Origin of the sequence: Parasphingomonas caseinilytica, from assembly GCF_036663755.1 — a bacterium.
Classification (GTDB): Bacteria; Pseudomonadota; Alphaproteobacteria; order Sphingomonadales; family Sphingomonadaceae; genus Sphingomonas.
This window is the reverse complement of record NZ_JAXOJL010000008.1, coordinates 115,343-173,013: the sequence shown is the minus strand read 5'-3', so window position 1 is coordinate 173,013 and position 57,671 is coordinate 115,343. Positions and strand designations below refer to the sequence as shown.

Genomic DNA, 57,671 nt, shown 5'->3' with positions numbered 1-57,671 from the left:
CGGTCTCCAGCAGCTTGTAGGTGGCGCGATATCGGTCGTTCGCCGGATCCTTGCGCAGCCAGCCGCGCCGGTCGAGCACCACCATGATCCGGAACAATTCGCTGATCGATCGCGACAGCCGCGTCGCGACCTCGGTAATCGTCAATCCGCCCGGCTCGGTGCTGAGCAGTTCGATGATATCGATCGCCTTTTCCAGCGCGGGTGCGGAATAGACGCGGGCAGTCCGCTTTTCCTCGGTCGGCGGTGGTGCTGGTGATTTGGGCATCGTGATATCGGTACCGCCGCACGTCGCATTTGTCATCATGCCCCTGTGGCAGGAGCATTTGGGCTCAAAGCATCTTCAGGATCACGTCATTGGTCCAGCCGAAACCGGTCGCTACCAGATATTCGCCGCCGCCGCCGGCTACGCCGGCCTCGACATCACCAGACGGGCCACAAGAGGCGTCGAAATCATGGCCGCTCATGGACTCTGCCAAACAGCCGCCTACGCCGTCTTATCGCGCCGCGATCATCTCTGTCATCTGGGCTTCGCTCACCACCTCGGCATATTTCGCCTGCAGGTCGAACAGGTTCGCCTCGTGCGGTGCGGGATCGCGATCGCCACAAGCTTCGCGAACGACAAACGGGACGAAACCGTGCTGGAGCGCGTCGAGCGTGCTGGCACGGACGCAGCCCGAGGTGGAGAAGCCGGTCAGGATCACCGTGTCGATCCGCGCCGCGTTCAGCGTCGCGGCGAGCGACGTGCCGAAGAACGCCGAGGCATATTGCTTGGACACGATCGTCTCGCCCGCCAGCGGCTGGAGCGACGGCGGGAAATCGCCCGCCGGGCTGCCACGGTCGAACGCCTTCAATGCCGGTATCTTGCGATAGAACAGGCCGCCATCGGCACCGCCCGGCTGATACACCACATTGGTGAAGATCACCGGTACGCCCGTCGCCCGTGCCGCCGCGACCAGCCGCTCGTTCGCCGCCAATGCGGTTTCGAACGCCGCATCGTAGAGCGGCGATCCCGGCGTCAGATAGGCCATCACCACGTCGATCACGATCAGCGCGGGCCGTTCTCCGAACGGCAGCCGCCCGTCGAACACCCCGGCATAATTGCTGGCGGCCATCAGATCGCGCCCTCCGCCTTCAGCCCGGCAAGGTCGTCCGCCGACAGGCCGAGCGCGCCGTACACCTCCTCGTTATGCTCGCCGACGCTCTGTGGCGCGATGCTGCGGATCGATCCCGGCGTGCCCGACATCTTGGGGAAGCTGTTCTGCATCTTCAGTTCGCCCCAGCGCGGATGATCGAGCGTCACGATCGCGTCGCGCGCGGCGAAATGCGGGTCCTCCAGCATTTCCGGCGCGCGGTAGATCGTGCCGGAGGGTACGCTGTGTTCGATCATCAGCCGTTCGACCTCAGCGGTCGGCAGCGTCTTGGTCCACGCCTCGACGATGCCGTCCAGTTCCTCCTGATGCGCGCCGCGCGCGACGTGATCGACGTAACGCGGGTCGGTCGCCAGTTCGGGCCGCCCCATCGCGGTGCACAGCCGCGCGAACACCGCATCCTGGTTCGCGCCGATCAGGAATTCCCCGTCCAACGTCTTGTAAACATTGGACGGCGCGATCCCCGGCAGCGCCGACCCCGACCGCTCGCGGATATAACCCGAGGCGACATACTCCGGAATCAAACTTTCCGTCACCTGCAACACCGCCTCATACAACGCACTATCCACCACCTGCCCCTTGCCGGTGCGCTCGCGCGCATGGAGCGCGGCGAGCGCCCCCATGCAGCCATAGGTCGCCGCCAGCGTATCGCCGATCGACAGGCCCATCCGGCTCGGTGCGCGATCGGCATCGCCGACGATGTAGCGCCATCCGCCCATCGCCTCGCCGATTCCACCGAACCCGGCGCGCGACGCGTAAGGCCCGGTCTGTCCGTACCCGGAGACACGCACGATGATGAGGCGCGGGTTGATGTCGTGCAGCGCATCGGGGCCCAGATTCCATTTCTCCAGCGTGCCGGGCTTGAAATTCTCGATCAGGATATCGGCCTCGGCGACCAGCTTGCGGACCAGGTCTTGGCCCGCGGGGATGCGCAGATTGGCGGACACCGAGCGCTTGTTGCGCGCGACCACTTCCCACCACAATTTATGCTCGCCCCGGCCCCAGGCGCGCATCGGATCGCCCGCGCCCGGCGCCTCGACCTTGATGACGTCGGCGCCCATGTCGCCGAGCAATTGTCCGCAGAACGGCCCGGCGATCAGCTGCCCCAGCTCGATCACCCTGATGCCCTGCAACGCCCCTGTATTCTCGGTCATCATCTTCACTCCGCCGCCAGCGCGGCATGCGCCCAGACGGGTTGACGGGGCGCGGGCAGCCCGGTTTCCTCCAGGCACGACGCGCGGAGTGCCTCGATCTCGCCGCCACGGTCGAACAATGGTAGCGGCCCGGTGCGGCGTGCCCGCATTTCGGTGCGCAACGCATCGGTCGCGGCATCGTCTCCGACGACCACGCCATAACGCTTCGCCCCCTCGACCGTGACGAGGCCCTGTTCGACTTCCTTCGCCACCAGCGCCGGATCGCGCTCCAGCGGATCGCCCCAGCCGCCGCCGCCCCAGGTGATGAAGTGCAGCTGGTCGCCGCCCTCCACGATCAGCTGCTCGAGCTTGTTCGCGACGATCGTCTGCGTCCCGTCGGCTTTCTCGAGTATCTTGCGCGCGCGCTCCCCCGGTTCGCCGCCGTTCACGCCCCACGGCTTGATGAACCAGCGATCGTCATGGATCGCGACGATTCCGGGTTCGAGGAAGCGATAGGTCATGTGGATGCCGTTCCCGCCGCGGTGCAGGCCCGCCCCGCCCGAATCCGGCGCGGTCTCGTAGCGTTCGATGACCAACGGGAAATAGCGTTCGAGAAACTCGTTCGGCACGTTGGTGAAGCCCGGCCACAACGAATGCCCATCCGGCCCGTCGCCCATCGGCCGGCCCGGAATGCCGCCGAAGCCGATCTGGAATAGCTGGAAATACTGACCGTTCCGATCGGTGCCCGAATAGAACAAATGGGGACTGGACGAGAAGCCCGCCGCACAGAGGAATTCCGGGGTCCGCTGCCCGAGCAGGCCGCCGAGGATATCGAAGATGCGGCCCAGCGCGTGCGTGCGGCCCGAGAGTGCCGCCGGGAATTCGGGCTTGAGCAACGAACCCTTGGGAATGCGCACGTCGATCAGATCGTAGAACCCGTCGTTGAACAGGATCTGCGGATCGAAGACCATGATCATGTAGATGCCGAAGAACATCTTGAACATGTTTTCGTTGAGGAAGAAGTTGATCGACGCCGGACTCTGCGGATCGGTGCCGTTGAAATCGAGGATCACGCGACCGTCCTCGCGCCACATCGTGCATTTGATCTTGTAGGGGCCGAAGCCCATGCCGTCGTCGCAGAGATAATCCTCGAAATCGACCTTCTCTTCGCCGATCGAGGTTTCGATCAATTGCTTCATCGCGCGGTAATTGCGCGCCAGCAATTCCTCGGTCGCCGAGATATAGACGTCGTCGCCGAAGCGTTCGCACATCTCGATCACACGGCGCGAGGCGACCCGGCACGACGCGATCAGCGCGTTCAAATCCGCCGCGCACCAGTCGGGCTTGCGCGTCTGGTGCATCACCAGCTTAATCAGGTCCTCGTTATACTCGCCCTTGCGCCAGATCTTGACCGGCGGGATGCGCACGCCTTCCTCGAAGATCGAATGCGCGTCGATCGGCATCGATCCGGCGACCTTGCCGCCGATGTCGCTCTGATGGCCGAACATCGCGGTATAGGCGACGATGCGTCCGTCCTTGAACACCGGCAGCAGGACCAGCCAGTCGTTCGAATGACTGATCGCGCCGCCGACCGAATAGGGATCGGACAGGAAGATCATGTCGCCATCTTCCAGCGTGCCGTCATAGCCATCCAGGAAGCCGCCGATGAACGAGCCGAACTGGCCGACGATCATCCGGCCCTTGTGGTCGGCGATCAGCGGAAAGGCATCGCCCTGTTCGCGGATGCCAGGCGACATGGCGGTGCGGACCAAAGTCGCGTCCATCTCGACGCGGGCGTTGCGTAGCGCATTCTCGATCACTTCCAGCGTGACGGGATCGATGGCGACGCGGGCGAAGGGGGTGGCGTTGGTTTCGATGATCGTTGCGGGCATTGTAGGTCCCTTCAGGCGAGCGTGATGAGGATGTTGCCGACGGCATCGACGGTGCCGACGCAGCCGAGTTCGATCAGCGTAGTCGAATCCATCTCGATCACGATCGCCGGGCCAGGGATGACGTCGCCCTGTTCGAGCAAGGCGCGGTCGTAGATCACCGCGGCGTGGGCGCCGCCGTCCATCCACAATTCGTGATCGCGCAGTTTCGCCTGGGCCGGATCACCGTCCCCTTGCGGTAAGGTGGCCGCCGGCAGATCGAGCGCGACGCCCAGTGCCACGGCGCGCAGGTTCACCAGTTCGTGCGGGCTGGTCATGTTGAAGGTGAACAGCCGCTTATGCTCGGTATCGAACCGGTCCATGATCCCGGCCAGACCATCGCGGCGCAACGTCTCGGCATCGATCGCCAGCGGCACTTCGAACGCTTGGCCTTCGTACCGCACGTCTATCTCGAACAGGCTGGTGATGTCGGCATCGGCGATCCCGTCGGCCTTCAACTCGTCGCGGGTTTGCGCCGCCATCTCGTCGAGGATCGCCATCACCTCGGCTTCATCGGTATCGCCGAAGCGGCGCGAGAAGCTGCGTGCGGTTTCGGTGCGCATCCGCGTCGTCGCATCGCCCAGCGCGCACAGCACGCCGGGGGAGACCGGCGATACGGCGGGCCAGCTGCCCATCAGCCGCGCGACGGCGTTGACGTGCAGCGGCCCCGCGCCGCCGAACCCCATCAGCGCGAAGTCACGCGGGTCGTAGCCTTGCTGGACCGAGATCATGCGCAATGCGCCGAACATGTTCTCGTTGACGATGTCGATGATGCCGCGCGCCGCCTCCATCAGGCCGATGCCCAGCGCATCGGCAATCGTCTGCACAGCCACCTTGGCGCCCTCGCGGTCGAGCTTGAACGTGCCGCCGAGCAGAGATTCCGGCAGATACCCAAGCACCACGTTCGCGTCTGTCACGGTCGGCTGTACGCCCCCCTTGCCATAGGCGACCGGCCCGGGCACCGCGCCTGCCGATTGCGGGCCGACGCGCAATGCCTTGGTCAGTTCCGGCACATAGGCGATCGAACCGCCGCCAGCACCAACCGTCTTCACATCGAGCGACGAGGCACGGACCGACAGGTGGCCCACTTCGGTCGTCCGAGCGCGGCGGGGTTCGAGATTCTCGATCAGCGCGACGTCGGTGGAGGTGCCACCGACGTCGAGCGTCAGGATGTTCTTCAGGCCGCTATTCTTGCCGACCCACAAGGCGCCGGTCACGCCCCCCGCCGGTCCGGACATCAGCAGCGACACTGGATGCCCCTCGGCCTTTTCGGAGGACATCAGCCCGCCATCGGAGCGCAGCAAGGCGAGCTTCCCCGCCATCCCCGCGCCGCGCAATTTGGTGCGCAGGTTGCGCACGTAATTGCCGACGATCGGCCGTACCGCCGCGTTGGCGACGGTGGTCAGCGTGCGTTCGTATTCCTGCATCTCGGGCAGCACTTCGTGACTAAGCGAGATCGGCAGGTCAGGGCAGATTTCCGCCGCGAGTTCGCCGACCCGCGCCTCGTGCGCGCCGTTGAGATAGGCGTTGACCAGGCTGACAGTGATCGCCTCGACGCCCTGGTCGCGCAGCTTGGTCAGCGCGGCGCGGATGCCGTCGTCGTCGATGGGGCGCAGTTCATGGCCGTGCGCATCCATCCGCCCGGCGACTTCCAGCGTGTCGATCAACGCGGCGAGCGGTTCCGGCTTGGGCCAGATGATCCACCCCGCCAGACCGCCCGGCACATAGCTGCGCGCGATCTGCATGATCTGGCGGTACCCCTCGGTCACGATCAGCCCGACCCGCGCGCCCTTGCCCTCCAGCACGGCATTGGTCGCCACCGTCGTGCCGTGCAGGAACACCTCAACCTCGGCCGGCGTAACCCCCGCCTTGGCGCACACCGCCTCGACACCGTCGAGGATCCCGACCGAACTGTCGGCCGGCGTGGACGGCGTCTTGTGCCGCCAGAATTGCCCCGTCCCCTCTTCCAGCAACAACAAATCGGTAAAGGTGCCGCCGACATCGACGCCGAGACGATAGCTCATGCTTTTCCTGCCTTTTCGAGAAGATGTGTAGGTACGGGCGGGAAGCGCCCGGCCTTGGAAACCATGCCGGGCAACGGACGCCCCATGATCTGCGTGAACCAACCGGCCGCGTCGATCAGCGCATCGAGGTCGAGACCCGTGGTCACGCCCGATCGTTCGAGCAGATAGACGACGTCCTCGGTCGGCACGTTGCCCGCAGCGCCCGGCGCGAAGGGGCAGCCGCCCAAGCCGCCAAGGGCTGCATCGATCGTCGCCGCCCCCGCCTCGACCGCCGCCCAGACGTTGGCGAGCCCGGTGTTGCGCGTATTGTGCAGATGGACCCGCACCGGCAACGGCGCGATCTCGGCGCGGACGCGGGCGACCAGCGCAGCGACATCGGCCGGCACCGCGACACCGATCGTATCGGCCAGCGCGACTTCGATCGCGCCGCTCGCCGCCGCCCGGCGCGCCATGTCCACGACGCGATCCTGCGACACCTCGCCCTCAAACGGGCAGCCGAACGCCGCGCCGATCGTGATCTGCGCACGTCGCCCGGCGGCCAGGGCGACGTCCACGATCTCGCACGCGATATCGAGCGATTCCGCGCTGGTCTGGCCTTGGTTGCGCATCGCGAAGGTATCGGTCGCGACGCACACCGCGCCCAGTTCGTGTACTTTGGTGGCAAGCGCACGGACCGCGCCACGACGATTCAGCACCAAACCAATGTATACAGCATCGCCATCCGGTAACGCGGCAAGGACGTCTTCCGCATCCGCCATCTGCGGCACACGGGCGGGATTGACGAAGCTTGCCACCTCGATGCGTCGGGCGCCTGCTTTCACCAGATTGGCGATCAACGCGACCTTGTTCGAGGTGGTGACGATCTCCGATTCGTTCTGGAGACCGTCGCGAGGCCCGACCTCGACCATCTCGATGCTGCGCATAGCTCGTGCTTCCCCGCCCGGCCGGCAAAAGCCAACCTCAGAACTCGGATTACAATATTGTATACATTTTTCAAGCGATGTTCTATATCGCGATGGAAATATCCCGATGCGCCTGCGCCGCCGGCCCTTGCCTGCAGGTCGGCGGCGGCTCATCAGGGCCAACCGACGATCGGAAGCACATCTATGTCGAGAGCCAGCGACCGCGCCTACGATGAAATCAAGGCGCAGATCCTCAACGGAACCCTCGCGCCCGGCGCGCAATTGAAGGAAGAGGAACTGGCCGAGGTGTGCGGCGTATCCCGCACCCCCGTGCGCGATGCGATGCACCGGCTCGAGGCCGAAATGTTCATCCAGCGCAGCGACAGCCAGCGGTCGTTCGTCAGCAACTGGTCGATCGACGACATCGAGGAACTCTTCACGCTGCGCACCATGCTTGAGGGGCATGCGGCCGCGCAGGCCGCCGAACGCGTCACGGCGGAGATGCTTGAGAAACTGCATCGCAACGTCGCCGCGATCGATGCGGCGATCGATCGCCCCCTGCCCGATGTAGACGCCTTTCTTGCGATGAATGCGGAATTTCACGCGCTGATCATCCAGGCCGCGGCTTCGGATCGACTGGCGCACATGATCAACCGGCTGGTGCTGCAGCCGATCGTGCATCGCACCGCCCTTAGGTATGACGCGGACCAGTTGCGCCGCAGTCTGGCCGAACATGTCGAGATCGTCGCCGCGCTGGAAGCGCACGATTCCGACTGGGCACGCGCGGTCATGACCTCGCACATCCGGCGCGCCTTTCACGTCTATCGCAGCGAGAACCCTGCCTGACAGCGCTACCCCGCCGGGTAATCCGGCGGCGGACCGCAGGTTCAACGACGCACTGAAACGACACGTCGGGGCGGCCCTCGCCCCGCGAAGCGTCGTGCGCAGCAGATCGCGTCCCTCAACCAACCAATTTACGCCTTTATGTATACACCTTACCGCACCCACAGCAGGGTCGATATGGGATTTACGTTTTATCTGGCGCACTTAGCCAACGAAACCGTCCTTCCCATATGATCATATCGTATAGACAATGACCTTGACGTCAATATCTGTATACAATATCCGTTGTGCCAGCGGAGGTGACAATGGCGGCTCGAATCAAGGTTATCGTACCGATCCCGATGGATGAGGCCGGCGTTGCCAACCGGCGGTCGCAGCTATCCGACGCCCTGATCGCACCGGGCTTCGTGCCTGAATTTGCGGCGGTGCCCTGGGGCGCGGCGCTGGGCGACAGCTATCACGATATGTTGCTGATGGATTGGACGGTGTTCCAGACCGGCATCTCGGCCGAGGACGAAGGCTATGCCGCCGTGGTCGTCGATACGGTCAGCGACAGCGGCGTGCGGGCGCTGCGTTCGCGCCTGTCGATCCCGGTGATCGGTCCGGGCGAGGCCGCGTTCCACATGGCGATGACGCTCGGCAAGAAATTCACAATCCTGACGATGTGGCCGGAATGGTTCCCACTCTATGAGAAGACGATCGGCGAATATGGCCTGTCCGACCGGCTCGCGTCGCTGCGGTCGATCAACACGCGTCCCGACGTTACCGAATTGCTGGCGGGTAAGGAGGAAGTCATCTTCGACAAGCTGGCCGCCGAGGCGCGCCGCGCGATCGAAGACGATGGCGCCGACGTGATCGTGCTGGGATCCACCACGATGCATCAATCGGCGGAATATCTGGCCAGGGTGCTGCCCGTGCCGGTGATCAATCCTGGCGTGGTGGCGTGGAAGCTGGCCGAGACGTTGGTGACGCTGGGCCTTTCGCACAGCAAGCGCGCTTTCCCTTCGCCCGAGGTGGGCAAAGACGCTGATATCCGGAAAGGATAGGCATGAGCAGTACGATAGAACGCTATCCCTTTTTGATCGATATCGTGACGAAGCGATATTTCGATGCCGTCGACAACAAGCAACTCGATCGGGTGCTTGATTGCTTCCACCCCGATGCAGTGCTGACGGAGGTGACGTCGAACACCGTACATACCGGCCGCGACGACGGCATCGCCGCGATGTTCCGTCGGCTGTTCACCGATTTCGAACAATTGTGGCACGGCAATTTCGTCCATGTCGCGGATCCGACGACGAATGCGATCTGCTCGCAATTCACCGTGCTGATCACGCCCAATGGCGGCGATCTGCTGCGCTACGAAAACTGCAACCGCTTCTATCTGGATGGCGACAAGTTCTCGCGCGTGTTCGTCTACATGAGCGGCGACAATCTGCTGCGTGAGGGGATCGACTGATGCAATATATTCCGACCCTCAGCCGCGATGCGCTCGTCGATCTCGCGATCAAACGCTATTTCGCCAATGTCGATGCCAAGAACATGGCCGCCGTGCTCGATTGCTTCAACGACGAAGCTTCGCTGACGGTGCAGACGTCGTTCACCACGCATGCCGGGAAGCCCGCGATCGAACGCATGTTCGTGGATCTGTTCGGGGCGTGGGAAACGCTGGTCCACAAAGATTTCACGATCACCGTCGATGAGTTGAACGGCCGGATCGCGGCGTCGTTCGAAGCGGTGCTGACCGACGCCGACGGCCGCGTGACCAGCCTGTCCAACACCAATTTCTGGCGCATCCGCGACGGCCGTTTCCAGGACGTCCATGTCTACATGAGCGGAGCCAACGTGCTCGTCTGATCAAACAAAAAGGGGGACTATACGATGCTTGCCAAGGGAATGACTCTATTGCTCACCGGCGCATCGGCATGGGCGCTTTCGAGCGCCCCGGCTGTCGCGCAGACCGCCGATCCCGTGCAGACCACCGCGCCGGACGCGGCGCCCCCCGAAGCCGATGCTGCGCCGGGCGAGATCGTCGTTACCGCCCGCCGCGTCAACGAAACGCTGAGCCAGGTGCCGGCCTCGATCACCGCATTCGGCGCAGAGGCGATCGCGCAGTCGAACATTCAGCGCGCGCAGGATTTCGCCAAATTCACCCCCGGCGTGGCGATCGTCGCCAGCACGACCGAAGCCGGCGACAATCAGATCAACATCCGCGGCATCAACAGCGCGCGCGACGCCGAAAGCTCGGTCGCCTTGGTCGTGGACGGAATCCTGAAGACCAACACGGCGGTGCTCAACCAGCCGCAGGCGGCACTCCGCCAGATCGAAGTGCTGAAGGGGCCGCAAGGCGCGCTCTACGGCCGCAACGCCGCCGCCGGCGCGATCGTCATGCAGACGCTGAAGCCGGGCGACCATTTCGAAGGCGGGGCGACGGTCAGCTATGGCAACGTCAACACCGCAATGGCCAATGGCTATCTCGCCGGGCCGCTAGCGCCTGGCATCGGTTTCGTCCTGTCGGGCGATTATAATCATACCGACGGTTTCTACACCAACACCCTGCTCAAGGCGAAGGTGGTCGACAATCGGACGGAATGGAACGTCAACGGCCGCGTCGTGGCCGAATTCGGCGACGCGACCGAGATCGACGCCAAGGTCCGCTACGGCGAATTCCATGGTGCCTCGATCAACTTCAACGCCGCATTCCATCTGCCCGGCTTCGGCGGCGCGTTCAACGAGGACGTGAACAACCATCCGTTCAACTATTACAGCAACATCAAGCCGACCAACAACCAGACAACGCTGGAAGGATCGGTCAAACTCGATCACGATTTCGGCGGCGTGAAGCTGACGGCATGGGGCCTGTACAGCAACGTTAAGAACGATCTGACGGCCGATGGCACGTCGGCGGATTTCGCGCGCTATCTCTCGGCGGTCAACCCTGCCGCGCAGTCGGCGGTCAACGCATGCTTCGCCTCCACCGCGGCACTGACCGGTTTCAAGATGAACCCGCCCACCTTCATCGGTTCGACCCCGGTGCCGTTCATCTTCGCGCCGGCCACCGGATCGACGTTCGGCCCATATTCGCCGACCACCTGCGATGGCACGCAATATCAGGTGCGCAATCAGAAGGACTTCAGCGGCGAGGTCCGCCTTGCGTCGAGCGGGGACGGACCGATCAGCTGGCAACTCGGCGGATACCTGCTGCATATCGATCGCCTGACCGGCGTGAGCCTGGGCGCGGACACCGGCAACGGTGTGATCCCGCAATTGTACAACGCGCCGAATTCGACCAACCCGACGTCGCAGCTGTACATCGATAAATTCAAGACGAACGTCTATGCAGGCTTCGGATCGGTCGACTGGAAACCCAACGACAGTTTCGATCTGACCGTTGCCTTGCGCTACGACATCGAACGCCGTCACGTCGAAAATCAAGTGCCGCTGGCGATCGATCCATTCACCGGCGGGCCGATCAACCCGGGGCAGACGGGCGGGGCCATTCCGTCCAAGAGCAAGACGTTTAAGCAGCTCGAACCCAAGATCAGCGCACGGTACGAAATCGCGCCGCACACCAATGTATTTGCCAATTGGGGCGTCGGGTTCAAATCCGGCGGCTTCAACAATCAGGGGTCCGCGGCGATCGTGGCGCAGAATTTCAACGTCGCGCCGATCAATGCCGGCGTCATCATCAACGACGATTTCCGCAAGGAACGCTCCAGCGCTTATGAGGCGGGTATCAAGGGCCGGGCCGGGCCGATCAGCTATAGCCTGGCAGGCTATTACACTCAGGTCCGCGACATGCAGTTCTTCGAATTCTTCGTCGGGGGCTTCGGCCTGCTGCGTGTCGTCTCGAATATCGACCGGGTTGACCTGAAGGGCGGCGAGATCAACGTCGATGCCCGGATCGTGAAAGGCTGGACCCTCTCCGGCGCGTTCAATTACACCGATTCGGAGATCAAGCAGAACCGGTCGCGACCCGACACCGTCGGCAACAAATCACCATACACGCCGGATTACACGATCAACCTGAGCAGCTTGCAGGAAGTGCCGGTGAGCGACGGGTTGAAGCTGATGCTACGCGCCGATTATCGCATCACCGGCCCGACCTGGTTCCATACCGTGCAGAACCAGACCAAGGCGACCATCTTCAGCGCGTTGTTGCCGATCTCGGCATTGGCGCTGCCGGCGGCGGTGGGCAACGCGAACTACGGCATCGCCCGGCGCAATGCGTTCGGCGTACTCGATCTGCGCTTCGGCCTCGAAGGAGAGAAGTGGAAGGCGACATTGTTCGCGAACAACGCCTTCGACAAGAAATACGTCAACGAGGTGATCCCCGCGATCGAGTTCGGCGGCTCCTTCATCTCGCCGGGTGCGCGCCGGCTTTATGGTCTGGAACTGGGGTATAAATTCTAGGCGCCCGGTCGTCATCGTCGCCCGCGACACGCCATACGGCTGCCGGGCAAGGACTATTTTGCCAATATTGCTGACACCGTTCAGGACCCCAAGCGCCCCGGCTTAACGGCCGGGCGCTTTTCTAATATGCCGTCGATGATAGGGCTGAGCGGAAATGACGTGGTGAAGGTACGCCTCGACACCATGTCGGTTCTACAGGTCGGTAGCCGACAGATCGCGACCCCGTCGACACACGGCAATGCCGCAGGCACAACCGATGGCGCTCGTTTCCCGGTTAATCCTGTTACACCTCAATGCTCGCGAAACGATGCCCAGAACGAGCCGACCAGCGGTTCGAACGCATAGCTGAGCGCCGTCCGGGCGCGCAGCGGCACCAGCACCTGAACGGGCATGCCGGCGCGCAGTTCGAAGGATTGGCCGCGGGCATCCTTCAGCAAACGGATCTGATCGCGCGGGACCAGCACCTCAGCCGTGAAATAACTCGCCCCGGTCTTCTCGTCGGACACCGCATCCGCCGACAGCCGCGTCAGCCGGCCGGTCAGGTTCGGCAGGTCGCGTTCGTGCAGGCTCGGGAACTTCACCAGCGTGCGCTGGCCCACCACCAGATCGTCCGCATCGTCCAGCGCGACCCGCGCCTGAATGCGCAGCGGTGCGTTCTCAGGCACGATATCCATCAGCTTCTGCCCGGGCGCGATCACTCCGCCCGGGGTGAAGGCGGTCAGGGAAATCACCGCGCCGGTCGCCGTGGCGCGGATTTCGGTGCGGGCGAGCTGATCCTTCGCGGCGGCAAGCCGGGGGATCACGTCGCTCAACCGCGTATCGACTTCGCGCATATCCAGCGCCGTGCGTTCGCGGAACGTGCGTTCGGCCTCGATCCGGTTGATCTGGCTTTCCTGCGCCGCGCCGCGCGTCTGCGCGACGCTGGCGGAATATTGGCCGCGCTGGCCCATCAGTTCCGCGCGCAATCGTTCGAGTTCGCGCAACCGGGTTTGCGATACGAACCCGCGATCGGCCAGCGGCTGCAACGCCGCGAGCTGCTGGTCGATCAGGCGCAATTGTTCCTCGGCCGATACCACTTGGGTGCCATAGCCTCGCCCCTGCGACACGGATTGGAGCGATCGTTGGTCGAACGCGCCGCGCTGGGCGGACAGGGTCGCGCGCCGCGCGATCAGTTCGCCCTGTTGCAGGCGCAGCGCCAGAGCGGCGTCATCGCGATCCTCGGCCGGCAGTGTGGCGAATTCCGGCGGCGTCGCCAGCCGCGCAACGCCCGATTCCTCCGCCTGCAGGCGCGCGCGCTGGGACAGCAGCCGGATCGCCTGCGCCGAAAGCGCGCGCTCCTGCGCCCGCACATCGGCGGCGGCGAGCCGCATGAGCAATTGCCCGCGAACGACGCGCTGCCCTTCGCGCACGAAGATCGCCGCCACGACGCCGCCGTCGCGATGTTGCACCGACTGGCGCTGGCCCGAAACTTCGAGCGCGCCCGGCGCGAACGCCGCCGCGTCGAGCCTGGCAAAGGCCGCCCAACCGAGGAAGATAACGAAGAATAATACCGCCAGAATAGTGCCCGCGCGGATATCGCGGGACGGATCGCCCATGGTAACGACGGACGATGCCTCGCGCTCGTGCGACGACAAGGTCAATTCGCCGCTCACGATGCCGCTCCCTGGGCTGCCGGCGGCACGATCCGCCGGACATTGGGTGGCGCGATCTTGGCCAGCACTTCATCGCGCGCGCCGAACAATTCAACCCGGCCGGCGCGCAGCACCAGCATCTTGTCGACGACCGGCAGTACGCCAAGCTTGTGCGACACGACGAGGATCGTGTGCCCCTGGCTTTTGAGATCGACGATCGCGGCGTTCAGCGCGGCATCGCCCTCCGCATCGAGATGCGCATTGGGTTCGTCCAGCACATACAGCGCCGGGCGGCCATAGACGGCGCGCGCCAGGGCGACGCGTTGCGCCTGCCCGGCCGATAGTCCGCGCCCGTCGAGCTGAAGGCGATAGTCGAAACCGCCGGCGAGACGCAGGATCAGATCCTGCGCACTCACCGCCGCCGCCGCGGCGACCACCTCGGCATCGACCGCCGCCGGGTCGGCACCGGTCTCGGTCGCGAAACGACAGATGTTTTCCTTCACCGTGCCTTCGAACAGGGCGGCATCCTGCGGCAGATATCCGATATGGCGTGCCAGCCGTTCCGGATCCCAATCGCCCAGCTCCGCACCGTCGATCCGTACGCTGCCGCGATCGACCGTCAGCGCGCCGACGATCGCGCGCATCAGCGTCGATTTGCCCGATCCCGAAGGACCGACGATCGCCAGAACCTCGCCCGGCGCGACGTCGAACGACACTGCGTTCAGCACGGCATCGTCGCGCGCGGCGTTCAGGACGGTGATCGCCTCCACCCTGAGCGCGCCGATTGGGGCGGGCAGGCGGGTGACCGGTGCCTGCGGAATCTCGTCGGAGAGCAATTTGTCGATCGTATCATAGCCTGATCGGGCCTGAGCGATCGATTTCCAGTTGCCGATCAGCAGTTCGATCGGCGCCAGCGACCGTGCGATCAGGAACGACGACGCGAAGATCGCGCCGGCCGAGATCATATTGTCCACCGCCAACAGCGCGCCCAGCCCCAGGGCCATCGATTGCAGCGCCAGCCGCACGAACTTCGTGGCGGTGAGATAATTGCTCGCCCGGAAGCCCGCCTCGGTCTGCCGCGCGAGCATGGTCTGGCGCAGGCGAACCTGGCGCGACACCATCGCCCGGCGCATGCCCAGCGCGCGGATGCTGTCCGCGCTGGAAAGCGCGGCATCCTGCGCGGCATAGGTGCGCGTGGCGATCTCTTGCGCGCGCGTCATCGCGCCGCGCGTCGCGCGCTCGTTGCGCCATGCGATCACCGGCAGGATCACGCCGCCGACCAGAGCGAGCGCGCCGATCCAGGGATGCACGAGGAAACAGACCAGAATGTAGATCGGCGCCCATGGCGCATCGAACAGCGCCAATATACCGGGGCCGCTGATCGCATTGCGCATGATATCGAATTCGCGCAGCGCCTGCCGCGAGATCGCCGATCCGGGCCGCCCGAGCGTCGCATCCAGCAGGGCCGGTGCGACCGCCGCATCCAGCACCACGCCCGCCCGAACCAGCAACCGGCTACGTATCCGATCGAGCAAGGAAAGGCTGACCAGAGCGAACAACAGCACCAGCGTCAGGAACAGGAGCGTCTGCAAACCCTGTGTCGGCACGACCCGGTCGTAGACCTGCAGCATATACAGGGTCGGCGCGATATAGAGCAGGTTGACCAGCGCGCTGAACCCGGCGGCGGCGAGGATATGGCGGCGGCACTGGTCCAGCGCCGTCCGCATCGGCCCGCGCAGGCCGATCGGCAGCGCAGTCGACGGCGGCCCGCTCGCTGGTTGCGGGCCATAAAAGCCGTCGGACGAGGTCTCTGTCATTACTAGCCTTCTGGCGTTCCCGGGCATATCGGCATGCCCGGGAACGCGGCAATCATACCAAGTGGAAGTTATCGGCCATCACGGCCTGATGGTGATGGATCTGGTCGAACGCGGCCAGCGTGTCGGCCCCATCCAAATAGGTGCTTTCCACATAGACCGAGCGGGACACCAGGGCCATGGACCGCGCCCCGAGATCCGCTACCCAATCCGTTCCATCTGCGACGGCGGCGGTCGAGACCTTGCCGAGCGCATCGAAGTCGAAACCATCGACGAAATTATGCATGGTGGAATCGTACAGCACATCGGTCTGCGTTTCGGCCAGCGCGACATTGGTCGCGCGCCCGAAATCGAACAGCGCCAGTTGCGGGTCGTGATCCGTCGGACGATCGCCACCGAACTGCGAGTTGAGATGAACCGCGTCATATTGCGCGCCGCTCAGCAACCCGCCCGTCACCAGAATGTGATCCAACTGCTGCGCATTGCCCTCGAACAGATAGCTGTAGCGTTCGTTCTGGCTGAGCAGGGTGTTCAGGTCGGTGAACACGCCGCCCTTGGCCGGATCGGTCAGCTGGGTCTGCGCATCTTCCCACGCAAAGCCGTTCCAGTCGCCCAGCACGGCGAAGTGGAGGTTGGGATTGTCGGCCAGATGGCTTTGCACATAGGCCTTGACGCCCGCCGCCTGCGCGGTGCGCGCCGCGTCTCCGGCATCGGCCGGCGGCTGCGTCGCACCCCACAACGGATCGCTGCCGCCGCGTGAAGTGAAGTGGACGTTGATGGCGGTGATCTTCTCGCTGCCGAACATGAAATCGGCCACCAGCGGCTTGCGCGAATTGTTGTACGCTGTGCCGGTGATCAGTTCCGCGCTGCCCTGAACGTAGCTGACGCGGTCCATGTTGTAGAGGAAGCCGTTGCGGATATTGCCGTTCGGCTCTCCGCCCGTCGAATTGGCGACCGTCGGCGCAATTTCGATATAGGCGTAATGCGCGCCGCTGATCCGGCCGATCGCGTCGATCAGCCCCTGCGCGGTCTGCGCGCCCGACAGGTTCCCGCCATTGCCCGCGCCATCGGCGTCCTGGATTTCCTGCAACGCGATGATATCCGGCGTGCGCAGATTGGTGACGATGTTGGACGCGAGAATATCGTATTTGTTGTCGGACGCGTCGAGATTCTCGACGTTGTAGGTTGCCAGCGTCAGGTGCGTCGTATCGCCGATCAGCTGCGTCACCTCCTTGGTCAGCGTCACGTTCTTCGTCACGCTGACCGCTTCGGTCACCAGCACTTCGTACCTGGCGGCGGCGTAGTTCACGATGCCGGTAACGCTGCTCAGCTGGTCGCCGATCGAATAATTCGCCGTGAAGCCGCTGAAGATCGCGCGGTCGCCCTGGATCTGGATCTTCTCCGGGTTGAAATCGCCCTTCGAGATCGTGATGCCGCCGCGATCGTTCACCCCGGTTGCGCCCACGCCCAGCGAAGCGACGACATCGGTCTCCGCAAAGGCATCCGTCGTGGTGTTCGAAACGACCAACGGCTTGTCGATCGTGACGCGCATCCCCTCCAGCGATTCCCAGAAATCGATGCCGTCGGTTGTCGGATCGTAGCTGGTCAGGCGATCGTCATCGATCACCTGCGTGGGTGGCTGCAGGCCACCGGCCCCGATCAGCACTGCGTCAGGCAATTGGTTGTCCCAGCTTTCCAGCGTGATGCTGGGCGAGACGATCTCGGTCACGGTCAGCCCGCCGGTGCCGGCGCGGAATTCGGCGACCGTGCCCTGAACCGTTACCGCGTCACCGACGAAATATCCCGGCGCGGTGCTGGTGAAGATGAAGATGCCGTCCGAGGTGCGGCTGTTGCCGTCGCCCAGATCCTGAATGTAGAAACCGTTGCTGTCGACCGCGGTCACGATCCCCTGGGTCACAACCGTCTGGCCGACGAATGCCGATGTGTGGCCCTCGCCCTGGATCTGGCCGATCATCAGCGGAAGTACGTCGTCGTTCAGGATCGTGCCGGTCGCGGTCGCCCGGTCGATCGTCGCGCCGCCGGTCGGGGCGGACAATGTGACGCTGAACGTCTCGTTCGGTTCGGGCACGCGATCGCCGAGCACCGGCAGCGAGAGCTTGGCGGTCGCTTGGCCGCTGTCGAAATGCACCGTGCCGGTCAGCGTGAACGGCCCGAAATCGCTCGCGCTCGCGCCGCCGAAGCCGCCCGGCAACGTGACGGTGTAGGTGACGTCGACCGCACCGTCCGCGCCACCGATCCGCGATACGGTGAAATCGATATTGTGGCTGCCGTCATTGCCCTCGACGGTCGAGGCATCGGCGATGCTCAGCACGCCGGGGACATTGCCCGATCCGCCGGTCGTCGTCACGACGATGTCGTCGATGCCGACCCATTCGTCATTGCCGACCGCATTGGTCGTCATGATGCGCACCTGCAACGTCGCGGCGTTGTTGGCGTCGTCCGGCAGCGTCACCGACACGGCCGTCACGAGCGTCGCAAGGCTGGGGCCGGAGGTCGCATCGGCAACGTATCCGCCGGGCACGTTCACCCAAGGCGACGTGTCGTTCAGGCGGTATTGGACGGCGATCGGCTGCACGGCATTGTCCGTGCTGCCGTCGATATCGCGCAGGTTGAACGACAGCGTGATATTCTGACGGCCAGTGGCGTTCAGATACAGTGCCAGATACGGTGCCGCCGCCGTGCCCGAACCCTGAAGCGCGACGACCGGATTGGCGATGTCGAATTCCGTGACGCCACCCGTGGTATAGGTGTTCGGGTTGGTCTGGTTGGCGTTGACATCGACCACCGGGGTGCCGCTCGTCGTGATCGTGCGCGGGTCCGTTCCCGTGCCCGTGGTCAGGCCATCGCCGCGGTAGCCGACGATGGAGGGCACGCGCGACCAGTCGTCATTGGCGTCGATCAGGCTCTTGTCGGACCAATCCTGGCTGAAATTGCTGTTCGCCAGATTCCAGTAATTCGTGCTCACCCCGAATGTGCCCTTTCGTCCCCTCCTCGTGCCGCCAGAATCGGCCGCCAAGGCGATGGTTAATGTTTCCTGATTGCTACGTTAGAGTCGCGACATGACAAAATGGTGAAAAAAACATGAACGCGATTTTAATCGCAGCGCAAATCACTAAGCATCTAAATTAATTGCGTTTATGGTGAAACGGCATGGCTGCTTGCGGGTCTGGATACCGGGATTCATCGGCATAAAGTCCCGATATGACACAATTGCGCAACCTGCATTGTCGCGCGGCTGCAACATTCACATCATATCGGACGCTGCACGCCGAGGGCGGCCAGGGAATCAAAAAGGGGTATCGATGAACCGTTTTGCTATCGCAGCAGCGCTTGTCACGGCAGCGTTTTCGGTGAGCCACGCGCACGCTGCGGAGACCATTTCCGTCGTATCGGGCACGCGCGGAGTGACCATCGCGAGCAACGGCCCCGTCGCGCAGACGTTCGTGGCGACGGATGCGCTGCTGACCAATTTCGGCTTCCAGTTCGCCAGCAGCGTCAGCGGCACGACCACTGGCACGGTGACGTTCTCGCTGCTGTCCGGTGCGGGCACGACCGGCACAACCCTGGCGACGCAGACAGTGTCGGTGTCCGGGCTCACCTTTCGTACCGGGACCACCTTCTTCGATGTCTTCACCGGCAGCGTCGGCCTGGTTACGGGGCAGACCTACACGGCGCTGCTGACCGGCGCGTCCAGCAATCTGAGCCTGCTGTTCGGGCCGAATTCCGGCCAGACCGCGGATGCCTATCTTCCCGGCTTCCTGATCAAGAACAACACGCTCGATCAGGCCTGCACGAACAACGCATATTGCGACGCGAACTTCCGCTTCACCACCGCCGCTGCGGCGGGGGCCGTTCCGGAGCCGGCGAGCTGGGGCATGATGCTCCTCGGCTTCGGCATGCTCGGCGCAACATTACGATATCGCCGCCGCAAATACGACGTAGCTTTCGGCGCAATCACGCATAATATCTGAACGTATTTTGATCTGTGGGAGTCGGACAAGCTTAATGCCGTGAGCACCCACCGAACTGAGTTCTGTCATATTCGCCGCTGTTTGACAGGATATCGGGCGGTGGCCTCATGGTGATACGAACGCCTAGCGGAGATGATGCTGCCCAACGCGTTCGGCGATCACAAGATAACCACCGCGCTACTCGATCGCATATCTCTCCACTGCCATATCGTCGAGACGGGCAACGCAGCGGGCGCTTCAAGAGCCGCAGTTGATTCCGGCACGATGCGCAAAAAGAGCCGTTTGAGATATTCCATCACCGTCGGCTAAACGACGTCGAGGGCTGCTCTTCGACGCCTATCGGACATCCCGGTTCAACGCCTTCTTATTGCTGGCGCCTTCCCCAACACCGACGCATTTGGCGTGGCAGAGCCCTCCGACAAAATGCCATATTATTCGCATCGGCTTGCCCGTTGCCGCCAGATGCAGACCATCCTTCATGATTGTCCCCCGCGTGCCCTCGATATGCGGAACGCCTTGGCGTCGCTCCAACGGCCAGGGCAGCAAAAATCCGCCCGGCGGCATCGCCGAGCCCGAGATATCGACGGTTACTGCATCGCCCACGATCCTCGCGCGCAGCGAAAGGCCGCCGAACGCAGTGCGCAAATTGGCGATCGATGCGCCCTCGCCCTGCAACCAGCTTTCGTCCAGCCCGGCAGCCAGCACGATCGCCTGATCCTCGCTGCGCTCATACGCGAACATATCCAGCGCCGCGCGGATGAAATCGGAGGCTACCCAGGCGTGCGGCATGTCGCCGATGAAGCGTATCTCGCGCGGCTTGCGGCCGACCACTTCGGCCCAGCCATTCCACGCCGCCGGACGTCGATCCGCCATATAGATGTCGAGCAAACGATTGGCGCGCTCACGCCAGCCGAGGCGCAGGAAGGCCGACACGTTACGCAGTTCGTACGGCGTGTAATCCGCCCAGTCGGCCCCGGCCGCGCCACGCGCGCTAACCCGCGCCCATTGCTTTTCGAACGTCGCCTCGAGTAAGCGGCGATCGAGTGCCGCCTGCTCGCCGGCGGGATCGAGCGCGATTGTCGTCGAAGTGGCATCGAAATCGCCGAGACTGGTCGCGCCGGGAATATAGTCGATCCCCCAATGCGCCACCGAAGCCGCGATGGCGGCATGCAGATCGCGGGCGAATTCATCGCGCGCAGCGGCAATCTCGCCAACTTCCGGCCGCCCGAGAATGCGCGCGGCGTCTGCGGCATCCTTATAGCCGGTGAGTGCCCAGAAATCGTCCCACAGACTATATTGCGCCTGCGCCGAATAGCCTTCGTGGCTGATCGACGGCGGCATCAAGCCGTACAGCATCCGCCGATCCGGCGTGAGGTTGGCGGCAGTGCGTTCGGACTGGCGCAGCGTTTCCATATAAGTCCGCGCGGCATCGAGCCGTGGCCAATCAGCGGCGAGCGCCGCGCGATCCCCGGTGAAGCGATAGAGTTGCGTAACGAGGTGGATATATTCCCCCGGCGCATCGTTCTCGGGCACCGGATCGGCACCGCGTGCATCGACGCAGCACGGCACCTTGCCGTTGGCGAACAGTTTGCCGCCGTACCAGTCGGCAAAGGCACGCGCCGGTGCGACCGCCCCAAGCCGGAGGAGCGAATCCGACATCATCGCGCCGTCGCGGATCCAGCTGCGATCATAGGATCGCGTGCCGGGCTTCAGCGCGACGCCGTCGCGGCTCATCAGGATGTGCGCCAGCGCCGTCCTGACGGTGTCGACCACCGCCTGCTTGGTCGAGGGGGCAGTGATCGACACGGCCCCAAGGGCGTCATGCCAGAATTGCACTGTCGCGGCATGAGCCTGATCGAACTGAGCGGAATCGGGCACGGCCGCTGGCGAGCCAAACGGGATCGCCATCCGCACATCCACGCTGCGGCCGGCCGGGATCGTGAGATCGTAGCTCAGCGCGGCGGAACCCAGCCCGGTCGCATCGTCGAGCCTGGGGCCGCCCGCCAGTTCGGTCGGATGGCCAAGCGCACCATGGTCGAAAGCGGCGGTCGCGACCCGGGTCGGCGGGGCGAGCGGCTGGAGCATACGCGTTGTTGGCGCGTCGCCCTCGATCGCCGGGGGCGACGTGACGGTGAGCATCCGCCGGTCCCAGACGATCTGAGAAATGGCACTGACCCCGCCGGCCGCACCGAGGAATTGCGCGGGCGGATTGACCTGAAACGGCCGGACCGCGAGCACAAGCCTGAAGCGCCGCTCAACGCTGGCGGTATTGGTCAGCCGCCATGTCGCCATCAGGCGCGGCGCGGTGACATCAGCGAACAACGAGGTATCGAGCGTCCAGTCCCGCGCGGTCCAGCCGACATGCGGGATAGGGAGATATCCGTGCTCCAGCGTCTGGCTCGCCGTCACGTCGGCCCAGCCGGTACGTTGCCCGTCCGCTACGACGAAAGGCTCGATCGAAAAACCGCCCTTGGCAACCTCGATCGCGCCATCCTCGCCGATCAGCCCGGAATGATGGCCGCCATCGGTGCCGACGAGCGTCCAATACGGCTGCTCGCCCGAGAAGCCGCGCGGGAAGGTGCCGCGCGGTGCCGCCTTGGCCAGCGCTGCGACGAAAGCGTTTGGCGTCGCAGCCCATTCCAACGGCTTGACGTCGATTTCGGCGAGCCGGGCGGCAGGTGCCCCACGCGGCAAAGCGATGCGGATATAGCGCGTCTCGGTGCCGGGCAACGCGATCGGGTCGTCCCCGCCATCACTGTCGGTCACTGTGCGCAGCGACCGCCACGTCTTGCCGTCATCGGATCCCTCGATCGCATAACGCGACGCCGGCGACGACCAGTTCAGCACGAGACCGCCAAGCGCTTTGCGACCGCCGAAGTCCAGCGTCAGCGCCTTGCCGCCGCTGGCGTTCCACGCCGTCGCCCTGTTGCCGTCGATCGCCGCTGCATCGCTCGCGCGGATCGGCGGCAGCGGCTTCGGCGGATCCAGCGGGGCGAGCGCGAGATCGGCAATCTCCAGCGTACCCTTGCCGCCATCGCGGCCGCGCGCCACGACGATCTCGACCGTCTGCGTTTGTTTCAGGCTTTTGTCGGTCGTCGGGCCCCAGGCGAATTCCACGTCACGCGCGCGGATATGGATCGTCTGCCATGCGGTGGACGCGCGGAAATTGGCGCGGCGATACCACCAGACGTTCGTGCCGCTTGCATCGACGAACTTGATCTGCAGATCGTTGACGCCACCGGTGCCCCGTACTTTCAGCGTGATATCGAAATCGGGCGGGAACACGATCGGCAGCGTGCGCCGGGCGACCGCATAGCCGGAGACCGCGCCGAAATCGTAACTCAGCCGCAAGGCGCCGTCATCTGGCACCCGATCGATCCGCGCGGCGACACCGTCGGAGCCGGTCCCGCTCCACGGCTTCACGGTCTCGAAACCGTCGAGCGGCATTGCCTGCAGCGCAAGCGCCATCGCCGCCAGGATCATGCGAGCCAGCCGCCGCGGAACCCGGCCAGCGCCAATCCCCGCCGCAGATGCGCGTTGCGGCGCATCGTCCGCCAGATCAGTCCCGTCCGCCGGTTCTCGATCATTGTCACGATCGGCCCCTGATCGATCCCGAGATAATCGCCATCGACCCAGCCGATGCCCGGCGCGATCCGTCCATGCTGTAACGGCCCGGCGGCGGCGGTCAGCGTCGGGTTGAACGAATCCATTAAGCCGTAACGCTGATAGATCGCGGCACCGTAGCGCCGATGCATCGCGCGCACCGCCGGTTCCACGATCTCGGGCGCAAAAGCGATCGATCCCAGTGCCGCCGTGGGTGCGATCGTCCCGTCGTCGCGATCGCCGGGGCCGCGCGCCGAATAGGAGAAGAATTCACGCCGTCGCCCAGAAAGCTCGATCGCGAAATCGCCGGGGCCATCGCACGCCGTCAGGCCCCAGCAATCGGCACCATAGCCCGCGAAGCCGCCGGGATTGGCGATGGCATATGCGCGCTGCGCATAGGTCGCGCGGCGGCTGTTCTCGAAATAATCGATGCCCTTGGCGGTCATCAGCGGATCGCGGATGCCCCGGAAATCGACCCAGACATGGCTGTATTGGTGGCCGAACAGCGGCGGGAAGGCGAGGTGCGGATCGCCCCAGCGATCGCTCCACGCCTGCCCCGCCCGCGCGCTCCAGTGCGCCCAGGCATCGGCGGCGATCGGATGCGTCGGCGACGCCAGAGCCAGCAGATAGAGCAGCATGCCCTCGTTATATTGGTCCCAATCATGCGCGATGAACCCGCTTTCGGGATGCCAGCCCATCGCGACGAACGGCGAGCGCGGCGTGATCCACGCCCAGTCGACGGCACGATACAGCCGATCGGCCAGCGCACGGATGCGCACCTCATCGGGATGATCGCCGTCATACCAGCTCTGCGCGCACAGCGCGCCGGCGAGCAGCAGGGTCGTATCGATCGTCGACAGCTCGCACCGCGCAAACCGCGTCCCCGTCTTCATGTCGAGGAAGTGGTAGAAAAAGCCCTTGTGCCCGGCGGTTCCGCTTGCCGCCGGGCCTTGCGGGGCATCGGCGAAGAATTGCAGTGTATCCACCGTACGCTGGCGAGCTTGCGCGCGGCTGATCCAGCCGTTGGCGACACCGACCGGATAAGCGGTCAGCGCAAATCCGACCGCGGCAATGCTGCAGAAGGACGGTGTCGGCCAGCGATCCGGGGCCAGCCCGGTGCGCGGATCGGTCGTGTCCCAGAAGTAGCGGAAACTGCGCTGCTGGATATCGCGGAACAGATCGCCGGCGGCGGCGCGGCCCGCGCCGAGTGCGGCACTTCCGGCCGTTGCGGCCAGTGCCAAACTGCCCGTGCCGATGAGCTGGCGGCGGTCGATCATGCTGCATCCTGATAGCGCGTTGCGAAAAACAAAAAAGCGGGCGACCCGAAAGGGTCGCCCGCCCAAGGGGGAGGTTAGAAGCGATAGCCCAGACGGAACTGGATACGGCGCGCCAGGGTTAGCGTATTGTTGCCCACATTGGTCGGATCCAAGGTGTCCGGCGGCGTATTCGAGCGATTGATGAAGCCGTCGAAATCCTTGAAGTTCTTGTTGTTGAACGCATTCAACAGATCGACCGCGATGCTGACCTGGTCGTTGCCGAGACCGTGGAAATCGAGGTGCTTCTCCAGGCTCAGATTCACCTCGCAAAACGCAAACAGGCCCTTGATGCAATTCTTCTCCGGATAGGCCGAGGTGATCTTCAACTGGCCATTGTCGAACCCACCCGTGGCGTCGGTGACCTGATAGGCTTGGCCGCTGCCGAACGTGCTGAGCGTCGAGAACTGGACGCCGAAGGGCAAATCGACGATCCCGGAAACGACCAGCCGATGCCGCTCGTCACCGGTGCGCGGACGGAAGCCGTATGAATCCGGCACGGTACCATCCAGACTGAACAGATCGTTGCCGTTCTGCTCGCCCTTCGACAGCGTGTAGGCGATGTTGAGCCCGTAACCCGACGACTTCGTATAGTTCTTGTCGATCGTGACATAGAGCGCCTTGTACCGCGTCTTCAGCCCATCATAGCCGATCAGCGCGTTGGCATAGCCGAACGGGATCACGGGCGCGGTGTTGCAGCAATTGCCCAGCCCGTTGTTCGTGCGCGTCGCGAACAGATTGGTATAGCCGTTACGCCCCTTGATGTACGATCCGGTGACCGAAACCTGCCACGCACCGAGCTTCTGCCGGATGCCCAGGCTCGCCTGATCGTTGACCGGCGGCTTGGCATCGTTTTTCACCGCGAATAGTTCGGGCAGGCCCTCCACTCGCGAGCTAGCGATCAAGGCCAGCAATCCCTCGCGCGTGCCGTAGGACGGATTCCACATCGTCGTCGGCAGGCCGGAACGCGGCTGACCATCGCGCGAGAAGCGGAACACGCCGATCGGATTGATCGTGCGCGACAGTTCGTCGATCGTGTTGTTGAAATTGTTGCGATCGTAATAGCGACCCACGCCACCGAAGATCACCGTGCGCTGATCCCCGCCGATATCGTACGAGAAGCCGAAGCGCGGCGCGAAGGCCCCGGCGAACGGCTTACGGTTCTTGCCGGTCGAAATGTAGTTTTCCGGGTCGAAATAGAAGGTCTTCGGCAAGGCCCGCAACGCCGCCGCAGCCGCCGGCGGCGTGACGTAGTCGTTGTTGAAGCCGTTGGTCTCGTAATCCCAGCGAACGCCGAGGTTCAACGTCAGCTTGCGCGTGACCTGCCAATCGTCCTGCGCATAGAAGCCGATCTGCGTGTCCGACGACCGGATCACCGCCTGCCCAAGCCCCAGCCGCGCCTCGGCCGGGAAACTATAGTCGGTATTGTCGGTCGTGCTCAGGCGATACACATAATCGGGCTGGATGTAGGACCGGTTGTCGAACTTGAAGTCCGCGACATCGACGCGACCGCCTACCTTGAAGGTGTGGCCGTCGAAGCCAGTATAGGTCAGGTCGTCACGGATCGTGTAGTTCGTCTGGATTTCCTTGCGGGTCGAATTCTTGCCGCCGAAGGTGATGACGCCGTCATATTCCCGCGTCGGCAGGCTCGGGTTCAACGCCGTGGGATTGAACGTGTAATTCAGATAATTGGTGTTGAATTCGTTGACGAACCCGTCGCCGGTATAGGTCCATTTGAACAGATAGGTGTCGACCGTATTGCGCTTGTTCTCGGCGGTTTCGAACGATGTCGTATCACCGAAGCCCTGGATGTCGGATTCCTGACGGCGGCTCGCCGATACGTCGAACACCTGATGCTCATCCGGCGTGAAGGTCAGCTTGCCGAAATAGAATTTGCCGCGGAACGGGCTGACGAACGCCCCCTCCAGATCGGACAGCTTGCGGCCGGACGAGGCTTCGACGGCGGCACGAACCGCCGGCGTTCCCCGCGCGGCGACGTTGAACGCACGGTCCTGATCATTGCCTTCGAACGCTCCGAAGAAGAACAATTTGTCCTTGATGATCGGCCCGCCGAGCGAAACGCCGTATTGCTTGCGCTTGAAGGCGGGTTCGGGGCGGTTGTTCAACTTGTCGAGATACGCTTTCTCAGACAGGCCCTTGTCGGTGTACTGGCCGAAGACCTCGCCGTGGAATTCGTTGCTGCCCGATTTGGTGATCGCGGTGATGATCGCGGCGCCGGCCTGCTCGTATTCCGCCTTGTAGTTCTGAGTCAGCACGCGGAATTCCTGCACGGCGGATTGGCCGAACGGATTGCCGCGGCTGTTCTGCTGCCCGGCGACGCCGCCTTCGCGCGACTGGTTCTTCAGCGAGACGCCGTCGATGAACACGTTGACCTGGCTGGCGGTGGATGCGCCCGACTGGAAGCCCTTGTCCGTCTCGCTATCGTTGTAACGCACGCCCGGTGCCAGCGCCGCGAAGCTAAGGAAGTTGCGATCGGTCTGCGGCAGCGACCGGATCTGCTGCTGGCTGACGTTGGTGGCGACTTCGCTGGTCTTCGTCTCGCGCAGGCGACTGCCCGTCACGACGATTTCCGCCCCGTCCGAAGGCTCGGCCGCGGCGGTTGCCGTGCCGAGCGTCGCGTCCAGCGACGCCGCTTCGCCGATCCCGACCACGACCACCTGCTTGAACGTTTCGCCCGAGGTCGCCGTGATGGTGACGGTGTAGGATCCGGGGCGCAGGCCGGTCAGCGTATAACCGCCCGCCGCATTGGCGGTGGTGCGCAGCGTCTGGTTGGTCGCGGCGCTGACCGCCACGACGGTCGCGCCGGCGACGGGTGCGCCGGCGGAATCGCTCACCTGTCCGCGGATGCTCGCGATGGACGTCTGCGCCATCGCCGGCACGGCGACGATCGTGGTGGAACCGATCGCCGCGGTGCTGGCGAACAGGAGGTGCAATATCTTGGTTCTAGTCATCGGTAAGTTCCCCTTTTGCGCCCGTTTTTCGGGCTTGTGGTGGTGTTAGGCTGCTCGTTTCGCGCACGATGAGTTCGGGCGTGTGGAGTTCGGTGTCGCAATAGTTCGAGCCGTTGATCGCGTCGGCCAGCCGGCCGATCGCCCGCGCACCGATGCCGGCGATATCGATCCGCATGGTGGTCAAGGCGGGCGAGACGAAGCGGGCGAGCGGAATATCGTCGAACCCACCGACCGCGATGCGGTCCGGCACGGCTATTCCGGCCTGCCGCAACGCAGTCATCAGCCCGATCGCCATCATGTCGTTGGCGGCGAAAACCGCATCGACCGCGTCCGGATCGCGCAGCAGTTCGGCAGCGGCCAGGGTGCCGGCCTCTTCGGTAAAATCACCAGGGATGATGCGCGGCACCAGTCCGGCGCACTCGCCAAGCGCGATCTCATAGCCGCGGATACGATCGCGCGCCTCGGCATTGCCGATCGGTCCTGCCAGATGCACGATCCTGCGCCGCCCGCCTGCGATCAGATGGCGCACCATCGCGGTCGCCCCGGCGACGTTGTCGACATGGATCTTGGGATGCGGCTCGCTCGGTGCGCCGCAATTGACCAGCACGGCCGGCATGCTCGGCGGCAATTGCGCGAACAGCCGCGCCGATTCGACATGCGGGGCCATCACGATCATCCCGTCGACCCGGCCGCGCATCGTGTGGAGCATGTCGATCGCCTGGCGTGAGGCATCGTGCATGTTCGACAGCAGCAATTGCAGGCCAAGCTCCGATGCCGCGCGATCCATCCCGCGCAGCACTTCCGAAAAGAATTCGCCGTGCAGATCCGGCAGCACGACGCCGATCGCGTTTGCCCGTGCGAGACTCAGGCTGCGGGCACCGGCATGGGGCACGTAACCAAGGCTGGCGGCAGCGGCCTCGACGCGCACCCGCAACGACGGCCGGACGTTGCTATGCCCGTTCAGCACACGCGACACGGAGGCGACGGAAACCGCCGCTTCGCGCGCAACGTCGCGGATCGTGGCATGCGCCATATCCTTCCCGCATCCTTCCCTTGCCGAACGCCACCATGGCGTCCCCAATCGAGTCGCCCCTTGACCGGCGCGATCGTGCTCTTGATGTAACCGGTTACATCAACGAGAAAGCGGTTACAAGATCATGTATCGAACGCTCGCGGCTGCTACGCAGCACGGAAGCGTACGATGCGAACCAGGAGAGACGTAATGGCACGGCAGGATATTTCGCGGCGGGCGCTGATGATGGGTGCCGCCACCGTGTCGGCCTGGTTGGCCAGCCCCGCCCGCGCGTTGATGGCACAGACCGACGGTGCGCTGCCCGCGTCGCTGGAGGATGTGCTGCGTCGCATGACGGTCGAGGAAAAGGCCGGCCAGCTGACCCTGATGGCGGCGGCCTGGGCTGGCGGCGCGGCGAATGCGCTCAACCCGGCGGGCGCGGCGTCCAGCTTCGAAGCGCAGATGGCCGAGGTGCGTGCCGGACGGCTGACCGGCGTGTTCAACGGCAACGGCGCGGAAATGGCCCGGCAGATGCAGACCGCTGCGATGCGCGAATCGCGCCTGAAGGTGCCGCTGCTGTTCGCCGCCGATGTCATTCACGGCTTCCGCACCGTCTTCCCGGTGCCGCTGGGCGAGGCCGCCAGCTTCGAACCGGCGCTGGCCGAACGCACCGCGCGCGCCGCCGCGACCGAGGCGGCGGCGGCGGGAATCGACTGGACGTTCGCGCCGATGGTGGACATCGCCCGCGACCAGCGCTGGGGGCGCGGTGTGGAGGGTGCGGGCGAAGACGTGCTGCTCGGATGCCTGATGGCGGCCGCGCGCGTACGCGGGTTTCAGGGCAGCAAAGGGCTCACGGCCGATGATGCCGTGATGGCCTGCGCCAAGCACTTCGCCGCTTATGGCGCGGCGGAGGCCGGACTGGATTACAACACGGTCGACATATCGGAGCGCACGTTGCGGGAGGTCTACTTCCCCCCCTTCCAGGCTGCTTTCGATGCCGGTGCGCTATCGACCATGGCGTCTTTCAACGAAATTTCGGGCGTCCCCGCGACGGCCAATCCCTGGCTCCTCGATCAGGTGCTGCGCCGCGAATGGGGCTTCGGCGGCCTGGTCGTCTCGGATTATACCGGCGACGAGGAACTGATCGCGCACGGCTTCGCCGCCGATGCGCGCGAGGCGACCAGGCTCGCCTTCCTGGCGGGCGTGGACATGAGCATGCAGAGCGGCTTCTACCTCCGCCACCTGCCCGCCTTGGTCGCCGCCGGAGAGGTGCCGATGGCGCGGCTGGATCAGGCGGTGCGACGCGTGCTGCTCGTCAAATCGCGCCTCGGCCTGTTCGACAACCCCTTCCGCCGCATCGCGCCGCTCCGTGAAAAGACGCGTGTGCGCACGCCCGCCAATCTCAAACTGGCGCGGGAATCCGGGCGGCGCTCGATCGTGATGCTGAAGAACGACGGCGATCTGCTGCCCCTGCCCCGCAGCGGCCAGCGCATCGCCCTGATCGGTCCCTTCGCCGCCGGTCAACGCGATCTGATCGGGCCGTGGAACGTCTATGGCACCGATGCCGATGCGGTCGATCTCGCCACGGCGGTGCGCGCGGCGGTGCGTGATCCTTCGGGCGTGACGTTCACGCCGGGGTCCGAAGCGGAGGCGGCGATCCCCGGCGGGATCGAGGCCGCCGTGGCGGCGGCACGCGCGGCCGATATCGTCATCCTCGCGATCGGCGAAAGCCAGCGTATGTCCGGCGAGGCGCAATCGCGCGACGACATCGTCATGCCCGCGCCACAACAGGCATTGGCAGAGGCGGTGGCGGCGACCGGAAAGCCGGTGATCGTGCTGCTGCGCAACGGTCGTGCGCTGGCGCTGGGCGGCGCGGTGCTCGCCGCGCCGGCCATTCTCGTCACCTGGTTCCTGGGCTCGCAATCCGGTCCGGCGATCGCCGACATCCTGTTCGGCATGGAAGGGCCATCCGCGCGGCTTCCGGTCAGCTTCCCGTTCGCGACCGGGCAACAGCCGCTATATTATGCGCATAAATCGACCGGGCGGCCCAACCCGCCGGGCGCGCCGCAGGAATACAAGGCGCATTACCGCGAGGCACCCAACGCGGCGCGCTTCGCCTTCGGACACGGCCTGACCTATGGCCGGATCGCTTATAGCGACCTGAAACTCGACACGCCCGATCTCGGCTGGAACGGGGTGCTGACGATCCGCGCGACGATCGCCAATACGGGCACGAAGGACGCCGAGGAGGTCGTGCAGCTCTACATTCAGGACGTTGCCGCCAGCATCACCCGCCCGGTGCGCGAACTGAAGGCGTTCCGCAAGATCGGGCTGGCGGCGGGGACGAAGCAGGAATTGGTGTTTACACTGCGGCGCGAGGACCTGTTGTTCGTCGGCATCAATCTGGCGCGGACGGTGGAGCCGGGCCGGTTCCGTCTCTGGGTCGCCCCGTCCGCGCAGGACGAGGGGGTTTCGACGACGTTCAACCTGATGGCGGGATAGGCCCGGCACTCGCACGGCGGCGCTCCAGTTCGGCGACGAGCCGCGCGTGCGCGCCTCTGCGCAACGGGTTGGCGAACATCGCGATAAGGCCGACGCCCAACGCGATCGCCGGAACATAAATCAACAGCGCCGTGATCGCGGCGACGGTGTGCGGCGCAAGCACACCGTAGGCTCGGTAGCCGATCCACTCATACGACATGCCCATCGACCATATTGCGAACCCCAGCGCGATCCGCTGGATCAGCGCCGAAACGCCGAACGCCATCGCCTCCACCCGCACCCCGGACTGCAGTTCGCCATATTCCACCGTATCCGGCAACATCGCCCACAGGCCGAGGTTGAACGCGACGAAGACCGCCTGGATCACCACGAACAGCAATTGCGCTTCGCCCGTGCCCCCTGAAACTGCGAAGCCGGCAAGCGCGATCCATCCGATCCCGGTCGCTCCGATCCAGGCCGCACGCACGCCGATTCTGGCCGTCACCATCATCCACAGCGGCACCGCGACCGCCCCTGCGACACTCATCATCGCTAGGACATTCGGCCCAAGCTCGCCAGCGTGCGCGACATGCTTGAAATAATACAGAACGGATTGGCCGACGAAGATTATGGCAACGACGATCGCCGCACTGGCCAGATTGAGCGTCACGAACGCGCGGTTGCGCACCAGCGCTGCGATGCAGGTGGCGATCGACGGATCGGTCGCGTCGGGCTGCGGGGCCTGCGTGTCGCGCATGCTCGTCGCCACGATCGCCAGTAGCGGCGTGGCGATCACCGCAAAGACGGTCGCCGCGATCAGGAAGCCTTGCGGACTAAGCGCATCGCCCGTCAGGCGCAACGCGATCCAAGGTGTCCCCATTGTGACCGCGACCGCCGCCAGCGTGCCGAACAGCATCCGTAAACCAGCGATCAGGGTGCGATCGCGACTGTCCAGGCTGATCCTCGCGCTCAGCGCCGCATAAGGCACGTTGACCACCGCATAGGCTGTCCGAAACAGCATCTGCGCGAAGACCAGCATCCAGATCTGCGCGGGCAGCGCATAGACCAGCACGAACGCCAGCCCCAATGGCACCGATCCGACCAAAAGGAAGCGCCGGTACGCCCCGCTACGCTGGGCTATCGCGCCGACCAGAATGTTCGCCACGCCATCCCACAACGCCCCGGCCGTAGCGATCGCACCCGCCATCGCGGGCGGCAGGTGAAGCACGTCGGTATAATAGAAGAACAGGAACAGCGTGACGCTCTGCCAATAGAGATTGCAGGCAAAATCACCCGAGGCGAAAAGTACCATTCGCGTCGTCTTTGTGCGGAGGGCAGTCGTGGCGGTCACGCATCCGCTGTGCGGCTTGGGTCCGCTCGCTGCAAGGACGACGGTTGATGACCACGCTGACAGGTGCGGTCAATCTTATGCGAACCCGTCTTCACCCGATTCAACCCGATCGGGCATCTCCTTATTGCGTCGCCAATACTGTGCTTCCCCATGCCGGCAGAACCATCGTCGTCCCCGCCTTCACTACCGTACGTGCGCCGGTGCGGAATTCGCGGTAGCTGCCCGCCTGCAACGTGGTCGGAAAGGTCACGGTCACCGGTGCCTTGGAGAAGTTGAATGCGGCGAACACCTTGTCCTTGCCGGCGGCGCGTACGAAGCTGAACACCTGGGCCGGCTTGTCGTTCTCCACCTTGACCATCGTCGCGCCCCATTTGCCGTTGCCCAGCGCAGGATGGCTTTTGCGGAACGCGATCAGGTCGCGATACAGGTCGTTCAGCGCGCACGGCTTCGACCAGTCGATCGCGTCCTTCTCGAAGAACTCCAGGCGCTTCGGGTTGCACGCCTCCTGCCCATTATAGATCATCGGCAGGCCTTCGCTGATCATCTCCAGCGTGATCGCGGCGGGCAGCATGTCGCCGAACGCCTCGAACTCGGTCTTGTGCCACGAATTGATGTCGTGATTCTCGATCCACAACAGGCGCATGCCGGCCTTGGGCCAGCCCTTCTCGTTCTCGCTATAATAGCCGTAGAGCGACGTCGCGTTGGCCTTGCCCTCGTACAGGCCCTCCATCGTCTCGTACCATTGCCAGCTGTACGTCGCGTCGAACGCACGCATCAGCAGGTCCGGCGTCTTCCATTCCGCCAGCATGAACACCGGGCGGATCGCCTGCAGGTCGGCGCGCACGCCTTCCCAGAAATCGAGCGGGACATAGCCCGCGACATCGGCGCGATAACCGTCGATGCCGAAATCGCGCACCCAATAGGCCATCGCCTCGGTCATCGCCTTGCGCAAACCGGGCTTGGAATAATCCAGGTCGATGATGTCGGACCAGTCCCACCACGGCGTAGGGTGGAAATTGCCGGCCCAGTCGCGCTTATACCAATCCGGATGCTGCGTGACCCAGGCATTGTCCCACGCCGTGTGGTTGGCGACCCAGTCGAGGATCACGTGCAACCCTTGCGCGTGCGCGGCATCGACGAACGCCTTGAGATCGGCCTTGGTGCCGAATTCCGGGTTCACCGCCATATAATCGCGCACCGAATATGGGCTGCCGAGCGTACCCTTGCGGTTCTTCGCCCCGATCGGGTGGATCGGCATCAGCCAGATCACATCAACGCCGAGCTTCTTCAGGCGCGGCAATTGCGTCTGCGCGGCGCGGAACGTGCCTTCCTTGCTGAACTGGCGCGTGTTCAGCTGATAGATCACCGCATCCTTCATCCACGGCGCATTCTGCACGGTCGTATAGGGGCGCGGCGCATAATCCGCCTCGGTGCGCTGGTCGATCGGCGGGCGTGTCTGCGCCAGCGTGGTGGTGGACATCAGGGCAAGGGCAGCAGCAATCAGGGCACGCATCAGGCGTCTCCGGTTTCGGGCACGCGCAGCATGGCCAGCGCGGCGAGGGTCATGACCACGGCCGCGAAGGCCATCGTCCAAATGGGGTCGGTGGGAAAGAACGCCTTCAGCACCGATCCCATCACGGTGGCGACGAGCAATTGCGGCACGACGATGAAGACGTTGAACAGCCCCATATAGATGCCGAGCTTCGCCTGCGGCAGGCTGGAGGCGAGGATCGCATAGGGCATCGCGAGGATCGACGCCCAGGCGATGCCGACGCCGATTTCGCTGAAGATCAGCAGGTTCGGATCGCGGATGACGAGGAAGCTGGCATAGGCCAGCGCACCGCATAGCAGGCAGGCGATATGCGTCTTCACCTTGCCGATCCGCGCCGCCAGTTTCGGCAGCACCAGCAACGCCGCCAGTGCCGCGACCCCGTTATAGACCGCGAACAGCACGCCGACCCAATCGCCGCCCGCGTTGTACGCCGCACTCGTCGCATCACGCGATCCGAACATATATTGCGCGACCACCGGCGTGGTGAAGATCCACATGATGAACAGCGCCGACCAGCTGAAGAACTGCACGAGGGCAAGGCGCTTCATCACATCGGGCATGCCGGAGAAATCGCCGACGATCATGCTCAGCGCATTGTTGGCATTGCCGCCCCGCGCCAGCCGGATCGCGACGATGCTGGCCAGACCGTAGGCGATCAGCAGCGCGCCCAGCAGATACACTTCCTTCTGCAAGCCCAGTTCCGGCACCGCGAGCACGATCGCCGCGCCACCGACGATCCAGGCGATGCTGCTGCCGAACCCGCGCGCTGCGAGCGCCCGCACCGGCTGCGCCACGCCTTCGTCGGCGTCATGGTCACCGAACGACGCCATCTGCTCGGGGCTGTATTCGCGCACGTTGCCGACCGTCCACAGCACCGCCAGCAGCAAAGCCGCGCCGCCGAACCAGAAGCTGTAGCGCACCGTATCCGGCACCCCGCCCAGCGAAACCCCCGACACGCCGAGATGCGCCAGCGCGAACGGGAAGATCGATCCCACCACCGCGCCCGCGCCGATGAACGCCGTCTGCAAGGCGTAGCCCGCAGTGTGCTGATCCTTGCGCAACATATCGCCGACAAATGCGCGGAACGGCTCCATCGACACGTTGATCGACGCGTCCAGCACCCACAAGGTGAGCGCGGCGAGCCACAGGATCTTCGCCTCGGGCATCACGAACAAGGCGAACGCCGCGAGCAACGCCCCGGCGAAAAAATACGGTCGCCTGCGGCCGAAGCGGTTCCACGTCCGATCGCTGTAATGCCCGATGATCGGCTGCACGAGCAGCCCGGTCAGCGGCGCCGCGACCCACAGATACGACAGATCGTCGAGCGACCCGCCCAAAGTCTGGAAGATCCGGCTCATATTCGCATTCTGCAACGCGAAACCGATCTGGATGCCGAAAAAGCCGAAGCTGATGTTCCACAGGCCGCCAAAGCCCTGCACCGGTTTTTCGTTCAAGACATTCGCCTCCCCTGCCCCGGCGCTTGTCGCTCGACCGTGGACCATTCGCGCCTGAGTGCCGGGAAGGCGGTTGGGGCACAAGGCTGCATACGAATACCTAAAGGATAGCCCGCCACGACCGTCTTGCGGACTTGCTTGGCGCGCGTCCCTTTCCAACACGCCCAATAGCCCTTCCCCGGCGAAGGCCGGGGCCCAGTCGGGAAAAAGAAGTGATCGGGCGTTGCGCGCAGTAACATCGACCTTCGCGACTGGGCCCCGGCCTCCGCCGGGGAAGCATACGTTTGGGCAAAGCATCGAACACGTCCGGGGTGACGGCATAGGAGGGGCTTGCGAACATCCCGCCCGCAGCGCCATGACACGACCCATGCCGACCACGACCCTCCACCGCCAGGGAAACGAACAGCGTCCGTTGATCGTCATCGACGATTTCTGGCCCGATCCCGACATGCTGCGCGAGGATGCCGCCGCGCTGCGCATGGGCCAGATCGGCCCGCATTATCCCGGCATCCGCGCCGACGTGCCGCCGCGCCTGGCGGAAACGATGCGCCGCAGGATCGCGCCGCTGCTGGCCGAGCATTTCGGGCTCGATCCGGCCCCCGCCGTGTCGGAGGCCTATTACTCGCTCGTCACCACCCCGCCCGCCGATCTCGCCCCGATCCAGCGCCTGCCGCATTTCGATGGCGTGCAGCCGAGCCGGATCGCGCTGCTGCTATTCCTCGGCCATGGCGATCAGGGCGGCACCGCCTTCTACCGCCAGCGCGCAACCGGGTTCGAGAGTGTCGACCCCGCACGACTGGCGGATTTCGAAAGCGCGCTGAAAGATGATGTGCGCCTGCACGGCATGCCGGAGCCATCCTACATTTCCGGTGATACGCCGCTATACGAACGGATCGCGGTGCAGCCGGGGGCGTTCAACCGGGCTTTGGTCTATGCCGGGAATACGCTGCATTGCGCGCACCTGCCGCCGGAGGTGGTTCTGAGCGGCGATCCGCTAGCGGGACGGCTGACGCTGAACCTGTTCCTGTTCGACGACTGAGCAATGGCCTAAAAAGCCCCTCCCCTTCAGGGGAGGGGTTGGGGTGGGGCCGTGCCGCAAAAAACAAGAGCTGGTCTCTTCGAGACGGGACTGCCCCACCCCAACCCCTCCCCTAAAGGGGAGGGGCTAAGTTCAAACAACCCCACTACTCGCCCGCACCACCAGCCGCGTCGGCAACGGTTCCGGCACCGCCATCTCGCCACGCAATTGCCCCAGCAACGTCTCGACCAGAACCTCGCCCGCCCGCCGCGTATCCTGCGTGACGGTGGAAAGCGGCGGACTGGTCAGCGAGGCGGAGGGGATGTCGTCGAATCCGACGATCGCCACGTCGCCCGGCACGCTTCGCCCGGCGGCGGCCAGCGCACGCATCGCGCCGATCGCGATACTGTCGCTGGCGGCGAAGATCGCGTCATAGGTCGCACCGCGTCGCGCCAATTCCGCGATCGCGTCCTGCCCGGCCTCCTCGCTGGTGATCGCATCGACGCGCAGCGCCGGATCGGCCACCAGCCCGGCCGCCGCCAGCGCCCCGAGATAGCCGCGATAGCGCTCCTCCAGTTCCGGATAGCGGCTGTCGGCGGACCCGAGGAAAGCGATCCGCGTACGGCCCTGCGCGATCAGATGGGCGGTCGCCTGTTCGCCACCGCCGCGATTGTCGGAGCCGACCGTGATCCCCGCCGGCCCGGTGCCGACCGCACCCCAGCGCACGACATGCGTGCCCTGTTCGGCCAAGTGATCCAGCCGCGCGCGATACGCCTCGTAATCGCCATAGCCGAGCAGGATGATCCCGTCGGCCTTGTGGCTGTCCTGATAATCGACATGCCAGTCGCCCGACAATTGCTGGAACGAGATCAGCAGATCGTATCCGGCGCGCGCGCAGGCCCGCGTGATCGATCCCAGCATCGACAGGAAGAACGGGTTGATCGCCGCATCCTCCGCCGCCGTCTCCTCGAAGAACAGCAAGGCCAGCGTGTTCGCGGCCTGGCTGCGCAGCGACGAGGCGTGCTTGTCGACCGCGTAATGCAGGCTCTTGGCGATGCCCTCGATCCGCGCCCGCGTTTGCGCGTTGACCGATTTCACGCCGCGCAGCGCACGCGACACGGTCGGCTGCGACACGCCGGCCAATTGCGCGATATCGAAGGAGGTGGGGCGGCGCGCCATGATCCTGATTTTCCGGGTCGGGCGAAGGTCCCGCCCGACATAACCACTGTGAATACGTATGCCCGCAGCTTTTGCAACGACCCTGCCGCAAATATAGGCGGCCCACGGGCAAATCGGCGCGCGTCAATGACGCCGACTCAATTTGACGACGTAGTTGTAGAGGATGCGCGGGATCGAACCCGCCGAAGGGGAACAGCATGACCGTATCGCCGATGGGCCGCATTTCGCGGTCGTTCGATTCCACCCAGCGCATGTCCGCGCGCCGCATCGCGCTCGGCGCGGGCAGCAGCATGATGGCCATTGCCCTGTTGCTCCCGGCACAGGGCTTCGCGCAGGTCGCACCCGCCGTGCCGAACGCGAACAGCACCGCGCCGGCCCAGACGACCGCGACCACCAGCCAGGCCGATCCCTCGCCGCAGCCGACCGCGCCTGCGCCGGCCGATCCGGTCGCCGACGCCCCCACCGAGGAAGGCGCGATCGTCGTCACCGGCATCCGCGCCTCGCTCGCCTCGTCCGCGCGGATCAAGCGCGAGGCTACGCTGATCGTCGATTCCGTTTCGGCCGAAGACGTAGGCAAGCTGCCCGACGTGTCGATCGCGGATTCGCTCGCCCGCCTGCCCGGTGTGACCGCGCAGCGTCTGGAGGGGCGCGACCAGCGCCTGTCGATCCGCGGTCTCGGCCCGGATTTCTCGACCACCTTGCTCAACGGCCGCGAACAGGTGACGGTCGGTGACAATCGCGGCGTGGAATATGATCAATATCCGTCGGAATTCTTCAAGAACGTCAACGTCTACAAATCCGCCGACGCCTCGCTGATCGCCGCCGGCGTTTCCGGCACTGTCGATCTGCGCATGTTGCGTCCGCTCGATCAGTCGCAGCGCATTTTGGCGGTCAGCGCTCGCGGCCAGATGAACGGCATCAAGAACCTCAACCCGGACAGCTCGCGCTACGGCTATCGCGCCTCGGCAACCTATGTCGACAAGTTCGCCGGCGACACACTGGGCATCGCGATCGGTGCGTCGGCGACGATGACGCCGTCGCAGGACGAGCGCTACAATGCCTGGGGCTATGCCGGTGCCGGCACGGCGGCCAGCCCGTTCGTGCTCGGCGGGGCCAAGCCCTACGTCCAGTCGAACGAGCTGAAGCGTTATGGCGGCGTCGCGACGATCGAGTGGCAGCCGTCGGACAATTTCCACTCGACCTTCGATGCGCTCTATTCGCACTTCGAGGAAACGCAGCATCTCCGCGGCATCGAATTCCCGCTCGGTTTCTCCAGCCCGACGCAGAGCGGCATCACGGTGAACAACGGCTTCGCCACCGCGACGACGTTCAGCGGCGTCCACGCGATCCAGCGCAACGATTACAATCAGCGCAAGGCGGAGAATTTCTCGCTCGGCTGGAACAACGATCTGAAGCTGAGCGACCATATCCACCTGAACGTCGATGCCAGCTGGAGCCACGCCACGCGCACCGACTTCCTGCTCGAAACCTATACCGGCGTCGGTTACGGCGGCACCGGCCCGGACGACACGGTGAAGGTGACGCAGCAGGCCAATGGCACCTACAAGATCGTGCCGACGCTGGATTACACCAACACCAACGTGTTCAAGCTGACCGATCCGCAGGGCTGGGGCTATAACGGCACGCAGGCGGTGGTGCAGGCCGGCTTCCTCAATCGTCCGAGCTTCAAGGACGATCTGAAGTCGCTGCGCGCCAGCCTGAACGGCGAATTCGACGGCGGCATCGTGCGCGGCTGGGAAGTCGGCGGCAATTTCAGCCGGCGCGAGAAGACCAGCGCCTACCAGTCGTTCTTCCTCTGCCCCAAGGGCGGCGGCACGAACTGCACGGTTGCCAGCAACACGCCGACCTCGGCACCGATCCCGTCCCAGGCGATCCTGGGCAAGATCCCGCTCGATTATCTCGGCGTGCCCGCGGTGCTCGCGCTCGACCCTCTGTATCTGTACAACAATAGCTACAACAGCTTCTACGACAACCGCCCGAGCTCGCTGGTGCGCGACAACGTCGTCACCGAGAACGTCTATACCGGCTATGCCAAGATCAGGATCGACGGCGAACTCGGCGGCAAGACGCTGAAGGGATCGATCGGCACGCAGGTGATCCGTACCGAACAAAGCTCGACCGGCCAGATCGCCAGCGTCGTTGCCGGTGTCGTCACGATCGCGCCGGCCAAGCAGAAGGTCGTCTATACCAACTTCCTGCCCTCCGCGACGCTGTCGCTCGAACTGGTGCCGCAGGGTTACGTGAAGATCGGTGCCTCGCAGACGATGGTGCGGCCGCGCCTCGATCAGGAACGCGTGACGCAGGATGTGAGCATCAACACCGCCAACATTCAGGTCAACAACACCAATCCGTCGCTGAACCCGGTGTTCACCTCGAACGGCGGCAACGTGGCGCTCAGGCCCTATCAGTCGACCAATATCGACATCAGCCTAGAGAAGTATTTCACCGGTGGCGGCTATGTCGCGCTGTCGGGATACTTCAAGCACCTGACCGACTTCGTCGATCCCAACAACAGCTACGCATACGACTTCTCCTCGCTGCTCGGCGCGTTGACCCCGGCGCAGCAGGCGATCGTCGTCGCCAATCGCCTGGCGATCGGCAATGTCAGCGCGCCGGCCAATACCGGGCGCGGCGAAGTGATGGGCCTGGAGGGCACGATCTCGCTGCCGTTCAAGGCGGTGACATCGGCCCTCGACGGTTTCGGCATGTTCGTATCGGGCAATTACACCCAATCGACGATCAAGTTCATCAGCAACCCGACCCAGCCGATCACCCTGCCCGGCCTGTCGAAATGGACCGGCAGCGGCACGGTGTATTTCGAGAAGCACGGCTTCCAGGCGCGCGTGAACTATCGCTACCGCTCGTCGTTCCTGGCGGAAGTTGCCGGCCTGTCCGCCAACCCGACCTATCGCACCGCCCGGTCGGAAGGCATTCTCGATGCGCAGATCGGCTATGAATTCCAGGACGGCTTCCTGAAGGGCCTGGGCATTCTGGCGCAGGCCAAGAACCTGACCGATCGTCCGTTCGTCACCTATCAGAACGACGATCCGCGTCAGGTGATCGATTACCAGCGTTACGGGCGTGATTATTATCTGGGCATCACCTACAAGTTCTGATGCGATTGCGGGCGGGCGGCGGAGCGATCCGCCGTCCGCCTCGTTCGGTGCCTGAGAGACGAGAAGCGGGGACGCGGACGATGGCCGAGACACAGCCGATCAGGATCGTCATCGCCGGCGGCGGTACCGCCGGGTGGATGGCGGCGGCGACCTTCGCGCGCTTCCTGGAGGTCGGGTTCGAGATCGACCTGATCGAATCCGAGGAGATCGGCACGGTCGGCGTGGGCGAGGCGACGATCCCGCAGATCCGCCTGTTCAACGACGCACTCGGGCTCGACGAGGACGCGTTCCTCAAGGCGACGCAGGGCACGTACAAGCTCGGCATCGAATTCGTCGACTGGCTCAACCCCTCCCACCGCTACATGCACGCCTTCGGCGATATCGGGCGCGACGTCGGGCTGCTGCCGTTCCACCAATATTGGCTTCGCGCGAAGTCGCTCGGACTGGCGGGTGATCTCGCGGCCTATTCGCTCAACAATCAAGCGGCGCTGGCGGACAGGATGCAGCGCGGGCCGGCGCGTACCGCCCGCGTGTTGCCCGACATGCCCTATGCCTTCCATTTCGACGCCGGACTCTATGCGCGCCATCTCCGCCGCTATTCGGAGACACGCGGCGTCAACCGGATCGAGGGCAAGATCGTGCGGGTCGAACAGGACGCGACAGGCGATGTCTCCGCGATCGTGCTGGAGGATGGCACGCAGGTCGCCGCCGATCTCTACATCGACTGCACCGGCTTTCGCGGCCTGCTCATCGAACAGACGCTGAAGACCGGGTATGAGGATTGGACGCGCTGGCTGCCCGCCGACCGCGCCATCGCCGTGCCGTCGCAGCGCAGCGCCGCATTCACGCCCTATACCCGATCGACCGCCAAATCGGCCGGCTGGCAATGGCGCATCCCGCTCCAGCATCGCACCGGCAACGGTATCGTCTATTCCAGCACACATCTGAGCGAGGACGAGGCGACGGCGATCCTGCTGGCGGGACTCGACGGCGAAGCTCTGGCCGAACCGCGCGCAATCCCCTTCCGCACCGGCAAGCGCCGCAAGATGTGGAACCGCAACGTCGTCGCGATTGGCCTGGCCGGCGGCTTTATGGAGCCGCTGGAATCGACCAGCATCCACCTGATCCAGTCGGCGATCTCGCGCCTGATGAAGCTCCTGCCCGGCCGCACGATCGCCGAGGCCGACCGCACCGAATTCAACCGCCAGAGCGATTTCGAATACGAACGGATCCGCGACTTCATCATCCTGCATTACAAGGCGAACGCACGCACCGAACCGTTCTGGCAATCTTGCCGCGACATGGAGCTGCCGGAAACGCTCGCCGCCAAGATCGATCTGTGGCGCGGCAACGGCCATATCACGCGCGAGCATGAGGAATTGTTCACCGAGGTCGGCTGGCTGCAAGTCCTCGCCGGACAGGGCATCATGCCGCGAGGCCATCACCCGCTGGCCGATGCGATCCCGCAGCACGATCTCGCCGAATTCATGGACACGATCGACAAGTTGAACGCCCGCGAGGTCGCGCAGATGCCGTCCCACGTCGACTTCATCGCGCGGCACTGTGCTGCGCCGCATATGGCCGCAGCATGAGCATCGCCGCTGCTTTTTTGCTCGCGCTCGTCGGTCAGGCCGCGACGCCCGTCGAGGCCCTGCGCGCCCGGCCGCCCGAGGACGAGATCATCTATTTCGTCCTGCCCGACCGGTTCGATAACGGCGACCCGGCCAACGATCGCGGTGGCCTGTCCGGCGATCGCCTGACCACCGGCTATGATCCGACATCGAAGGGCTTCTATCACGGCGGCGACCTCAAGGGCCTGATGCGACGGCTCGATTACATCCAGTCGCTCGGCACCACCGCGATCTGGCTCGCACCGATCTTCAAGAACAAGGCCGTTCAGGGCGCGTCGGGCCAGGAAAGTGCCGGCTATCACGGCTATTGGGTGACCGATTTCACCACGGTAGATCCGCATTTCGGCACCGATGCCGATTTTGCCGCCTTCGTAGACGCGGCGCACGCGCGCGGCATGAAGGTCTATATGGACATCATCGCCAACCACACCGCCGACGTGATCCAGTACCGCGAATGTATCGGCAAACCCTGCCCGTATCGCGGCAAGGCTGACTATCCGTATCAGCGGCGCGGCGGGATCGCCGGCAAGCCGATTAATCCCGACTTCGCGGGCGACGCGGTGCAGACGCCGGAGAATTTCGCGAAGCTGACCGATCCGGCCTTCGCCTACACCCCGTTCGTGCCGCCGGCCGAGGCGCATGTGAAGGTGCCGGAATGGCTGAACGATCCGCATTACTATCACAATCGCGGCGACTCCACCTTCGCCGGTGAATCCGCGCGCTACGGCGATTTCTCCGGCCTCGACGATCTGATGACCGAGGATCCGCGCGTCGTCTCCGGCTTCGTGTCGATCTTCGGCAGTTGGATCGATCGCTTCGGCGTGGACGGCTTCCGCATCGATACCGCGCGCCATGTGAACCCTGAATTCTGGCAGGCCTTCGTCCCCGCGATGCAGGCCCGTGCGGCCGCCCGCGGCATCGCCAATTTCCACATCTTCGGCGAGGTGTATTCGGAAGCCGTCGATCCCGGTTATACCGCGCAATATACGCGCCGCGACAAGTTACCGGCAGTGCTCGATTTCTCTTTCCAGGCTGCCGCCCGCGCGCTCCTATCGGGCAAGGCGGGCACCGACGTCTTCGCCAGACTGATCGATGGCGACATACTGTACGAGGGCGGCGATGCGGCGGCGCAGCGCCTGCCAACCTTTCTCGGCAATCACGACATGGGGCGGATGGGGCATATGCTCGATCTAGCCTGGCCCAAAGCCACAGATGCCGAACGGCTTCAACGCCTGACGCTCGCGCACGTCCTGTTGCTGTCCGCGCGCGGCGTGCCGACGATCTACTCCGGCGACGAACAAGGCTTTACCGGCCATGGCGGCGATCAGGATGCGCGCGAGGACATGTTTGCGAGTCAGGTCGCCAGCTATAATGACAACCGCCTGATCGGCACGACCACGACCACTGCAACGGCGCATTTCGGACAGGACAATCCGATCTTCCGGACGATCGCCACGCTCGCGAAGATCCGCCGCGATCATACGCAACTGCGCCACGGCCGCACGATCGTCCGCTATGCGCAGGACAGGCCCGGCCTGCTCGCCTTCACGCGCGGCGACGATGACGGGCATGAAATCCTGATCGCGCTCAACACCTCCAGCACGCCCTTGTCGGCCAATGTCGAAATCGGCGCGAACTCCGCCCGCTTCACCACACTCGCCGGTGCCTGCCCGGCACAGGCGACCGCGCCCGGCAGCCTCTCGCTCACCCTCCCCCCGCTCGGCTACGCGATCTGCGCCGCCTCCCCAGACAAATGAGTTCCATGACCTGCGCCGTACAGCCGACCCCGGATGCCGCACCCCGAACGCCGTGGTGGAAGGGTGCCGCAATCTATCAGATCTATCCACGCAGCTTCGCGGATTCGAACGGCGATGGTATCGGAGATCTCGCCGGGGTCACCGCGCATCTTGATTACGTGGCGTCGCTCGGCGTCGATGCGGTGTGGTTGTCGCCCTTTTTCACCTCGCCGATGAAGGATTTCGGCTATGACGTAGCGGATTATCGCGACGTCGATGCAATCTTCGGCACGCTTGCCGATCTCGACGCGCTGATCGCACGCGCTCATGCGCTCGGCCTACGCGTGATCATCGATCAGGTCTATTCGCACACCTCGAACGATCACGCCTGGTTTCAGTCCAGCCGCGCCAGCCGATCGGGGGCCCACGCCGACTGGTACGTCTGGGCCGATGCCAAGCCCGACGGCAGCCCGCCGAGCAACTGGCAATCGGTGTTCGGCGGCCCGGCCTGGACCTGGGACGCGCGCCGCCAGCAATATTATCTGCACAATTTCCTGAAGGAACAGCCGCAGCTGAACGTCCACAATCCGGCCGTGCAGCAGGAGTTGATCGACACAGCGCGCTTCTGGCTCGATCGCGGCGTGGACGGTTTCCGCCTCGATGCGATCAACTTCGCGATGCACGATCCGGCGCTGACCGATAACCCGCCCGCGCCTGCCACCAATCGCGCGCGCACCCGGCCGTTCGATTTCCAGCTCAAGCTGCACAATCAGGGCCATGCCGACATCCCCGGCTTCCTCGAACGCATCCGCGCGCTGATGGACGAATATGGCGCGGGCTTCACCGTGGCCGAGATCGGCGGCGAGGATAGCGACCGCGAGATGAAGCTCTTCACCGCCGGCGAGGCCCGCCTCAATAGCGCTTACAGCTTCGACTTCCTTTATGCCGATGCGCTGACGCCCGATCTCGTCGCCGATGCGGTCGGGCGCTGGCCGGATGTGGCCGGCATGGGCTGGCCAAGCTGGGCGTTCGAAAATCACGATGCGCCCCGCGCGATCTCGCGCTGGACCACGCCAGACAATGCGCAGTCCTTCGCGCGGATGAAGATGCTGCTGCTCGTCTGCCTGCGCGGTAACATCTTCCTCTATCAGGGCGAGGAGCTGGGCCTGACGCAGGTCGATATCGCGTTCGAGGATCTGCTCGATCCCGAGGCGATCGCCAACTGGCCGATGACGCTGTCGCGCGACGGTGCGCGCACGCCGATGCCGTGGATCGCCACCGCGCCCGATCATGGCTTCGGGTCGACCGCGCCCTGGCTCCCCTTCGGCGGCGATCACGGCGCGCTGGCGGTGGACCGGCAGGAAGCGGATGCGGAGTCTTTGCTGCACTTCACCCGACACCTGATCGCAACGCGCAATGCGCACCCGGCGCTGCGCTACGGCGACATCCGCGTCGTGCACAGCGACGACGCCCTGCTTGCCTTCGAACGAGAGGCGGACGGCGAGCGGCTTCTGTGCGTGTTCAACCTCGGCGAAATCGCACGCGAATGGCCGGCGACAGTCGCACGGGATGGCATAGCCCTGCTCAGCGCCAACCGGGCAGAACCCGGTCTGCTCCCGGCCTTTTCCGGCGTGGTGCTGCGGTCGTGACTCCCGCGCCCGGGGACCTGGACATCGTCATCCTCGGCGGCGGCACAGCGGGCTGGATGACGGCCTGCATGATCGCCAAAGCGTGGCCGCAAGCGCGCGTGACCTTGGTCGAAAGCCCGGAGATCGGCATTGTCGGCGTAGGCGAAGGATCGACGCCGCAACTCAAGGCCTTTTTCGACACGCTCGGCATCACCGAAGCCGAATGGATGCCGGCCTGCGACGCCACCTACAAGCTCGGCATCGGCTTTCACGGCTGGTCGGATCGTACCGGCTACGAGGCATACTTCCACCCCTTCCCCACCGCGCTCGACGGACATACCGCGCAGCAATTCTTCTATCAGACGCGCGCCCTCCGCACCGGGCGAAACGTAGAGGCTCACCCCGATCGCTTCTTACTCCCCGCCCGCCTCGCCGCCGCATCGCGCGCGCCGCAACCGAACGAGAATTTCCCGTTCGAGGTGAGCTACGGCTATCATTTCGATGCGCACAAGGTCGGCGCATTCCTGTCGGCCCACGCGACGGAGACGCTCGGTGTCCTGCATCTGCAACGCCGCGTCGCCAGCGTAGAGCGCAGCGCTGACGGCGATATCGCGGCGCTGATCTGTGACGAAGGCGAGCGGATCGCTGGCGATTTCTTCATCGACAGCAGCGGCTTCCGCTCGATGCTATTCGAACAGACCCTAAGCGTCCCGTTCGTGAAATTCGCGGACTCGTTGTTCAACGATTCCGCCGTCGTCATGCCCACGCCGCGCGTGCCCGACGGCGCGCTCGCCAGCCAGACGCGCGCCACCGCGCTCAGCGCAGGATGGGTGTGGGACATCCCGCTGACCAGCCGCACCGGCAACGGCTATGTCTATTCCAGCCGCCACCTTTCCTCCGAACACGCCGAGGCGGAACTGCGGTCGCATCTGGGCGTCGGCGATACCGGCGACGCGCGCCACCTGAAGATGCGCGTCGGCCGCGTGGCGGAAAGCTGGTCGCACAATGCGCTGGCGGTCGGGTTGGCGCAGGGCTTCATAGAACCGCTCGAAGCGACCGCGCTCCATATCGTGATCGCCACGGTCGAAGCGTTTCTCGACGCGGTCGATAAGGACGGCTTCACCCCCGCCGCACGCGATCCGTTCAACATCAGGATAGCCGAACGCTATGACGGCGTGCGCGACTATATCGTCGCGCATTATCGGCTCAATCAACGCCACGACGATCCGACCGGCTATTGGGCGGAAGCCCGCGCCGTCTCCGATCTTTCGGGCACGCTGAAGGGCCTGATGTCCGCCTGGTTTACCGGCGCGGACATGGCGGCGATGATCGATCCCGCCGGCATTGGCCGCTATTACAGCGCGATCAGTTGGCATTGCCTGATGGCAGGATACGGCACCTTCCCCGACGACGCCCGACTGGTGCCGGCGGGCGGAGATATCGCGCCGATCGACGTGGCCGTGATCGACGATTTCCTGAACCGCTGCGCGCTGAACTTCCAACCGCACCTCACCCGCCTCCCCCGGTAAAGAGAGCCTATATGAAACGCCTCGCTTTGTTGCTCGCGACCGCTGCGACACCATCGTTCGTCCCCGCAGCATATGCGCAGCAAAGTGCAGCAATCGCCGCAACGCTCAGCCCGCAAAAGGATGGCGTGGAGATCGCCATCGGCGCGACGAAGATGCGCCTGATCGCGCTCACCGACGATCTGATCCGCGTGCGCATCGCCCGAGACGGCACCTATGCGGAGGATGCCAGCTGGGCCGTCCTGCCCGAACTGCGCAAGGCGCGCGTCAAAGTGGCCGCGACGCCCGACGGCTTCACCACCGCCTCGCTGCGCGTCCGCATCGGTACCGGCGGCGGGGTGACGTTCGAGACATTGGATGGCAAGATCCTGTCCGCCGATGTCGCCCCGGCGAAACTCGACGGCCCGGCCTTCACCATCGCCAAGACGCTGCCGATCGGCGAACATTTCTTTGGTCTGGGCGACAAGACCGAGGGGCTGGACCGGCGCGGACATAGCTTCGTCGACTGGAACACAGACGCGTTCGGGTTCAGCAGTTCGGACGATCCGATCTACAAGTCGATCCCGTTCTTCATCTCGACCGGTGCTCCGGGCGGCAGTTACGGCGTGTTGCTCGACAATACCTATCGCACCTGGTTCGATTTCGGCCACCGCGACGCCGATACGCTGAGCTTCGGCGGACCCGATGGCCCGATCGATTACTACTTCATCGCCGGGCCGACGATGGCCGATGTCACGCGCCGCTATGCCGGCCTCACCGGTCGTCCGCCGCTCGCGCCGAAATGGGCGCTCGGCTATCAGCAGTCGCGTTATTCCTACATGTCGGCGGACGAGGTGCGCGGCATCGCGCAGCGCCTGCGCGCGGATCGGGTGCCGACCGACGTGATCTGGCTGGACATCGATTATCAGGATCGCAACCGGCCCTTCACCACCAATCCCATGACCTTTCCCGATCTGCCCAAGCTGGCCAGCGATATGAATGCGGAAGGGATCAAGCTGATCGCGATCACCGATCTGCACATCGCCAAGGTCGATTCCGGCTATGCGCCCTACGCCCGCGGCAAAAAGGGCGACGAGTTCGTCAAGAACCCGGACGGCAGCGATTATGTCGCTCCGGTCTGGCCCGGCCCTTCGGTGTTCCCGGATTTCACGCAAACCAAGTCGCGCACCTGGTGGGGCGGGCTGTTCAAGGGCTTTTTGGACGCCGGAATCGCCGGATTCTGGAACGACATGAACGAGCCCGCGATTTTCGAGACGCCGACCAAGACGATGCCGCTCGACACGCGCCACCGTATCGCCAGCGACGATTTCGCCCCCAGAACGGCCGATCACCGCGAGATCCACAACGTCTACGGCATGCAGAATACCCGCGCGACCTATGACGGCCTGCTCAAACTGCGCCCGAACGAACGCCCGTTCGTGATGACGCGCGCGAGCTATGCCGGCGGCCAGCGTTATGCCGTGACCTGGACCGGGGACAACAGCGCGACCTGGGATCATCTGAAACTCTCGGTGCATCAGATCATCAATCTCGGCCTGTCCGGTTTCGCCTATAGCGCCGCCGATGTCAGTGGTTTCGCCGGCGGCCCGAGCGCAGACCTGCTGACGCGCTGGTTCGAGATCGGCGCGTTCATGCCGGTCTTCCGCGATCATTCCGCCACCGGCACGCCGCGCGTCGAGCCATGGGTCGATGGCCCGGACCATCTCGCGATCCGTCGCCGCTTCGTCGAGGAACGCTATCGCCTGATGCCGTATTTCTATGCACTGGCAGATCAGAACAGCCGGCTGGGCGATCCGATCATGCGTCCGGTATTCTACGATTATCCCGATGCGGCAAAGATGGGCTGCAACCAGTCGATGGCGTTCACGCTCGGCAAGGCGCTGCTGATCGCGCCCCCGCCAAGCCCGGAATCGCCGCAGAGCTATGACGTGTGCCTACCCGCCGGCGGCTGGTTCGATTACTGGACCGGCCTGCGCGCCGGCACGCCCGAGCCGACCACCGCCGGGCCGATCCAGTCGGCGACGCAGGCCGTGCCGACGGAATATGCCAAGGGCGACCGCGTGATCGAAGTGCCGCGGCTCGATCGCCTGCCGGTGTTCGTCCGCGCCGGCACGATCCTGCCGCGCCAGCCGCTGGTGCAGAGCACGGCGCAGACGCCCTCGGGTCCGCTGATGCTGGACGTCTATCCGGGCGGCGAGTGCGTCGGCACGCTGTATGAGGATGACGGCACGACTTTGGCTTACACCCGCGACGCCTTTTTCCGCCAAACTGTCCGTTGCGCCGTTACCACGAAGGGAATGACGATATCCTTCGGCCCGCGAGCAGGTAGCTTCAAGCCGTGGTGGACTCAGATCGCTGTAACAGTTCATGGTTGGGAAGACCCGAGCAATGTCATGGTCAATGGCAAACGCCTAACCGCACAGACGGACATGCCCGGGCAGATGCTGCAATTCACCCTCAACGCGCCCAGAAAAACGAGCGACATCCATATCGAAAGAATATCGGCCAATAATTGAGAAGCTTCCGCGCCGTCTTGCAAGGCAAAATCCGATGCCTGTCTATGAGACCGAAAATTTTGTGTGATCTTGCCCCGTAACTTTCACTGCAAAACAATTCGTATGTTCTTGCGCGACTCGACCAGCGTGGTTGACCGGCGTTCCTTTGAGATCTGGCAATCGACGAGATAATTCTTGAGGTTGAAGTGATTGTGAACGTTGATGTGGAAATTTCCAGATATATTTAGCGTCTTGAGCCGCAGGGCGGCGATCGCCGTGCGAATAGGATTGACGCGCCCGTAGCCTCATCTTGGTACGATCTGGGCGATTTAAGAGTTTATGCTGATCGAGTTGCAAGCGCTGCTCGGCTAGCGGCATATCACCCCTGCGCGCTACGACTTAGCGCTTCCGCCACCGCTCGCATTGAAGGCGTATCTTTGCACGCGATCCGCGGACCTGTTGGTCGGCGAACATGGACAAATCGTATAGTATCGGGAAGCGTCGCTCCACGATCGGCACGCTACCAGGGCGCCTTCATTCCAGCAGGCGACACCGATGCGATCGATCCTATTGTTCAGCGGCGTGATCGAGATGCTGTGCGCCTGCGGCCAGCAGGGGGCCAAGCCCGCCGTCGCGCCAGTGCATACCGAGACGGTCGGGCGCGAAACAGAATTGCTGCGCCTGACGCTCACGCCACAAGCGCAGCAGCGCCTGGGCATCGCGACGGTGCGCGTCGGCGCCGACAGTGCTGCGGCACGGCGTGAGACAAGCGGCGAAATCGTCGTTCCAGCAGGAGCCGGCGGCGTGCCCACGGGATCGCTCAGCAACGTTGCGCAAATCGGCGCAGCCCAAGTCGCCGCCGAAGGCGAAATCGCCCGCGCCCGCGCGCAGGCCCGGCTGGCGCGCGTCGCGTTGGGCCGGGCCGAGGCCCTGGTGCGCGAGGAAGCCGGCAGCGTCCGCGCGCGAGACGAGGCGGCGGCGGCGCTCGCCACCGCGCAGGCGGCGGTGGACGCGGCGCTCGCGCAGCGCCGGCTGCTGGGCCCTGCGGTCGGGGCGATGGCAAATATGGCGAGCGTCTGGGTCCGCGTGCCGGTGTTCGGCACCGACATGGGATCGGTCGAGCGGAGTCGAGCGGTAGAGGTGCGGCCGCTCGGCGGAGATGGACCACCGCGCGCCGCGCGCCCGGTTCAGGCACCGCCCTCGGCAAACGCCCTCGCCGGAACGGTCGACCTCTATTATGCGCTCGACAATCGCGACGGTGCCTATCGCGTGGGCCAGCGGGTCGCGATCGCGCTGCCGCTCGCCGGCCGTGCCCAAAGCGGACTCGCCGTACCGATTTCGGCGATCGTCACCGACATCTATGGCGGCGACTGGGTTTACCAGCGCACCGCTCCAGACAGCTTCGTCCGCCGGCGGATCGAAATCGCCTCGACCGCGAACGGGCGCGCGATCCTGTCGCGAGGCCTGACGCGCGGTGACGAGATCGTGACCGTCGCCGCGCCCGAACTGTTCGGCACCGAATTCGGCGTGGCGCACTGATATGCTGACCTGGCTGGTCCGTGCCGCGCTGACCCAACGCTTCCTCGTCCTCGCGATGGCGGGGCTGCTCGTCGTGCTCGGCATCCGCACCTCGACCGACGTACCGCTCGACGTATTCCCCGAATTCGCGCCACCGATCGTCGAGATCCAGACCGAGGCGCCGGGCCTGTCGACCGAAGAGGTCGAGAGCCTGATCACCGTCCCGATCGAGGTCGCGGTCAACGGCGTACCCGATCTTGCCACCTTGCGCTCGAAATCGGTGCTCGGCCTGTCATCGGTGACGATCCTGTTCGATCGCGGTACCGACGTGATCCGCGCACGCCAGCTGGTGCAGGAACGCGTGACGCAAGTGCAAGGCCGCCTGCCGGCAGCGGCACGGCCGCCGGTGATGCTGCCGCCCTTGTCGTCGACCAGCCGGGCGATGAAGATCGGTATCTCGTCGGCCAAGCTCGACCAGATGCAATTGTCCGAACTGGTGCGTTGGACGATCCGCCCGCGACTGATGGCGGTGCCCGGCGTCGCCAATATCGCGGTGTGGGGCCAGCGCGACCGTCAACTCCAGGTGCTGGCCGATCCGGATCGCCTGCGCGCCGCCGGCGTGACGCTCAACGAACTGCGCACCGCGGCGGGCGATGCGGTGCTGGTTGGCGGCGGCGGGTTCGTCGATACGCCCAATCAGCGGCTGGCCGTGCAACAGGCCGGTGCAGTCCAGAACTCGGACGATCTTGCGCGCACGGTCGTCAAGGTGGCGGGCGATGCCACAGTACGGATCGGCGACGTCGCGCGCGTGGTCGATGGCTATGCCGCACCGATCGGCAACGCGATCATCGACGACGGTCCCGGCATCATGCTGATCGTCGAGAAGCAGCCGACCGGCAACACGCTACAGCTGACGCGCGACGTCGAGGCGGCGATCGACGAACTCCGCCCCGGCCTCAAGCACGTCAAGATCGACACGACGATCTTCCGCCCCGCCACGTTCATCGAGAAGTCGATCGACAACCTCACCCGCGCCTTGATGATCGGCTGTCTGCTGGTCGCGATCATATTGTTCGTCTTCACCCGCGACTGGCGGCAGGCGACGATCAGCCTGGTGGCGATCCCGCTGTCGCTGTTGGGGGCCGGGCTCGTGCTGCTGTGGAGCGGCGCGACGATCAACACGATGGTCATCGCCGGGCTGGTCATCGCTCTGGGCGAAGTGGTCGACGACGCGATCATCGACGTCGAAAACATCGCCCGGCGGCTCAGGCTGAACCGTGAGGCGGGCAATCCGCGCTCGGCGTTCGACGTGGTGCTGTCGGCGTCGATCGAGGTGCGCTCGGCGGTGGTGTTCGCATCGCTGATCGTGATGCTGGTATTCCTGCCGATCTTCTTCCTGGGCGGCGTGGCTGGCACCTTCTTCCAGCCGCTCGCGATTGCATACGTGCTCGCGATCGGAATGTCGCTGCTCGTGGCCCTCGTCGTGACGCCGGCAATGTGCCTGTTCCTGCTGCCGGGCGCACCGATAAAGGACGAGCGCGACACGCGAGTCGTGGCTGCGCTGAAGCGGCACTATGCCTACGTGCTGCCGCGCCTGGTACAGCGTCCCGGCATCGCCATGGCCATCGTCGCGGCGGGCCTGATCTCGGCGGGAATCGGCTACGCCACGTTCAAGGATCAGTTCCTACCCGATTTCCGCGAGACCGATTTCCTGATGCATTGGGTCGAGAAGCCCGGCACCAGCATCGAGGCGATGGACCGCATCACGATCAAGGTGTCGAAGGAACTCCGCGCGATCCCGGGCGTGCGCAATTTCGGCGCGCATATCGGCCGTGCCGAAGCGGCGGACGAGGTGGTCGGACCGAACTTCACCGAACTCTGGATCAGCCTCGACGACAAAGCGGATTACGATGGCAGCGTCGCAAAGATCAAGGAGGTCATAGACGGCTATCCCGGGCTGTTCCGCGATGTGCTGACGTACCTGCGCGAGCGTATCAAAGAGGTTCTGACCGGTGCGGGCGCGAGCGTGGTCGTGCGCATCTTCGGCCCCGATCAGGTCGAGCTGCGCGCCTCGGCCGAACGGGTCAAGGCGCAGGTCTCGGGCATTGCAGGCGTCACCGATCTCAAGGTGGAGCAGCAGGTGCTGGTGCCGCAGATCCAGATTCGCCCGCGCGCCGCCGATCTTGCGACGTTCGGCCTGACCCCGGGCGAAGTCCGCCGCCAGGCACAGACGCTGATCGCGAGCCAGAAGGTCGGTGAGATCTACCACGACCAGAAGGCGTTCGACGTCGCCTTGTGGGGTGAACCAGCGGTACGTAGCGATCGCCATGCGCTCGCCGACCTGATGATCCAGGCACCGAGCGGTGCACCGGTCAGGCTGCGCGATGTCGCCGACGTCCGCATCGTCCCCGCTCCGAACGAGATCAAGCGCGAGAACGGGCAACGGCGCATCGACGTGACGATGAACGTGAAGGGCGCCGACCTGGGATCGGTCGCGCGCGGCGTCGAGGCGACAGTCGCGGGCATGACCTTTGCGCAAGGCTATCATCCGAAGGTGCTCGGCGAATATGCCGCGCTGAAGGAGTCGCGCCAGCGGCTGTGGAGTACCGGGTTGCTCTGCCTGATCGGCGTGCTGTTCCTCGTCTGGCTCGAATTCCGCTCGGGCCGGATCACCGCACTGGTCGGGCTCAGCCTGCCCTTCGCGCTGGTCGGCGGGGTGGCCGGCGTGGCGCTGACCGGCAGCGTGCTGTCACTTGGCTCGCTGGTCGGGTTCGTCACGGTGATCGGCATTTCGGCGCGCAACGGGATCATGCTGCTCTCGCATTACGATCACCTGCGCCGCGTCGAGGGCGAGGCGTTCGGCCCGGCGCTGATCCTGCGCGGGGCGGAGGAGCGGCTGGTGCCGATCCTGATGACCGCCGCCTGCGCGGGCCTCGCGCTGCTGCCGCTGATCGTTGCCGGGAACGCACCTGGGCATGAGATCGAGCATCCGATGGCGATCGTCATCCTGGGCGGGCTCGTGTCGTCGACCGTGCTCAATCTGTTCCTGATGCCGGCGCTGTATGCGCGCTTCGGCAAGGAACGTCCCGCACCTGATTCGCCGCTTGCAGGAGCGATTGCATGATCCGCCGCCTGATGCCGCTCGCCGCCTTGCTGGCGAGTGCCTGCATGACCGCCCCCGCCCCGCCGCCGACGATCGCTCCCCCAGCGACGATGGGACCGTTCGCCGGCCTGCAAACGGCCTCGATCGCGCCGGTGCCGGACGATTGGTGGAGGCTGTACGACGATCCGGTGCTCGACCGGTTGGTAAAGGCGAGCCTCGCCGCGAATGCCGACCTGCGCGTTGCTTTCGCCAATCTCGACGGGGCGCGGGCGGCCCTGTCGCAGGCCCGCGCCCTTCGCCTGCCGCAGACGACGATCGAGAGCGGGCTGACCGTCGATGGCACCGCCAGCCAGCCCAGCGCATCGTCCAACGTGCCGACCACCGATTACGACCTCGCGATCACGGGAAGCTGGGATGCCGACCTGTTCGGACGTCTGAGGTCGGGGGCGCTCGCCGCGCGCGCTGATGCCGACGCCAGCGCAGCCGCGCTCGATGGTGTCCGCGTCGCGGTCGCGGCCGACACCGTGCTCGCTTATGTCGATCTGTGCGGCGCGACGCAGGCCGCAGCGGTCTCGCGCAGCATCATCGCAGCGCAGGCGCACGCGGTCGAGTTGGTACGCGACCAGCTTGGCGCCGGCGAAGTCTCGCCGCTCGAAGTGTCGCAGGCGGCGACCTTATTGTCGTCGGCGCAGGCGACCCTGCCACCGTTCGAGGCGGCGCGCGCCAATGCGCTGTACCGGCTGGCGACGCTGCAGGGCCTCGCTCCAGCCACCGCGCGGGACTGGCGGATCGATTGCGCGCAGGTGCCGGTCCTGTCTGGCCGGTTACCCGTCGGCGATGGAGCGGCATTGCTGTTGCGTCGCCCCGACATCCGCGAGGCCGAGCGCCGCCTTGCCGCCGCCGCCGCGCGGATCGGCGTGGCGCGGGCCGATCTATATCCGCGGCTCAATCTCGGCGGCGCAGTCGGCCTGCTGACCGGAGGGCTGGTCGCGACCGCCTCTCCGCTCGTGTCCTGGGCGTTCCCCAACCAGGCCCCGGCGCGCGCGCGGCTTGAACAGGCGCGCGCCACCGAACGTACGGCTCTGGCCAGCTGGGACGTCGCCGTGCTGCGGGCGCTGCGCGAGGTGGAGTCCGCGCTGATCGCCCAGGATGCCGAAGCGCGGCGCAATCGCGCGCTGGTCGAAGCCGAACTGCAGGCCGAGGCCTATGCAAGACGCGCAGCGTCGCGCGTCCGGCTCGGCGATGCCGTGCCGTTACTGCGCATCGATGCCGAGCGCGCTTTTGCCTCGGCGCAGCTGCAGCGGGCGCAATCCGATCTGTTACGCGCACAGGGCCAGGTCGCTTTGTTCCGCGCGCTTGGTGGCGGGTGGCAGCAGCCACCGAATACGCTACGATCGACCCCATGAGAATTCTGATCGTCGAGGACGATGCCGCAACCCGTGACTTCGTGATGCGCGGCTTGACCGAGGCCGGGCACCATGTCGTCGGTGCCATCGACGGGCGGGAGGGGCTGTTCCTCGCCACAGACGGTGCGTTCGATGCGATCGTCGTCGATCGCATGTTGCCGGGGATCGATGGTCTCGCGCTGGTGCGCATGCTGCGCGCGGGTGGGGATACCACGCCGATGCTGCTGCTCACCGCGATGGGCAGCATCGAAGACCGGGTCGAAGGCCTGGAGGGCGGCGCGGACGATTATCTCGTCAAGCCGTTCGCCTTTTCCGAACTCGCAGCGCGGATCAACGCGCTCGGCCGCCGTCCCGCGCCGCAGGCCGAGCCCAACCGGTTGAACGTCGGCGATATAGAGTTGGAATTCGAACGCCGCACCGTGAAGCGCGCCGGCCGCCGCATCGCGCTGCAGCCGCGCGAATTCGCCTTGCTTGCCGAATTGATGCGCAATCCGCAGCGCGTGATGACCCGCACCATGCTGCTCGAGCGTGTCTGGGATTTCGATTTCGATCCCAAGACGAATATCGTCGAGACGCATCTCAGCCGGTTGCGCTCGAAGCTCAATGCGCATTTTGACGAGGACGCGATCGAGACGATCCGAGGCGCGGGCTATATGATCCGGGGCGGCTGACGTGACCGCGCGCATGACACGCTTATGGCGCTCCACGTTCGGGCTGGCGGCGATCGTCAGCGTTTTACTCGCGCTCGCCACGCTGGCGATCGGTGGCGCTGCCTACAGGCTTACGCACGAGGCGCTGGAGGAACAGCTCGATCACCGCGCCGCGACCGAGACGCGCGCCTTGATGGCCGAACCCGGGTCGGATCGGCTCGCCGCGCTCGCCACCGCGATCCGGCGGCGCGAGGCGGGCGCGCAGATCGACCATCTCGGTTACATCCTGGTGGATCGCGACGGTCGGCGCATCGCCGGTACGCTCGACGCAGAAGCACCGGCCACGCTCGGCTACGAGGAATTCCTGCACAAAACCAACGGTCGGATCGCGCAGTCGCTAACCAGCGCAGTGCCGGGCGGCGGGCGGCTGGTGGTCGCCGCCGACCGCGCCGCGCTGGGCGATACCGACCGCGACCTGCTGATGCTGTTCGCGGTCGCGTTTGGCGCGATGCTGTTGCTCGGCGCCGGCGGGGCGTGGACGGTTGGCGCGGTTACCGCGTCGCGGCTCAACCGCATCGACCGGGCCGCACTGGCGATCATCGGCGGCGACCTGCAACGGCGCATGCCGGTCGACGGATCGGGCAGCGAGTTCGACCGCGTCTCCGCCACGCTCAACCGCATGCTCGACCGGATCGGCGCATTGATGGACAATCTGCGCCAGGTGTCGAGCGATGTGGCGCACGACCTGCGGACGCCGCTGACCCGGCTCAGCCACCGGCTCGACGACGCAATCGCCGCAGGCGAAGGCAGCGCGCGCGAAACGGCGATTGCCGCTGCGGCCACGCAAGCCGAGGAACTGCTCGAGATTTTCGCCGCGCTGCTGCGCATCTCCGAAGTCGAGGCGATGGGGGTGCGACGCCATTTCAAACAGGTGCGTCTGGGCGATGTGCTGAGCGATTTGCTGGACACCTATCGCCCGGATGCCGAGGCGGGTGGCCATACGTTGATCGATGCGCTTGATCGCGATGTCGTCCTGAACGGCGACCGTCGTCTGCTGCAGCAGCTCGCCAGTAACCTC

38 protein-coding genes (2 of these 38 running past the window's edge) are annotated in these 57,671 nt (G+C 64.9%); 20 read left to right on the top strand and 18 right to left on the bottom strand.

Annotation, left to right across the window (positions count from 1 at the left end):
* From U1738_RS16345 to U1738_RS16315, 7 genes are all read right to left on the bottom strand, one after another.
* Positions 1-265: the start of an IclR family transcriptional regulator gene (locus U1738_RS16345; protein WP_332790112.1), read on the bottom strand. It extends 551 nt beyond the left edge of the window; the window shows 265 of its 816 coding nt (coding positions 1-265); it begins with the start codon at positions 263-265; the stop codon falls past the left edge of the window.
* 64 nt (positions 266-329) lie between these two features.
* Complete coding sequence (locus U1738_RS16340) at positions 330-464, bottom strand: trehalase family glycosidase (RefSeq protein ID WP_332790111.1); 135 nt, start codon at positions 462-464, stop codon at positions 330-332.
* A 30-nt stretch (positions 465-494) separates the two neighbouring features.
* A complete protein-coding gene (locus U1738_RS16335) occupies positions 495-1,112 on the bottom strand; it encodes an isochorismatase family protein (protein WP_332790110.1) in 618 nt (205 codons plus the stop codon).
* On the bottom strand, positions 1,112-2,305 hold the full coding sequence (locus U1738_RS16330) for a CaiB/BaiF CoA transferase family protein (protein WP_332790109.1): 1,194 nt from the start codon (positions 2,303-2,305) through the stop codon (positions 1,112-1,114). Before U1738_RS16330 ends, U1738_RS16335 begins: the two co-directional genes overlap by 1 nt.
* 2 nt (positions 2,306-2,307) lie before the next feature.
* Entirely contained in the window at positions 2,308-4,173 is a 1,866-nt protein-coding gene (locus tag U1738_RS16325; protein WP_332790108.1) for a hydantoinase B/oxoprolinase family protein, read from the bottom strand.
* Positions 4,174-4,184: 11 nt separating this feature from the next.
* Positions 4,185-6,233: a hydantoinase/oxoprolinase family protein gene (locus U1738_RS16320; protein WP_332790107.1), complete on the bottom strand. Its 2,049-nt coding sequence runs from the start codon at positions 6,231-6,233 to the stop codon at positions 4,185-4,187.
* Entirely contained in the window at positions 6,230-7,156 is a 927-nt protein-coding gene (locus U1738_RS16315; RefSeq protein WP_332790106.1) for a hydroxymethylglutaryl-CoA lyase, read from the bottom strand. The genes U1738_RS16320 and U1738_RS16315 overlap by 4 nt, the downstream gene beginning before the upstream one ends.
* Positions 7,157-7,339: 183 nt before the next feature.
* On the opposite strand from U1738_RS16315, the gene U1738_RS16310 reads away from it, so the two are divergent.
* The 5 genes from U1738_RS16310 (at position 7,340) to U1738_RS16290 (ending at position 12,391) form a co-directional block, all read left to right on the top strand.
* Positions 7,340-7,981 carry a GntR family transcriptional regulator gene (locus U1738_RS16310; RefSeq protein WP_332790105.1) on the top strand — a complete coding sequence of 214 codons (642 nt, stop codon included), beginning with the start codon at positions 7,340-7,342 and terminating at the stop codon, positions 7,979-7,981.
* 302 nt (positions 7,982-8,283) lie between these two features.
* The gene (locus U1738_RS16305) at positions 8,284-9,024 is read left to right on the top strand and encodes an aspartate/glutamate racemase family protein (RefSeq protein WP_332790104.1); all 741 of its coding nucleotides are present in this window, start codon (positions 8,284-8,286) and stop codon (positions 9,022-9,024) included.
* 2 nt (positions 9,025-9,026) lie between these two features.
* On the top strand, positions 9,027-9,437 hold the full coding sequence (locus U1738_RS16300; RefSeq protein ID WP_332790103.1) for a nuclear transport factor 2 family protein: 411 nt from the start codon (positions 9,027-9,029) through the stop codon (positions 9,435-9,437).
* A complete protein-coding gene (locus tag U1738_RS16295) occupies positions 9,437-9,835 on the top strand; it encodes a nuclear transport factor 2 family protein (protein ID WP_332790102.1) in 399 nt (132 codons plus the stop codon). Before U1738_RS16300 ends, U1738_RS16295 begins: the two co-directional genes overlap by 1 nt.
* A gap of 39 nt (positions 9,836-9,874) precedes the next feature.
* Positions 9,875-12,391, top strand: a complete 2,517-nt coding sequence (locus U1738_RS16290; protein ID WP_332790101.1) for a TonB-dependent receptor — start codon at positions 9,875-9,877, stop codon at positions 12,389-12,391.
* 290 nt (positions 12,392-12,681) lie between these two features.
* Here U1738_RS16290 and U1738_RS16285 read toward each other — a convergent pair whose 3' ends face one another.
* Genes U1738_RS16285 through U1738_RS16275 form a run of 3 tightly spaced genes read right to left on the bottom strand, consistent with a single transcriptional unit; the run spans position 12,682 to position 18,822 of the window.
* Positions 12,682-14,043, bottom strand: a complete 1,362-nt coding sequence (locus tag U1738_RS16285) for an HlyD family type I secretion periplasmic adaptor subunit (RefSeq protein ID WP_332790100.1) — start codon at positions 14,041-14,043, stop codon at positions 12,682-12,684.
* On the bottom strand, positions 14,040-15,839 hold the full coding sequence (locus tag U1738_RS16280; protein ID WP_332790099.1) for a type I secretion system permease/ATPase: 1,800 nt from the start codon (positions 15,837-15,839) through the stop codon (positions 14,040-14,042). The genes U1738_RS16285 and U1738_RS16280 overlap by 4 nt, the downstream gene beginning before the upstream one ends.
* Before the next feature lie 52 nt (positions 15,840-15,891).
* Positions 15,892-18,822, bottom strand: coding sequence for a DUF8508 domain-containing protein (locus U1738_RS16275; protein ID WP_332790098.1), 2,931 nt, complete (start codon positions 18,820-18,822; stop codon positions 15,892-15,894).
* 337 nt (positions 18,823-19,159) lie between these two features.
* Here U1738_RS16275 and U1738_RS16270 point away from each other — a divergent pair, with 337 nt between their 5' ends.
* Together U1738_RS16270 and U1738_RS16265 are read left to right on the top strand one after the other, a co-directional pair.
* Positions 19,160-19,828 (top strand): PEPxxWA-CTERM sorting domain-containing protein, encoded by a 669-nt coding sequence (locus U1738_RS16270; protein ID WP_332790097.1) that lies wholly within the window; start codon positions 19,160-19,162, stop codon positions 19,826-19,828.
* Between the two features lie 132 nt (positions 19,829-19,960).
* On the top strand, positions 19,961-20,137 hold the full coding sequence (locus U1738_RS16265) for an ATP-binding protein (RefSeq protein WP_443027038.1): 177 nt from the start codon (positions 19,961-19,963) through the stop codon (positions 20,135-20,137).
* A 27-nt stretch (positions 20,138-20,164) separates the two neighbouring features.
* On the opposite strand, the gene U1738_RS16260 is transcribed toward U1738_RS16265, so the two are convergent.
* The 4 genes from U1738_RS16260 to U1738_RS16245 all read right to left on the bottom strand — a co-directional run bounded on the left by U1738_RS16260 (position 20,165) and on the right by U1738_RS16245 (position 28,749).
* Positions 20,165-23,311 (bottom strand): discoidin domain-containing protein, encoded by a 3,147-nt coding sequence (locus U1738_RS16260; protein ID WP_332790096.1) that lies wholly within the window; start codon positions 23,309-23,311, stop codon positions 20,165-20,167.
* Positions 23,308-24,708, bottom strand: a complete 1,401-nt coding sequence (locus tag U1738_RS16255; RefSeq protein WP_332790095.1) for a glucoamylase family protein — start codon at positions 24,706-24,708, stop codon at positions 23,308-23,310. The genes U1738_RS16260 and U1738_RS16255 overlap by 4 nt, the downstream gene beginning before the upstream one ends.
* Positions 24,709-24,782: 74 nt before the next feature.
* Positions 24,783-27,716 carry a TonB-dependent receptor gene (locus U1738_RS16250; protein ID WP_332790094.1) on the bottom strand — a complete coding sequence of 978 codons (2,934 nt, stop codon included), beginning with the start codon at positions 27,714-27,716 and terminating at the stop codon, positions 24,783-24,785.
* A complete protein-coding gene (locus tag U1738_RS16245; RefSeq protein ID WP_332790093.1) occupies positions 27,709-28,749 on the bottom strand; it encodes a LacI family DNA-binding transcriptional regulator in 1,041 nt (346 codons plus the stop codon). Before U1738_RS16245 ends, U1738_RS16250 begins: the two co-directional genes overlap by 8 nt.
* Positions 28,750-28,938: 189 nt before the next feature.
* Between U1738_RS16245 and bglX the strand changes: the two genes are divergently transcribed.
* Positions 28,939-31,230 (top strand): beta-glucosidase BglX, encoded by a 2,292-nt coding sequence (gene bglX / locus U1738_RS16240; protein WP_332790092.1) that lies wholly within the window; start codon positions 28,939-28,941, stop codon positions 31,228-31,230.
* Here the strand turns inward: bglX and U1738_RS16235 are convergent.
* The 3 genes from U1738_RS16235 to U1738_RS16225 form a co-directional block, all read right to left on the bottom strand.
* Positions 31,211-32,521, bottom strand: a complete 1,311-nt coding sequence (locus U1738_RS16235) for an MFS transporter (RefSeq protein ID WP_332790091.1) — start codon at positions 32,519-32,521, stop codon at positions 31,211-31,213. The two genes, bglX and U1738_RS16235, sit on opposite strands and share 20 nt — an antisense overlap.
* A 160-nt stretch (positions 32,522-32,681) precedes the next feature.
* Positions 32,682-34,073 carry an alpha-amylase family glycosyl hydrolase gene (locus U1738_RS16230; protein WP_332790090.1) on the bottom strand — a complete coding sequence of 464 codons (1,392 nt, stop codon included), beginning with the start codon at positions 34,071-34,073 and terminating at the stop codon, positions 32,682-32,684.
* Entirely contained in the window at positions 34,073-35,614 is a 1,542-nt protein-coding gene (locus U1738_RS16225) for an MFS transporter (RefSeq protein ID WP_332790089.1), read from the bottom strand. The genes U1738_RS16230 and U1738_RS16225 overlap by 1 nt, the downstream gene beginning before the upstream one ends.
* Before the next feature lie 319 nt (positions 35,615-35,933).
* Between U1738_RS16225 and U1738_RS16220 the strand changes: the two genes are divergently transcribed.
* Complete coding sequence (locus tag U1738_RS16220) at positions 35,934-36,605, top strand: DUF6445 family protein (protein WP_332790088.1); 672 nt, start codon at positions 35,934-35,936, stop codon at positions 36,603-36,605.
* A 132-nt stretch (positions 36,606-36,737) separates the two neighbouring features.
* Here U1738_RS16220 and U1738_RS16215 read toward each other — a convergent pair whose 3' ends face one another.
* On the bottom strand, positions 36,738-37,763 hold the full coding sequence (locus tag U1738_RS16215; RefSeq protein ID WP_332790087.1) for a substrate-binding domain-containing protein: 1,026 nt from the start codon (positions 37,761-37,763) through the stop codon (positions 36,738-36,740).
* 197 nt (positions 37,764-37,960) lie between these two features.
* Between U1738_RS16215 and U1738_RS16210 the strand changes: the two genes are divergently transcribed.
* From U1738_RS16210 to U1738_RS16160, 11 genes are all read left to right on the top strand, one after another.
* Positions 37,961-40,900 carry a TonB-dependent receptor gene (locus U1738_RS16210; RefSeq protein ID WP_332790086.1) on the top strand — a complete coding sequence of 980 codons (2,940 nt, stop codon included), beginning with the start codon at positions 37,961-37,963 and terminating at the stop codon, positions 40,898-40,900.
* An 80-nt stretch (positions 40,901-40,980) separates the two neighbouring features.
* Positions 40,981-42,492 carry a tryptophan halogenase family protein gene (locus U1738_RS16205; RefSeq protein ID WP_332790085.1) on the top strand — a complete coding sequence of 504 codons (1,512 nt, stop codon included), beginning with the start codon at positions 40,981-40,983 and terminating at the stop codon, positions 42,490-42,492.
* Positions 42,489-44,288, top strand: coding sequence for an alpha-amylase family glycosyl hydrolase (locus U1738_RS16200; RefSeq protein ID WP_332790084.1), 1,800 nt, complete (start codon positions 42,489-42,491; stop codon positions 44,286-44,288). The genes U1738_RS16205 and U1738_RS16200 overlap by 4 nt, the downstream gene beginning before the upstream one ends.
* Before the next feature lie 5 nt (positions 44,289-44,293).
* Positions 44,294-45,916 carry an alpha-amylase family glycosyl hydrolase gene (locus U1738_RS16195; protein WP_332790083.1) on the top strand — a complete coding sequence of 541 codons (1,623 nt, stop codon included), beginning with the start codon at positions 44,294-44,296 and terminating at the stop codon, positions 45,914-45,916.
* Positions 45,913-47,424: a tryptophan halogenase family protein gene (locus U1738_RS16190; RefSeq protein WP_332790082.1), complete on the top strand. Its 1,512-nt coding sequence runs from the start codon at positions 45,913-45,915 to the stop codon at positions 47,422-47,424. The genes U1738_RS16195 and U1738_RS16190 overlap by 4 nt, the downstream gene beginning before the upstream one ends.
* A gap of 11 nt (positions 47,425-47,435) precedes the next feature.
* Positions 47,436-49,937 (top strand): TIM-barrel domain-containing protein, encoded by a 2,502-nt coding sequence (locus U1738_RS16185; protein ID WP_332790081.1) that lies wholly within the window; start codon positions 47,436-47,438, stop codon positions 49,935-49,937.
* A 534-nt stretch (positions 49,938-50,471) separates the two neighbouring features.
* Positions 50,472-51,455 (top strand): efflux RND transporter periplasmic adaptor subunit, encoded by a 984-nt coding sequence (locus tag U1738_RS16180; protein WP_332790080.1) that lies wholly within the window; start codon positions 50,472-50,474, stop codon positions 51,453-51,455.
* A gap of 1 nt (position 51,456) precedes the next feature.
* A complete protein-coding gene (locus tag U1738_RS16175) occupies positions 51,457-54,558 on the top strand; it encodes an efflux RND transporter permease subunit (protein ID WP_332790079.1) in 3,102 nt (1,033 codons plus the stop codon).
* Positions 54,555-55,943: an efflux transporter outer membrane subunit gene (locus U1738_RS16170; protein WP_332790078.1), complete on the top strand. Its 1,389-nt coding sequence runs from the start codon at positions 54,555-54,557 to the stop codon at positions 55,941-55,943. Before U1738_RS16175 ends, U1738_RS16170 begins: the two co-directional genes overlap by 4 nt.
* Positions 55,940-56,614, top strand: coding sequence for a response regulator transcription factor (locus tag U1738_RS16165; RefSeq protein WP_332790077.1), 675 nt, complete (start codon positions 55,940-55,942; stop codon positions 56,612-56,614). Before U1738_RS16170 ends, U1738_RS16165 begins: the two co-directional genes overlap by 4 nt.
* A 1-nt stretch (position 56,615) precedes the next feature.
* Positions 56,616-57,671 carry the 5' portion of a sensor histidine kinase gene (locus U1738_RS16160; protein WP_332790076.1) on the top strand. The gene runs 306 nt beyond the window's last position, so the window shows 1,056 of its 1,362 coding nt (coding positions 1-1,056); the start codon lies at positions 56,616-56,618; its stop codon lies off the right edge, out of view.

Bases quoted from the DNA above. Each gene is read 5' to 3' on its own strand.
- U1738_RS16245 (WP_332790093.1), bottom strand. From the start codon at position 28,749: ATGGCGCATGCCACGATCCGCGACGTTGCGCGCGAAGCGGCGGTTTCC.
- U1738_RS16185 (WP_332790081.1), top strand. From the start codon at position 47,436: ATGAAACGCCTCGCTTTGTTGCTCGCGACCGCTGCGACACCATCGTTC.
- U1738_RS16340 (WP_332790111.1), bottom strand. From the start codon at position 464: ATGAGCGGCCATGATTTCGACGCCTCTTGTGGCCCGTCTGGTGATGTC.
- U1738_RS16195 (WP_332790083.1), top strand. From the start codon at position 44,294: ATGACCTGCGCCGTACAGCCGACCCCGGATGCCGCACCCCGAACGCCG.
- U1738_RS16265 (WP_443027038.1), top strand. From the start codon at position 19,961: ATGATGCTGCCCAACGCGTTCGGCGATCACAAGATAACCACCGCGCTA.
- U1738_RS16325 (WP_332790108.1), bottom strand. From the start codon at position 4,173: ATGCCCGCAACGATCATCGAAACCAACGCCACCCCCTTCGCCCGCGTC.
- U1738_RS16320 (WP_332790107.1), bottom strand. From the start codon at position 6,233: ATGAGCTATCGTCTCGGCGTCGATGTCGGCGGCACCTTTACCGATTTG.
- U1738_RS16300 (WP_332790103.1), top strand. From the start codon at position 9,027: ATGAGCAGTACGATAGAACGCTATCCCTTTTTGATCGATATCGTGACG.
- U1738_RS16205 (WP_332790085.1), top strand. From the start codon at position 40,981: ATGGCCGAGACACAGCCGATCAGGATCGTCATCGCCGGCGGCGGTACC.
- U1738_RS16305 (WP_332790104.1), top strand. From the start codon at position 8,284: ATGGCGGCTCGAATCAAGGTTATCGTACCGATCCCGATGGATGAGGCC.
- U1738_RS16225 (WP_332790089.1), bottom strand. From the start codon at position 35,614: ATGGTCCACGGTCGAGCGACAAGCGCCGGGGCAGGGGAGGCGAATGTC.
- U1738_RS16250 (WP_332790094.1), bottom strand. From the start codon at position 27,716: ATGACTAGAACCAAGATATTGCACCTCCTGTTCGCCAGCACCGCGGCG.
- U1738_RS16170 (WP_332790078.1), top strand. From the start codon at position 54,555: ATGATCCGCCGCCTGATGCCGCTCGCCGCCTTGCTGGCGAGTGCCTGC.
- U1738_RS16220 (WP_332790088.1), top strand. From the start codon at position 35,934: ATGCCGACCACGACCCTCCACCGCCAGGGAAACGAACAGCGTCCGTTG.
- U1738_RS16290 (WP_332790101.1), top strand. From the start codon at position 9,875: ATGACTCTATTGCTCACCGGCGCATCGGCATGGGCGCTTTCGAGCGCC.
- U1738_RS16200 (WP_332790084.1), top strand. From the start codon at position 42,489: ATGAGCATCGCCGCTGCTTTTTTGCTCGCGCTCGTCGGTCAGGCCGCG.
- U1738_RS16270 (WP_332790097.1), top strand. From the start codon at position 19,160: ATGAACCGTTTTGCTATCGCAGCAGCGCTTGTCACGGCAGCGTTTTCG.
- U1738_RS16315 (WP_332790106.1), bottom strand. From the start codon at position 7,156: ATGCGCAGCATCGAGATGGTCGAGGTCGGGCCTCGCGACGGTCTCCAG.
- U1738_RS16230 (WP_332790090.1), bottom strand. From the start codon at position 34,073: ATGCGTGCCCTGATTGCTGCTGCCCTTGCCCTGATGTCCACCACCACG.
- U1738_RS16295 (WP_332790102.1), top strand. From the start codon at position 9,437: ATGCAATATATTCCGACCCTCAGCCGCGATGCGCTCGTCGATCTCGCG.
- U1738_RS16330 (WP_332790109.1), bottom strand. From the start codon at position 2,305: ATGATGACCGAGAATACAGGGGCGTTGCAGGGCATCAGGGTGATCGAG.
- U1738_RS16255 (WP_332790095.1), bottom strand. From the start codon at position 24,708: ATGATCGACCGCCGCCAGCTCATCGGCACGGGCAGTTTGGCACTGGCC.
- U1738_RS16215 (WP_332790087.1), bottom strand. From the start codon at position 37,763: ATGGCGCGCCGCCCCACCTCCTTCGATATCGCGCAATTGGCCGGCGTG.
- U1738_RS16175 (WP_332790079.1), top strand. From the start codon at position 51,457: ATGCTGACCTGGCTGGTCCGTGCCGCGCTGACCCAACGCTTCCTCGTC.
- U1738_RS16260 (WP_332790096.1), bottom strand. From the start codon at position 23,311: ATGATCCTGGCGGCGATGGCGCTTGCGCTGCAGGCAATGCCGCTCGAC.
- U1738_RS16310 (WP_332790105.1), top strand. From the start codon at position 7,340: ATGTCGAGAGCCAGCGACCGCGCCTACGATGAAATCAAGGCGCAGATC.
- U1738_RS16335 (WP_332790110.1), bottom strand. From the start codon at position 1,112: ATGGCCGCCAGCAATTATGCCGGGGTGTTCGACGGGCGGCTGCCGTTC.
- bglX (WP_332790092.1), top strand. From the start codon at position 28,939: ATGGCACGGCAGGATATTTCGCGGCGGGCGCTGATGATGGGTGCCGCC.
- U1738_RS16165 (WP_332790077.1), top strand. From the start codon at position 55,940: ATGAGAATTCTGATCGTCGAGGACGATGCCGCAACCCGTGACTTCGTG.
- U1738_RS16210 (WP_332790086.1), top strand. From the start codon at position 37,961: ATGACCGTATCGCCGATGGGCCGCATTTCGCGGTCGTTCGATTCCACC.
- U1738_RS16180 (WP_332790080.1), top strand. From the start codon at position 50,472: ATGCGATCGATCCTATTGTTCAGCGGCGTGATCGAGATGCTGTGCGCC.
- U1738_RS16280 (WP_332790099.1), bottom strand. From the start codon at position 15,839: ATGACAGAGACCTCGTCCGACGGCTTTTATGGCCCGCAACCAGCGAGC.
- U1738_RS16235 (WP_332790091.1), bottom strand. From the start codon at position 32,521: ATGGTACTTTTCGCCTCGGGTGATTTTGCCTGCAATCTCTATTGGCAG.